Source organism: Collinsella aerofaciens (genome assembly GCF_040915545.1).
Lineage (GTDB): Bacteria > Actinomycetota > Coriobacteriia > Coriobacteriales > Coriobacteriaceae > Collinsella > Collinsella aerofaciens_BE.
Genome location: NZ_JBCPDH010000013.1, coordinates 1 through 57,272 on the forward strand (window position 1 = coordinate 1; position 57,272 = coordinate 57,272).

Consider the following 57,272-nt stretch of genomic DNA (forward strand, 5'->3'; position numbering starts at 1 on the left):
TCAAATCCGACAAGAGGGCGACCATTGTGCAATCGCAAGAAGATGACGGGGCGGAATGTCAATCCTGGTCTAACAGAACCTTAAATAATCATTGGCTGCCCGCTGGCTAAGTGAGTAGACTTTTTTGGAAATGCCGAGCACCCAACATATTTGCCTCAATAAAACCGCAGGTCACGGACTTGTGCTTTGTCGGTGTGGTGCGGGATTCGGTAAAAGTCTACTCACTTAGTTTTGCGTGTCCGCAACGAGACCCCAGCCGGGGTGATTCCACCGCAAATTAGCTGCTCCCATCGCCGCAATTAGGCTCCGTACGGATTCCGGTCCCTCTCTATGCGTTGGCGGATGCGGCGGTACTCGATAATCAGCAGCACTAGGAGTAGGGCCATGATGACTAGGTAGCTCACGACGGCGCCCATCAGGCCGAGCAAATTGATCAGAATCACCGGGAGCACCACGCTCACGGCAAAGCAGATCAGGTAGATCTTGGTGACGTCTCCAGCGTGGCGCAGCACCGTGATGATGGCGTAGATAAAGTCGATGGCCGCGGTGACGCCGCCGGCGACGACCATCAGCAGCGCCAGCGTACGGTAGCGTTCAAAGCTGAGACCGTACATAAAGCTCATGAGGGGAATACCGGGACCTGCCATAAATGCGGCGCACACGCCGGTGATGACCACGATCAGCGCCATAACGGCAACAATAATCAGGTCAAAGCGATGACGCTTACGAGGATTAGCCCAAATGCTCGACAAGCGCAGGAGCTGCGGTTTATAGACAAATTCAATGCTCAACAGAATAGCCTGAGCTGGAAAAAACAGGGCATTAAAGTACAGCTGGTATTTGTAGGCTAGTGTTCCTTCCATCACAAACTTGGGCATGCTTTCGATAAGGTTGAACAGGAATAGCGCGCCAAAGAGTGGGGCGCACTGGACAAACAGGTGGCCGACCTCGCGCAGGTTTACGCGGCGCGATTTTTCGGTCTCGAGCAGGGCGAGCGGCGCGGTGACCAGCACGAGCGAGGCGATTGCGGCGATGCCCATGGCCATGGCCGCGATGGGCATGCTGCGCGTGAAGAGCAGCGCCACGCTGAAGACCGCGATGACGCCGACGGAGCGTAGCGTTTGACTCATTCCAGCCAAGTAGAGCTTGTCGGCCTGCTGCAGGCGGCCTTCGTACACGTTGGCGACGCCGTCGATGACCTTATACAGGTAGACGCCCAGGCCGATCGTCGCCATCTGCGCGTCATAGCCGCGGGCGCTGCTATACATGAGGCCGCAGCCTAGGGCGAGCGCTCCGCAGATCCAACGATTGAGCTGGTAGGAGGCGAAGGACGTCTTTTCGTCGATGTCCGAGACCTGGAAATTGCGCACGCCGTAGTTGCATGCGATCATGATGAGCGTGCCGGTGACAAAGGCGATGGAGAACTTGCCGGCTTCTTCGGCGCCCACGAGCTGTGTGGACACGATGGTGAGCAGCGGAAACGCCAAGCCCCACACGGCGGTGCCGAGAGCGTTCCAAAGGTAATCGCGGCGGGTGGCGTGCTCCTCGTATTCCGCTTCCTGCATGGAGAAGCCGCCGCCGTAGACGGCACCGAGCAGACGGTTCCACCAAGCGTTGACCATGCGGCGGACGGGGCCGGGCTTGCGATCGCGTTCGCGCCGGCGACGTGTGGCTTGGCTGCTATCGGGCCCGCCGGCGTTGCGCTGACTCAGCTCTTGGATGCGTGCGAGTTCCTCGGCAGTGTGCGAGGCAGGGAAGAGGCCGTTCTCGATGCGGCCGCCCTGGGCCTTCGCGGCGCCGTCTCTCGATGCAGCGGGGTTGGAGACGCCGTTGCGGCGGGCGATGGCGCGGCGAATGCTATCGAGGGGCGTGATGCTCAAAGCGGAGTCCTTTCTATTGCTGCGCTTTAGTATAGACGCGACGGTGTTCGTTCGTGTTTTTGAACGGATTGTTCAATAATTTCGGCGGGCGGCTGTAATTAGTCGGTAAACGTGCGGTATCCTGTTGAAGTTTTGTGACACCCCCGATGCCGCCCACGCGGTACCAAGGAGCTTCTACCTATGGACGTCGCCGCATTCTTACTGGCTCTTGTGCCGATTATTTGGCTGGTCGTGATGCTGCTGTGCTTTAAATGGCCAGCTTGGAAGGCCGCTATCGGATCGTTTGTCCTTTCGTGCTTGCTTGCCTTCGCATGGTGGCACCTGCCGGCAGCGCAGATCGCGACCGCCTCGCTCGAAGGTTTTTTGATGGCTCTGTGGCCCATCGTCCTGGTGATCATCGCCGCGGTGTTCACGTATAACCTGTGCGTTCGTACGGGCGCCATGGACGTGATCGGCAGCATGATCACCTCCATCAGCAGCGACCGCCGTCTGCTGGCGCTGCTCGTGGCTTGGTGCTTCGGTGGCTTTATGGAGGGCATGGCCGGCTTCGGTACCGCTGTCGCCATTCCCGCCGGCATGCTCGCGGGCCTGGGCTTTGAGGCCGTGCCTGCCGTGCTCATCTGCCTGCTGGCCAACGGCGTGCCCACGCCCTACGGCTCCATCGGCATCCCCACGGTGTCCGTTGCCGACCTGGTGGGTTTGGATTCCCTTCACCTAGCGACCGTTCAGCTGGTGCAGCTCGCACCGTTCTTTGTGGTGATGCCGCTATTTATTGTGCTGGTTGCGGGCCGTGTTGCCGATGACCAGGGCAATGCCGCGAGTGTGGGCGAGCGTCTGCACGGTGTTGCCGGCGTGGCGTTGCTCTCCGGCGTGTCGTTTGTCGGCGCGGCTCTGGTCGTTGCCATGTTTGTGGGCCCCGAGCTGGCCGTGGTCGTAGGATCCATCGTTTCGCTCGCGCTGACAGCTGCACTTGCCATGCGTGCCGAGAAGTCGGGGCATCTGGACGCACGCTTTCACATGAATATCGAGGCGGGGGAGAAGCTCACCGTTAAGTCGGCGCTTTCGGCCTGGTCGTGCTTCATCCTGATCTTTGTGTTGCTGCTGGGCACGTCTAATCTGGTGCCCGCTGTACATGCTGCGCTCGCGCCGTTTGCGAGCCATGTGCAGGTGTATTGCGGTGAGAATCCCGGTATGCTTACGTTTTCGTGGATCAACACGCCAGGCGTCTGGATTTTCCTGGCGGCGTTTGTCGGCGGTGCCATTCAGGGCGCTTCGCCGCGCATGATGGGCGAGGTGCTGGCCGCGACTGTGAAGCAGATGATGCCGACGGTTATCACCATGCTTTCGGTGCTGGGCTGCGCCAAGGTGATGGGCTATGCCGGCATGATTTCGTCGATCAGCGCATTTTGCATTGCGGTCGCTGGCGGTCTGTACCCGATTCTGGCTCCGTGGATTGGTGCGGTCGGTGCTTTCGTGACCGGTTCGGGCACGTCCTCGGGCATGCTGTTTGGCCCCATCCAGAGCCAGGCTGCCACCGCGCTGGGCGTGAGTGACTACTGGATGGTTGCGCTGAACGCGCTTGGCGTTGCCGCCGGCAAGATGATCTCGCCGCAGACCCTCGCCATTGGTCTTGCCGCCGTGCACGTGCGCGGTAAGGATGCCGAACTCCTGGGCGCGGTGCTACCCTACGCTGCCGGCATGCTGGTCCTCATGAGCGTCATAGCCATGCTCGGCCAAAACCTGCCGCTGTAGTCGGCACTTAGGGACGTTCCTTATGTGCCGGCACTTTGGGAACGTCCCTAAGTGCCGGCATCCGGGGACGCTCCTTGAATGTTGCCTGTTCAAGAGTGTCCCCAATGACTAGTCGTTTAAGAACGTCCCCAATGACTGGGCCGCTTGCCTGCGATTTTTGACCGTTGGGCGGGCTTGCCGCCCTTGCCGCAAAAACGTTTTTGCATATCGGGTACAACGGGCTTTACGTGAGTAAAGTGCGCGCCGCGTCCACGTGCCGCGTTTTTAAAGGAGGCCCCATGCCTGGTGTTACCCCTGCAGAAGTTCTGTCCAATTTTGGCATTACGCTGGTCGAAGACCCCGCTGAGAACCAGCCCCGCCTGCTGGTTGACCTGCCGGCAGCCGAGCTCGTCGAGCATGCCATCCGCCGCAACGAAGGCCGCATGGCATCCAACGGCGCGCTGGTGATCGAGACGGGGGAGCGTACCGGACGTTCGCCCAACGACCGCTTTATCGTTGACACCCCCGATGTCCACGACAAGATTGCCTGGGGCGCCGTCAACCGCCCGCTGTCCGTCGAAAGCTACGAGGTCATCAAAGCCGGCATCGTCGACTATCTCAACGAGCGCGATGTGTTCGTCACGCGCGGCATGGCGGGCGCCGACCGCAACCACACGCGTCGCCTGCTTGTTGCCTGCGAGCGTGCCAGCCAGGCACTCTTCATTAAGCAAATGCTTGCCCGTCCGCTCGCCCGTGAAATCGCGCGCACCGGCGAGCCCGACTTCTGCGTGCTCGCGGCACCCGGCTACCAGTGCGACCCTGCCATCAAGGGCCTCAACTCCAGCGCCGCCGTGGTCATCAATTTCCAGGAACGCGTGATTCTGGTCGCCGGCACCGGCTACTCCGGCGAGATTAAAAAGTCGATCTTTAGCGTCATGAACTATCTGCTGCCCGTCGAGGACGACGTGCTGCCCATGCACTGCTCGGCCAGCATGGATCCCGTCACGCACGAGACCGCCGTGTTCTTTGGCCTGTCCGGCACCGGCAAGACCACGCTTTCGGCCAATCCCGCGCGCCTGCTGATCGGCGACGACGAGCACGGTTGGTCCGACATGGGCATCTTCAACATCGAGGGTGGCTGCTACGCCAAATGCGAGGGCCTAGACGCCTTCCACGAGCCCGAGATCTTCAACGCTGTCCGCTTTGGCGCAATCTGCGAAAACGTGGTGCTCGACGAGAACCGCAAGCCCAACTACGATGACATCTCGATCACGCACAACACGCGCGTGGCCTATCCCGTGGAGCACATTCCTAACGCGTGGACTAAGGGCATGGGCACCACTCCGAGTGTCGTGCTGTTCCTGACTTGCGACGCCTTTGGCGTGTTGCCGCCCATCTCGCGCCTGACGGCCGACGCCGCCATGTATCACTTTGTGACGGGCTTTACGGCCAAGATCCCCGGCACCGAGGTCGGCGTCACCGAGCCCACGCCCACGTTCTCCTCGTTGTTCGGAGAGCCGTTTATGCCGCTCGACCCCATGGTCTATGCCAAGATGCTCGGCGAGCGCATCGCCGACGGCCGCACGCGCGTCTACCTGGTTAACACCGGCTGGATTGGTGGCGGCTATGGCGTGGGCCATCGCATCGAGCTTGCCTACACGCGCTCGCTGGTCGCTCGCGCCCTCGACGGTACCATCGAGGACAGCGAGTTTGTGCACGACGACATCTTTAATGTCGACATTCCCACCACGTGCCACGGTGTGCCCGACGGCATCCTAGTGCCGCGCCAGTACTGGCAGAGCACCGCGCGCTACGACGAGGCCGCGCACAACCTGGCGGTGATGTTTGAGGAGAACTTCGAGAAGAAGTACTCCCACCTGCCCGAGTCCGTCAAGGCCGCCGGCCCGCACGCCCAGGTGTCCGCCGAGGCCCGTCATCGCGGCCGCGGCTTGCTGGGACTCCGCCACTAGCGTCGCCTCAGGCCCAAAACCACCACAAAGGGGACAGGCACCTTTGTGGTGGTTTTGCTTGGGCGGATGACTCAGGTTACAATACGCCTGACATATCGCCCCCTTCTCCGGATGGGGGCAGCGTAAGCGCTCTTGTGGCGGCACCGTAGGACTTTGAAGGTGGCCGCCGTGGGGGCGCTTTTTGTTTAGACGCCCTCGCTCGGGCGTGCACGATGAAGGGAGAGCGTATGAAGGGCTTTGTTGCCGAGGAGTCATTTTGGGAGCTGTTTCCGCAGGCGGCGGTCGGCGTCGTGGTCGTAAAGGGCATGAAGCCCGCGGCTCAGATTCCCCAGGAGGGCGTGGATGCGATCGCCGCGCTGCTCGACCGCGCCAACATCGATGCGGAGCGCCACCTGACAAGCGATACTATCAGCGAGAACGCACCGGTCAAAGCATGGCGCGAGGCCTATCGTCTGTTCAAGACCAAAAAGGGCGCGCGTTGCTCAATCGAGAACCTGCTCAAACGCGTGCTCAAAGGCAAACCGGTGGGCCACATTACGCCCGCGGTGGATATTTACAACACGGTGTCGCTGACCTACGCGCTGCCCGTGGGAGGCGAGGATTTGCATGCGATCGAGGGAGACCTTCGCTTGAAGGTGACCGACGGTGGCGATGCGTTCTTGCCGCTTGGCGAGGAAGCAGATGACCCGACGCTGCCTGGCGAGCTGGCCTACATCGACGATGCGGGCGCCGTGTGCCGCTGCTGGAACTGGCGCGACGGCGTTCGAACGGCCCTGTCCGACGATTCGGCGGACGCATTTCTGGCGATTGAGTGCGTGGAGCCCGAGCGGATGGGGGACTGTCAGGCCGCCGTCGATCGCTTGGCCGAGCTGCTCGAGCGCTATCTGGGCGCTACGGTTGTCGTTAAGACGCTTGTGACCCGCGACAATCCCTGTGTGGAGCTGTAGCGGCGCCTAGAACCTATTGATGCCCCAAACCACCACAAAGGTGCCTGTCCCCTTTGTGGTGGTTTTTATGTTGATGGGTTAACAAATGGGGTATTTGGGTACGGGGGTTCGGACATGCGGCTAAGATGTTTACCCGTTAGCATCATGCAAGCGAAAGGCGGTCGTCTCCCATGCAGCAGAACGACGAGACACGTTTTGAGGATTTTGTTGGACTGATTAGCGGGCTCTACAAGGAGATTCAGCGTATCAAGACGTCCGAGGGCGCAAGGCTGGGCCTCAAGGGCTCCGACGTCATGTGCCTGTACTACCTGGAGCGCAGCAAGGATGGTATGACCGGCGCCGACCTGGCTCGCGTGGCCGGCGTGACGCGCGCTGCCGTTTCGCGCACGCTGGTGCACCTGGAGGAGGGCGGCTTTGTTGAGGTTGATGACTCGGGCGATGCCGCCGTTAAGTATCGTGCTCCGGTTCGCCTGACCGCTCTGGGCGGCGAGAGCATGAGCGAGGCGGACCGCATCATTCGCGAGGTGCTCGATACCACCGGTAAGGCTATGGGTGTGGAGCAGCGCGAGCAGATGTATGCATCGCTGCGTACGATTCTCGACACCCTGCGCGAGATCTAAGGCCGCCAAGGCATTTGCTTCCCATTAACAACTGCATAGTCCCGTTTGAGCGCGTATACCGTGCCGGGGCATTGCTGTCAAAATTCCCCGCGCGAGCTCCGCGCAAGAAAGGATTTGTTATGTCCATTCGTATTATTACCGATTCCGCAAGCGATATGTCGCCGGCTGAGCACCCCGCTTTGCGTGTTCTGCCGCTGTCCGTTACCTTTGGTACCGATGTGTACATGGATGGCGTCGATATCGATCACCAGCGCTTTTACGAGATGCTCGTGGAGCGCGATGAGCTGCCCAAGACCGGTCAGGTCAACCCGTACGCGTTTTCACAGGCGATTGCCGAGACGCGTGAGGCCGGCGACGAGGCAGTGATTATTACCGTGGGCGCCAAGCTTTCGGGCACCAATCAGAGTGCCCGTACCGCACTTGCCGAGGCGCCGGGCGGCGACGTGTTCGTGGTAGACAGCAATAACGTCACCCTGGGCGAACGTGTCCTGGTCGAGTATGCGCTGCGCTTGGTGGACGAGGGCCGTAGTGCGGCCCAAATCGCGGCGGCCGTAGAGGCCGTCCGTGACCGCGTGGTCGTCATCGGCCTGCTCGAGACGCTGGAGTACTTGGTGCGCGGCGGTCGCCTGTCTGCCGCTGCGGGCGCTGTGGGCACGCTGCTCAACGTGAAGCCCGTAGTGGCCGCCGAGGACGGCCTTATCGTGCAGCTGGGCAAGGCTCGTGGCTCCAAGAACGGCCGTAACCTGCTCAACCAGAAGGTCGAAAAGGCGGGCGGCGTCGACTTTTCCATGCCGCTGGCACTGGGCTATACGGGCCTTTCGGACGCTGTGCTCAAGAAGTACATCGAGGACAGCGCCGCGCTGTGGGCTGGACACACCGAGAACGAGCTGCCCATCCACACCATTGGCGCCACCATCGGCACCCACGTGGGCCCCGGCGCCGTAGCCGTAGCCTTCTTCCGCCCCGCCAACTAGCTTTCCGGTCAAAACCACCACAAAGGGGACAGGTACCTTTGTGGTGGTTTATGCTTTTCAGGGTGGAAGGGAGCGATCGATGGCGTCTGAGGGCTTTTTTGAGCGGGTGTACGAGGTGGTCGAGCAGATTCCCGAGGGGATGGTCGCTACGTACGGTCAGGTGGCGCTGCTCGCCGGTCGTCCACGAAGTGCGCGGTACGTGGGGTATGCCCTGCATAGTAATCCGCGCCCCGGCGAGATTCCCTGTCACCGCGTGGTGTTTGCCGACGGGCACATATGCGAGGGCTTCGCTTTTGGCGGTCCCGATGCTCAACGTGAGCTTTTGCTAGGGGAAGGTGTGGCGTTTAAGGACGACATGCACGTCGACTTGGCCGCCTGTCGCTGGCCTGCCGGGCTCTAGCGGTTCTGCCGTGGCGAAAACCACCACAAAGGCGCCTGTCCCCTTTGTGGTGGTTTTACGCTGTAGGTTTACCAGAGCTAACTTATGGAGAAGGTGTGGTGGCGTACTTTGCCATCAGAAAGTAAACCACGGTGAACTATATTGGTTTCAGCAACGGAGCAGGCAATAGGCGATGAAAAAGCCTGCCCTGTTGAGTTTGATTCGCATTCCTCCCCTCTGTGCGATTCAACGGTGTACTTCGGGAACAGGCCCGCTGGCAACTAGCTGCCGGCGGGCCTGTTCCTGTTTGTCGAGGGGGTGCGATGGACGGAGCCGAAGCGGTCCGGCTCCAAAAAAGGCGGACGCCGTAGCGCCCGCCCTAAAGCAATCGAAAGCTCAAGCCAGCAGATCGGTCTAGTACACCATGCCCATGGCGTCCTGAACCTCGGCCAGGGTCTGCTCGGCGATCTCGTTGGCGCGACGGTTGCCCTCGTGCAGCACGTCCTTCACGTAATCCAGATCGTTCTCGTAGCGCTGGCGACGCTCGCGGATAGGTGCGAAGTACTCGTTGACGGCCTCGGTCGCGTACTTCTTGAGCTGGCCGGAGCCGCCCATGCCAATCTCCTCGGCAATTTCGACCTCGGAGCGACCGGTGCAGATGGCGGCCGTCGAAAGCAAACCGGACACGCCGGGGCGGTTCTCGGGATCGAACGTGATCATGCGCTCGGAGTCGGTCTGGCTCTTTTTGATGCGCTTGGCCGTTTCCTCGGCGGTCATCGAGATGTTGATGGCGTTGCCGTAGCTCTTGCTCATCTTGCGGCCGTCCAGGCCGGGCAGCAGCGGGGTCTCGGACAGCAGCGCGTCGACCTCGGGGAACACCTTGCCGTAGCGGTTGTTAAAGCGGCGGGCGATGGTGCGGGTGAGCTCGATGTGCGGCAGCTGGTCACGACCGACGGGCACCACGTTGCCCTTGCAGAACAGGATGTCGCAGGCCTGATGCACCGGGTAGGTGAGCAGAAGGCCGGTAAGCTCATGGCCCGAGGCCTCCATCTCGGCCTTGACGGTGGGGTTGCGCGCCAGCTCGGCCTCGGACACCAGCGACAGGAACGGCAGCATGAGCTGGTTGGCGGCGGGCACGGCGGAGTGCGCGTAGATCATGGTCTTGTCGGGATCGATACCGCAGGCAAGGTAGTCCATGACCATGTTGTACACGTTGTCCTGGATGTGCTCGGTCGTGTCGCGGTCAGTGATGACCTGGTAGTCGGCGATGAGCACGTTGGTCTTGGCGCCCATGTTCTGCAGCTCAACACGGCCCTTGAGGGTGCCGAAGTAGTGGCCCAGGTGCAGACGGCCGGTGGGGCGGTCGCCGGTGAGCATGGTGAACTTCTCGGGCGTCTTGGTCAGGCCCTCGCGAATGGCGTTGCTCTTTTGCAGCGCGACTTCGTAGCTGTTCTCGTTTGGCATGATTGCTCCTAACGTTCGTTCGCAGGTTTTGATGATAACGCGTTTATTGGAGGGGCGGTGCGTAAGTAGGCGAGGGGCGGGAGAGGGACGCGCGTGCTGCGGCATGTGCGATGGGTGCGGCGCGGCCGCGCTTGGCTAACGGTGCCTTGGCACATCCTCGGCAGCTTGCCCTAGAGCTTGTGGTGGCGCTCTTCTTTGCGCTCCTCGGCTGCCTGCTCCTCCTGCTTAAAAGCGGGGTCGTCGGGGGTGACCAGTTCGTCCTCGTGCGTGCGCTTGTTGTAATGGTGGCGTAGTACGGGTTCAAACAGGTGCAGGTGCTTGGCGAAGGCCGCCGAGCCAATGGCGAGCACGGTAAAGATGAGCACACGCATGGGCACTTCGACCTGGTTAATCGCGGCGGCGCCGGCCGAAAGCATGATGCACCAGGCATAGATGAGCAGCACGGCCTGTTTTTGGTTGTAGCCTTCTTGGATCAGGCGGTGGTGGATGTGGCCCTTGTCGGCCTGCCCGATACTAATGTGGGCGCGCTTGCGGCGCACAATGGCGCTAAACGTGTCGATGATGGGCACGCCGGCAACGATGAGCGGGATGATAAGCGAGGTGAGCGCGGCGGTGCGGCTCACGTTGAGCAGCGAGATGGAGCCCAGCGCAAAGCCCAGAAGCAGCGACCCCGAGTCGCCCAAGAAGATGCTTGCGGGGTTGAAGTTGTAGCGCAAAAAGGCCAGACAGGCGCCAAAGAGCGCAATGGAGAGCGCGGCGGCGTCGATGCGGCCCGAGAGAACGGCCATCGAAAACATGGTGAACGAGGCGATGCCGCAGATGCCCGTGGCCAAGCCGTCGAGGCCGTCGATGAGGTTAATGATGTTGGTGAATGCCACCAGATAGATCACGGTGATGGGATAGGCGAGCCATCCGAGCGTGATTTCGCCGGGGGCAAACGGGTTGACGATGACGCCGATCCGCAGGCCGCCGATACAGGCGATAAGCGCGGCGAGGACCTGTCCGGCCAGCTTTTGCTTGGGCTTGAGCTGGAAGACGTCGTCGATAGCGCCGGTCGCAAAGATGACGGTAAAGGAGAGCGCCAGCATGGGATAGCTAATGTGAAGGCGCGGGTGCGGCACCAGGACGGGTGGCCAGCCTAGGTGCCAGGTGCCTAGGATTTGCACAATGCAGGCAACGACCAGGCCCAAAAACACCGCCGTTCCGCCCAAACGCGGGATGGGCTTGGTGTTGATGCGGCGCTTAGAAGGATAGTCGACGGCATCGAGCTTAATTGCCAAGCGCTTGACCAGGGGCACCGCGAGGAAGGTCGTGATAAAGGCCGCCGCTGCCACGCATAGGTACGGTATGTAGCTCGGGGATGAAGCCATGAATCTAAAAACCGCCAAGCGTCGAAGGAAAAGGTCAGAAGAACGCCATGCGCAAAGGGCATAGCCGAACCATAATACTCGACCAAGGGGGGTGCATGTAATTGCACGCAGCGATAATCACGCGCTTACCAGATATTGGGATGTTGTCGATGGCTTGCCGGGATGCCGACGGGGATCCATATGGACTGTAATGGTGTTTTTCGGCAAAAGAAAACCACCCCCCACGTTACGAAAATGAACCCACCTAAAACAGGTGGGTGCCCTCATCGACTGTTCCAGCGTCCTTAACAACGAAGGATACCTGTACTAGGCACGACTGTGTGGGCTCCCTAAATAAACGCGACGGTTCACCCAGTTGCTCCGCGGGGGGCGGAATACCTACATCATAAAGCGGCACTTTGTGGATTCCAGTCTTGACATTACAAAAATCGTGTCGGACGATTACGGCGCCTTAGGGACGGAGCCGTCTACGCGGCCTGGCCCTTTACGTTTGAGCTGCTGAATCGTTGTTTTGGAGCATGTTTTTATGCCGACGTCGTTGACCGAACTTTTTTCGCCCGCCTGCCATTTGTGTCCGCGCCGTTGCGGTGCGGCGCGCGATGAGGGCGCGCGCGGCGTATGCGGTGCTAACGACACGCTCAGGGTGGCCCGCGCGGCGCTTCATATGTGGGAGGAGCCGCCTATCTCGGGCGAGGCCGGTTCGGGCACGATCTTCTTTAGCGGTTGCTCGCTTAAATGTATCTACTGCCAGAACCACGAGATCTCGACCGGCAATTTTGGCCTTGAGATTTCGCCTGAGCGCCTAGTCGAGATTATGCTGGAACTGCAGGACCAGGGTGCCAACAACATCAATTTGGTGACGGCGACGCACTATGCGCACCTGTTGCCTGCCGCGATTGCCGCGGCACGGATGCGCGGGCTAGTCATCCCGATCGTCTACAACACGAGTGGTTACGAGCGTGCGAGTGCCGTGGCGGCGCTGGGCGACCTGGTCGATGTGTGGCTCACCGACTTTAAATATGCCGATGCCGGGCTTGCGCAGTCGCTTTCTCATATTAAGGACTACCCGCGCGTGGCCGTGTCGGGTCTGGCCCAGATGGCGCGCGAGATCGATCGCCGCGGGGGAGAGTTGGTGGATGAGGGCGGGCTCATGAAGCGCGGCATCATCGTGCGCCACCTGGTGCTTCCGGGGCATGCGGACGATTCGTGTCGCGTACTGGACCTGGTGTGGCAGACGGTGGGCGACGTGCCGATCTCGGTCATGAACCAATACACGCCCAATGCCCTCATGCGCGAACAAGGCGGCGATCTGGCGCGCGCCGTGACGCGCGAGGAGTACGAGCGGGTGCTCGACCATGCCGACGACCTGGGCTTTACGACGATGTTCTGGCAAGAGGGCGGCGCGGTAGACGAGAGCTTCACCCCGGCCTTCGACACCACCGGTGTTCTTACCAGCGCAAAGTAGTGCGTTCGTCGATGATTTTTCTGGGACGGGGATTAAAAATCATCGAGAGGATCGTCTGTTCGAAAAGTTGTCAAAATAGCCGCGCTCCAAAAAGACTGGTTATTGGGCGTTGACAGTTGGCGAGCCGTAGGTAAAATATCGACTTGTCCTGGGGACGTAGCTCAGTTGGGAGAGCGCTGCCGTCGCATGGCAGAGGCCGAGGGTTCGACTCCCTTCGTCTCCACCCTTGGATTTGATAAGCCGCTGACATTGTGTCGGCGGCTTTTTTTAAAAGAAAGGGCTATACCATGGCCGAGCTTGAGTCCCAACCATTGTCCGACGAGGAGCGCGCTGAGTTGGAAGAGCTCCGCGCCGAGAAGGCCCGCCGCGAGGCTCGTGAAGAGGCCCGTCGCGAGCGTGAGGAGCTGGCTGTCCTGCGTGCCGAGCGTGCGAAGGCCGAGGAGATCGCCGCGAACGCCGCATCCGCATCGGCGCCCGCGCCCGCACCCAAGCCCGCTGCTGCGAAGCCTGCACCTGCCGCGCCCAAATCTCAGCCTAAAAAGGCCGCTCGTCCCAAGTCCGTCGAGCCTAAGCCGAGTCGTGACGAGATGACCTTTGCCCAGCGCATGGTTACCTCCAAGGAGCCTACGGGCGAGAACGAGATCCCTGGCATGGCGCCGGCTCAAAAAATCATCATTGTCCTTGCCCTCATCGCGTTTGTCATCTTTATGGGCTACACGATCCTGACCAGCATGGGCCTGCTCTAACCGATTTGCATCGGGCGTCATGTCCGCATGCTCTGCTCTCGTCCAACCCTCAAATTCTGCACCACACATCCGAAAGGTCGCCCCATGGCTTTGACCGACATCTCTCATCCCACCGACATCGCAATGCTCACCGATCTGTACGAGCTCACTATGGCCCAGGGCCTGTGGGAGAGCGGCAAGGCCAATGAGCAGGGTTGTTTTACCGCGTTTTACCGCGACCATCCCTTTGGCAGCGCCTATGCCGTCATGTGCGGCACCGCCGAACTGCCCGAGCTGGTCGAGAATCTACGCTTTACGCCCGAGGACATCGACTACCTCGCCTCGCTCCAGGCCCCTGCCGGCGGCGCGATGTTTAAGCCTGGATTCCTCGACTACCTGCGTGATTTTCGTGCGCATGTAAACATCGACGCCGTTCCCGAAGGCGAGCTCGTCTTTCCGCGCGAGCCCATGGTGCGCGTCACCGGCCCCGCGCTGGAGTGCCAGCTGCTCGAGACGGCGCTGCTCAACATCGTCGGGTTCCAGACGCTTGTCGCCACCAAGACGGCGCGCGTGGTGCTCGCCGCCGACGGTCGCCCTGTGGCGGAGTTTGGCCTGCGCCGAGCCCAGGGTCCCGATGGCGGCCTGGCCGTCGCGCGCGCGAGCTACGTTGCCGGCTGCTCCTCTACGTCCAATGTACTCGCCGGCCGCCGTTACGGTATTCCCGTCTTTGGCACGCATGCGCACAGCTGGGTGATGAGCTTCGATTCCGAGCTCGAGGCCTTCCGCGCCTTTGCCAAGTCGAGCCCCAAGAATTGTACGCTGCTCATCGACACCTATGACGTGCGCGAGGGCTGTGAACATGCCATTACGGTTGCCAAGGAGATGGAAGCGATGGGCGAGCGCCTGTCGGCCATTCGCATCGACTCCGGCGACCTCGCCAAGCTCTCCAAGTATGTGCGCGGCCGTTTTGATGCCGAGGGCCTGCCCTATGTGGGGATCTCGGTTTCTAACGATCTGGATGAGTACACGATTCAGTCGCTGCTCGACCAGGGCGCGCCCATCGACAGTTTTGGCGTGGGTACCAAGCTCGCGACCTGCTATGACCAGCCGGCGCTGGGTGGCGTGTACAAGCTTTCCGCCCGCCGTGCGAGCGAGACAGATCCATGGACGCCGGTGGTCAAGCTCTCCGAGCAGCCCTACAAGCGCACGATCCCGGGTGTGCAACGCGTGCGCCGTTATTTCGACGGCTTTGGCGGCCCGGTCTGCGACATGATCTACGACGAGGACCATCTGGCGGGGGAGGGCACCGCGCGCGGCAATACCCTCGTGGCCGTGAATGATGCCGCCCTGGTGACCGACGTGTCCGAACTTGAGTATCGCGAGCTGCTGGTGCCGATCGTGCGCGATGGCAGTGCGGTGGCTCCGCGTGAGAGCATCCAGGACGCGCGCGAGCGCTGTGCTTGGGCGCTCGATCATCTGGACGCAGCTTTCAAGCGCTTCCTGTACCCGCAGACCTATGTGGTGGGCATGGAGCAGGGCCTGGCTCAGGTGCGCGACGAGCTCGTGCGCAAGAACATGGCCGCGGCTTCTGCCTTTCCTTGGACTCACTAATTCCTTGGGCGGTAGGGGCGAGTCACGCTCCCTTGGCCGCCAACTCGGCCGTTCGCTGAACAGTTGATTGGTTTGACGTATGACGACTTCTTATAAAACGATGGTGGTAAAGATCGGTTCGTCCACGGTGGTGGGTGCCGATGGCAAGGTCAACCGCGCCTTTATCGGCGGACTTGCCGATCAGGCCGCAGCGCTGCGCAAGCTCGGCTGGCGTCTGGTCGTGGTGAGCTCGGGCGCTATCGCCTGTGGCTATCCCGTGTTGGGCTTCGACCGCAAGCCGGTCGGCGACCTTCCGAGCCTGCAGGCTTGCGCCTCGGCTGGTCAGTGCATCATCTCGTCGGCCTACGACGAGGAGTTCCATGCGCGCGACCTGCTCACCTCGCTCGTGCTGCTCACGCGCCACGATACGGCCCGCCGCACGTCCTACCTGCACGCGCGCGACGCCCTGCTGCGCCTCGTGGAGCTTGGCGTGGTGCCGGTCGTCAACGAGAACGATACCGTTACCGTCGATGAGATCAAGTTCGGCGACAACGACACACTGGCGGCGCTTGTGAGCTGCCTGGTTTCTGCCGATCTGTGCGTGACGCTCTCGGACATCGATGGCCTCTATACTGCCAATCCGCATGAGGACCCCACGGCCGAGTTTGTTCCTGTCGTGCATAAGATCGATGCCAAGATTATTGCCTCGGCGGGCGATTCTTCCACATCGGTGGGCACGGGCGGCATGATTACCAAGATTCGCGCGAGCCGCATCCTGATGACGGCGGGCATTCAGAGCGTGATTTGCTCGGGCGAGGAGCCCGATGCGCTCGTGCGCCTAGCCCGCGGCGAGAGCGTGGGCACGCTGTTCGATCCGCCGGCGGAGCGTCTGGACATCGCACCCCGCAAGTTGTGGATCGCGCTGGGTGACAAGGCACATGGCTCGGTAACGGTTGACGACGGTGCCGCGAAGGCGCTGGTCAGCCGTGGTTCTTCCTTGCTTGCGGTGGGTATTCGCGAGGTCGATGGCCAGTTTGCCGAGGGCGATGTGCTCGATGTGTGCGATCCGAGAGGTATGGTCGTCGCCCGCGGTATCGCCGAGGCCGATTCGGACGTGCTGGAACTTGCCGCCGGCCGCCGCCAGGACCAGATCGCCAGCAACCGCCTGCTGGCAGACCTGGCCGAGAAGCCGGCGATACACAGGGATAACTTGATCGTATTTGCATAAAGAAAGACAGCGCTGCGGATCGTTTCCCGCAGCGCTGTCTTTCTCGTGCCGGCACTTGGGGACGTTCCTTATGTGCCGGCACTTTGGGACACTCCTTTGCTAGAAGATCTGGCGCAGGTCTCCGCGGTTGAGGGCTTCGTCGAAGAGGTGCTTGAATACCACGCTGCCGTGCAGGCCGTCGTGCTCGAACTCGTTGGTCACCCAGGCATGCGAGTTGCCCACGCGGCTGAGCGTATCAAGCTGCAGGCCCGAATCCACGTACATGTCGTCGAAATACACCGCGGCCTGCAGGGGCACCTCGTTGCACGCCAGTCGCTGCGGGTCGTAGATCTTGTCCCAGCTGGTGTCTTCCATCAGCAGGTCCATGGCGGGCTTGAAGGGCTTGAGCTCGGGCATCTGCTCGAACATCCACGGGAACATGGCCTCGCCGGTAAACATGAGCGGGCGCGCGAGTGTGTCGAACTCGGCACGACGGGCCTTCTCCTCTGCTGCGGCCCAGCGAATGGGCATGGTGTCGCCGTCGGCGTAGATAAACTCCTGCAGTGTCCAGTACAGCGGGTTCGTGCGTGTGTTGGTGCGCTCGAAGGCGCGCATCAAAAAGCTGTCGGATACCGAGGAGCCGCAGCTCAGCGTACCGTCGCCAGTAACAAAAGCGTGATCGATAGTCCAATGCATGCGCTCAAAGCTCGGCTTCATGCCAAAGTCGCTGCCCATGAGCTGTAGGCGCTCGACCGTCATCGGCGAGCCGTCGGGCAGCACGGGCTTCTGAGCCTCGAGCGCATCGGCCAGGGCTGCCACGCGCTCGACGTCAGCGGGATAGCGGTCATAATACTGCTGCGTCTTGGCGGCCATGCGCGGGAAGGTGTGCGCGTAGACCTCGCTTGCGCTCGCCGGTACGTGGGGGATGCCGCCGCAGGTAAAGCTCGCCGCCACGCCCTCGGGGAAGAGCGACAGGTAGCTCAGCGTCAAAAAACCGCCGTAGCTTTGGCCGAGCGTGACCCACGGCTTGCCGCCAAAGCCCACTAGGCGCAGGTACTCAAAATCGCGCACGATGGAGCTGGCGAGGTGGCGCTTGAGGAAGTCCGCCTGCGAGCGTGCTGTATCGGCGCCGGCGGCCGTTGCGCGATCACCCAGTGCCTTGATCGTGCGTCCGTCCACGCAGCTACTGCGTCCGGTGCCGCGCTGGTCGGGAAGGACCACGCGGAAGTGCTTGACGGCCTCCTCGATCCAGCCGTCGCTTGTGGGCGACAGCGGACGTGGGCTCTCGCCGCCGGGGCCGCCCTGCAAAAACAGGAGCAGCGGCAGATCGTCGTTGATGCGGTCGGGCGCGCTAACCACGCGGTAGAAGAGCTTGATGCTCTCGGGCGCGCCGGCGATGGGTGCCGGCATGGCGCCGCGGCGCATGGTACTGCCGACGGCCAGGAGCATCGGCTCCAGGCCGCGCCAGTCAAGGGGGACGTCGATGCTGTGGTCCTCGACGTAAAGGCCGGGGACGTGGTACGAAGTGATGAGGGCCATGTGAGTCTTCCGTTCGTTGCGGTGTTTCGGGTTGACCAATTCTACCGCCGCGGGCGAGGCCATGCGCAAATCGGCTACCATGGTTGCAAACTTCTAGGAGAAAGGGCCGCCCATGTCGGTCGATATAGCCACGTATGTCCACGATCTTGCCGTTGCCGCCAAGGCAGCGTCGGCCTCGCTTGCCACGGCGAGCGATGAACAGCGCCAGGAGGCCGTGCGCGCCATGGCCGCAGCACTGCGCAACGGTGTCGACTCCATCGTCGCCGCTAACGAGCTCGATATGTCCGCCGCGCGCGATGCGGGTACCTCGGCCGGACTGCTCGATCGCCTGCTGCTGACGCCCGAGCGCGTCGAGGGCATGGCCGCCGGCCTGGAAAAGCTTGCCGAGCTGCCCGATCCCGTGGGCCGCGTGCTCGACCACCGCGTGCTTGCAAGCGGCGTGGACCTGACCCGTGTGAGTGTGCCGCTGGGCCTGGTCGCTATGGTCTACGAGGCGCGCCCCAACGTGACGGCCGACGCCGCAGGCATCTGCATCCGTACCGGCAACGCCTGCATTCTGCGCGGCGGCTCGCTGGCCTATCACTCGTGTGCCATGATCGCCGAGCTGCTGGCCGATGCGCTCGAGGCCAAGGGCTTCCCGCGCGAGGCCGTCTCGATGATTGAGTCCACCGATCGCGAAGCCACCGGCGAGCTCATGAAGCTCCGCGGTATCGTCGACGTGCTCATTCCGCGCGGCGGTGCAGGCCTGATTCAGCGCTGCGTGCGCGAGTCGCTCGTTCCGGTGATCGAGACGGGCACGGGCAACTGCCACATCTACGTGCATGAATCCGCCGACTTTGATAAGGCGCTCAACATTATCGTCAATGCCAAGACCCAGCGCGTAGGCGTGTGCAATGCCGCCGAGTCGCTGCTGGTCGACCGTGCCGTGGCAGATTCGTTTTTGCCGGCGGTCGTTGCCGTGCTGCACGACCACGGCGTGCTCATTCACGGCGACGAGGCCACGTGCGCCGCATGTGCCGACGCTGGGCTTGCCGAGGGCGACAACTACGTCGCCGCGACTGAGGAGGACTGGGGTCGCGAGTACCTGGCTCTCGAGATGAGCGTGAAGGTCGTGGCAAACGAGGACGAGGCCATCGCACACATCAACCGCTACGGCACGATGCACTCCGAGGCCATCGTTGCCGAGGACACGGATGCTTGCGAGTGCTTCCTGGATGCGGTCGATGCCTCGGCCGTGTACGCCAACGCCAGCACGCGCTTCACCGACGGCGGCGAGTTTGGCCTGGGCGCCGAGATCGGCATCTCGACCCAAAAACTCCACGCCCGTGGCCCCTTTGCCGCCGAGGCCCTCACCACCTACAAATACAAGCTCCGCGGCACCGGCCAGGTCCGCCCCTAACGCCCGCGCAAACAAAAACCACCACAAAGGTGCCTGTCCCCTTTGTGGTGGATTTAGGTGGCGTTGACGGTTAGGCCTGGAAGGTATCTCGGTCGGGGGCGAAGGACTGCATGGCCGCGATCGTGCGGTCAAAGAGCTCGGGGAGCTCCCAGCCCAACATCTCGGCGCCCTGCGAAATCACGTCGCGCGAGCAGCCGGCGGCAAAGCGTTTGTCCTTGAACTTCTTCTTGAGCGACTTGGTCGTAAAGTCCATAACGCTCTTGCTCGGGCGCATGATGACTGCAGCGCCGATCAGGCCGGTGAGCTCATCGCAGGCAAACAGGATCTTTTCCATCTGCAGCTCGGGCTTGGGCAGCGAGGTGTTGAAGTCGGACGTGTGCGTCTGGATGGCGCGAATGAGCTCGGGAGACGCACCTTCGCCCTCGAGAATCTCGGCAGCATAGATGGTGTGGTTCATGGGGTCGTCCTCATGCTCCTCCCAATCCAAGTCGTGCAGCAGGCCGACGATGCCCCAAAACTCCTCGTTCTCGGGGTCGAACTCGCGCGCAAAGTAGCGCATGGTGCCCTCGACCGTCTCGCCATGGGTGATGTGGAACGGGTCTTTGTTGTGCTCGTTAAGCAGTTCAAACGCGCGGTCGCGGGTGATTCCGGCGGTAAGCGGCTCTGCCATAAGAGACTCCTTGTGCTCGTGGGTATCGCTAAGATTGAATACTACTAGAACAAGAAAACCGCCACAAAGGTGCCTGTCCCCTTTGTGGCGGTTCTTGGTGCGGATGGGTTAGTTGAGGGCGGCTTGGGCTAGGCGGGCTTCGGCGTCCTCCTCGGTGACACCCAGGGCCACGGCGAACTCCTCGATGGAGCGGCGTTTGGCCTCCTTGAGTACGCGCATGTAGTAGGAGCTGGGTTTTTTATCAGCTTCCTCGGCCTGGCGAATGCGGTGCATCATGGTCTTTGCCACGCGGACCGTCTCAGGCGCGCCCAGCTTGAGCTGCTGCTTAAAGTGTGTCTCCTCAAGTGAGCTGTTGCGCTCGGTAAAGGTGTCGCACTCCAGCTCGTCATAGTGGCTCAGCAGGTGCTCGGCATCTTGCTGCGAGATGGCGGCGTGCAAACGGTCGGCCTGCGCCACGGGGTACATGAGGATCGTCTGCGCATGTCCCTGCTTGGTCTCGAGCAGTAGCATGGGCTGCGGCGTGTCGTCCCTAAAACCGACGACGGTGCAGACTCCCTGACCCGGATGAATGACGTGTTGACCGATTGAGAACATGCTACCTCCAACTTATACGAATTTACGTATGTCTAGAATAACACGCTGACGTGCGCAAACCCTTACTTTATGCAGGAAAAGCACACAACTCTGATAGGTAAGAGTATTCGATAACAGACGCAGCTCATTCACACCTTTATGCATTTTCAACGCCTGCATAATCTGCAGGCAGACTGGCATCTTTGAGTGACTCCATGCAAGCTGTAGTCAATTTTGTGCATATGCAATATCGATTGGCTTTACCCTGCGACAGTGCCCGTCGCTTGTGATAGAGTGCTACAAACTCTGGCTTTTGCCCTACGAGTGACCAAGAGCTCGGGGGCTTTAACACAAGGAGGATCTATGCCCGAGAAGATTGAAGAGCTGGTACGCGCTGCGCTTGCTGCGGCCCAGGAGGCCGGCGACCTTTCTGCATTTGAACTTGACGATTGCGCTATCGAGCGACCGGCTGACACTTCTCATGGCGAGTGGACCTCTACCATGGCCCTGAAGTCCGCCAAGCTGGCCCATTGCGCCCCGCGCAAGATCGCCGAGGCCATCGTTGCCCATATGCCCGAGGACCCCGCGATCGAGAAGGTCGAGATCGCAGGCCCCGGCTTCATCAACTTCTACCTCTCCGTTGCCGTCAAGAATGCCATCTTTGGCGAGGCTCGCGAGAAGGGTATGGACTTCGCTAAGTCCAACGTCGGTGGCGGCCTGAAGACCCAGGTCGAGTTCGTCTCCGCCAACCCCGTCGGCCCCATGCACATCGGCCATGGCCGCTGGGCCGCTCTGGGCGATTCGCTCTGCCGCGTTATGGACCATGCCGGTTACGACATCCAGCGTGAGTTCTACATCAACGACCACGGCTCTCAGATGAACACCTTCGGCAACTCCATCAGCACGCGCTATATGCAGCTTGCCGACATCATCGCCAAGCAGGGCGTGGATATCGACGAGGCTCACAAGCTGCTGATCGCAGACCGCGACGCCTTCGTTGCCGACGAGAACGACGAGCATCCCGAGACCCATCCGTACCAGGACAATTTTGCCGAGACCCTGGGCAAGGACTCCTATGGCGGCGACTACATTATCGACGAGGCCGCCGAGTTCTGGCGCACCGACGGCGATAAGTGGGTCGAGGCCGATCCTCAGGAGCGCATGGAGAGCTTCCGCGAGCGCGGCTATGTGAAGATGGTCGACAACATGCGCGACCTCTGCCACGCCGTCAATTGCGACTTCGATCGTTGGTACTCCGAGCGTTCGCTGTACGTGAAGGACACCGAGGGCGAGACCGCCGGCACCTCTGCCGTCGACCGCGCTTTTGAGAAGCTCGACAAGATGGGCTACCTCTACACCAAGGACGGCGCCCTGTGGTTCCGCTCCACCGACCTGGGCGATGACAAGGACCGCGTCCTGATCAAGTCCGACGGCGAGTACACCTACTTCGCCTCCGACGTTGCCTATCACTGGGATAAGTTCCAGCGCGTCGACCACGTCATCGACATCTGGGGTGCCGACCACCACGGCTACATCGAGCGCGTCCGCTGCGTCTGCGACGCTCTTGGCTATCCCGGCAAGTTTGAGGTTCTGCTGGGCCAGCTCGTCAACCTGCTGCGCAACGGCAAGCCCGTCCGTATGTCCAAGCGTAAGGGCACCATGGTGACCCTGCAGGAGCTCGTCGACGAGGTCGGTTCCGACGCCGCTCGCTACACGCTCATCTCCAAAAGCTCCAACCAGATGGTCGACTTCGATATCGAGGCCGTCAAGAAGCGCGACAACTCCAACCCGGTCTATTACGTGCAGTACGCTCACGCCCGCGTGTGCTCCATCCTGCGCCGTGCCGCCGACGTTACGCCCGAGCAGGCTGACGAGATGGGCATGAAGGCCGTTGCCGCCAAGGCCATCGGTGAGAACGTCGATTACTCGCTGCTGACCGACCCGACCGAGCTCGCCCTTTCGCGTAAGCTCAACGAGCTCACCGACCTGATTGCCAGCTGCGCTCGCGACCGCGCCCCGTTCCGTCTGACGCACTTTGCTGAGGAACTCGCCGGCGACTTCCACAGCTTCTACGCTGCCTGCCAGGTTCTGCCGAGCGAGGGCCGTCCCGTCGACCCCGAGCTTTCGCGCGCCCGTCTGGCCGCTTGCGACGCCGTTCGCGTGACGCTCGCCCTGGTGCTCACCCTCGTTGGCGTTTCCGCGCCCGAGCAGATGTAATCTGCGGGTCATTTGACCGTACAGACTTGGTTTAACTAAGCCTTGAAAGCCCGATCTCCCACGGAGGTCGGGCTTTTTTGCAAACGCCGACGTATTGACGAATTTGGAACTGCTGGAAATACGAAACTATGCCGGTTTACTACGATGAATTGAGATATTCCAACCACGCCGGCTTTTAGCTAAAAAGTGCAAGGCATCTACCTGCGGTTTTAGTTCAACAAGTTTCGGAGTGGTCGCGGTTGAGCGATTCATCGTAGTAAACCGCCATAGTTTTGGCGGAGGCAGTCAGATTTGTGGGCGGTAAACCAAAGAGTGTCCCTTTTGAATAGTCGTTTAAGAACGTCCCCAATGACTAAGTTGCAGGTGGCGGCGGTTGTGTTACACTAACGCTGCGTATATGACGCAAATATCTCGATACAGATCAATGATGTCCGTCGGTATTTGACGGAGCTAGACTGTTTAGCCGCCCTGAAGGTTTATGCAGGGAGCATGTGATCACAGGGCTTGAAAAGAAAGTTGAGCAAACACTGTGTCTGATCAACAGCAAGAAAACGAAATAACGACGACGCAAGCCGCTCCCGCTGCACCGGTTGCGTCGGACCAGGTCGCGGCGCCCGCGCAAACCTCGGCTCCTGAGACGCCTAAGGCTGCAACGGCTGAGAAGGCCGTGCCTGCAACTGGTGAGGAGGCTGCTCCGGCAAAGCCCAAGCGCACGCGCCGCGCGGCCAAGCCTGCCGCTGACGGCGAGGAGGTCACCAAGCCCAAGCGCCGTACCGCGCGCACGACGCGCGCCAAGCGCACCGTTGCAGCTGACTCCTCGGCGCCGATTTCCGATGAGGTCGCGCAGGCACGTGCGTTGGCGCAGATTAGCGAGGCTCAGGTGGTGCGCGCCCGCCGTCGTGCTGCCGAGCGCGAGGCCGCGGCTCTGACCGAGCTTGCAGCTCCGTCTGTGCCCGAGACCCCTGCCGCCGACCAACCGACCGAGAAGCCGGCACCGCGCACACGCCGTCGCACGGCTGCTAAGGCCGAGCAGGTTGCTGAACAGGTAACCCCCGAGCTCACTGAGGCTTCGGTCCGTTCCGCGGCAGGGGAGGGCGCATCGCCAACTGAGCCCGCTGCGCCTGTCGAGGCCAGCGAAGTTCCCGTTGTCGATCCGGCTTTGCGCCCGCACCGTCGCGGTCGCAAGCCCAAGGCTTTCGTCGAGGCCGAGAAGGCCGCAGCCGCAGCCGCCGCCGCTCGGGATGCTGCGGCGACCGCCGAGCCTGCAACCGCTGCCGACGCGCCCGTCCAGGATGCTACGACTTCCGAGGCCGTTTCTGCCGATGTCGAGCCCGCCGACGTCCGTCCTGGTCGCAGCCATCGTACTGCTGCTAAGCGCACGTCCAAGGCCAAGGCTGCCAAGAAGGGTGCGTCCGAGGTTTCCGCCGAGACGACCGCCGATGCATCGACTGATGCCGCCGAGCCCCAAGACGTCGAACAGTCTGCGTCCGAGAAGCCCAAGCGCGGTCGCAAGAAGTCCGCTAAGGCCAAGGCCGTCGAGCAGCATGCCGAGGCCGAGCCGCAGGGCGATTCCAATGCCGAGGCCAGCGATGATGCTTCGGCTAACGAAGACGCCTCCGCAACCGATGGCACCGCCCCCGTCGAGACCGAAGAGAGCGCTCGCCCCAACCGCCGTCAGCACAAGCGCAACGACGAGCGTAATGACCGCAACGAGCGCAAGGACGAGCGTAACAACGATCGCCGCAACCGTCAGCGCGACCGCAAGCAGCGCAATAAGGAGCGCAATGCCGCTCCGACTGAGCCCACGCTTTCGCGCGAGGAGCTCGCGGCCATGAAGGTCGCCGAGCTGCGCGAGAAGGCCAAGGAGTTCGAGATCGAGACGACCGGCAAGAAGAAGGCCGAGCTCGTCGAGGAGATCTACACTACCGCCGCAAAGGCCGAGGGTTTCCGCGATATCAAGGGCATTCTGCAGATTCGCCCAGACAGCTCCGGCATCATCCACGCCCATGGCTACATGAAGTCCAACGACGACGCCTTCGTGCCCGCATACCTCATCCGTTCCGCGCGTCTGCGCACGGGCGATGTCATCGAGGGCTCGCTGCGTCCTTCGCGCGGCGGCGACAAGCGCGCCGGCCTCGCCAAGATCACGACCGTCAACGGCATGGATCCTGAGCAGATTCGCAATCGTCCCAAGTTCGGCGACCTCACCCCGGTCTATCCCAACGAGCCGCTGCGCATGGAGCATGGCAAGGATTCCATTACCGGTCGTGCCATCGACATCGTGTCGCCGATCGGCAAGGGTCAGCGTGGCCTGATTGTGTCCCCGCCTAAGGCCGGCAAGACGACGATCCTCAAGAAAATCTGCCAGTCTATCTCGATTAACAACCCCGAGGTGCACCTCATCTGCCTGCTCGTCGACGAGCGCCCCGAAGAGGTCACCGATATGCAGCGTTCCATCAAGGGCGAGGTTGTGGCGTCGACCTTCGATATGCCCGCCGACAACCACACTCGCGTGGCAGAGCTCGTCATCGAGCGCGCCAAGCGCATCGTGGAACTGGGCGGCGATGTTGTAGTTGTGCTCGACTCCATCACGCGTCTTGCCCGCGCCTACAACTTGGCGGCGCCCGCCTCAGGCCGCATCCTTTCGGGCGGCGTTGATTCGGCGGCACTGTATCCGCCCAAGCGTTTTCTGGGTGCAGCCCGCAATATCGAGAACGGTGGCTCGCTCACCATCCTGGCCTCCGCACTCATCGATACCGGTTCCAAGATGGACGAGGTCATTTTTGAGGAGTTCAAGGGTACCGGCAACATGGAGCTCAAGCTCGACCGCGACCTGGCCGATCGCCGCATTTTCCCGGCCATCGACCCTGTTGCCTCGGGTACGCGCAACGAGGACCTGCTGGTCGACGAGCAGATGCGCCCGTTTGTCTTTGGTCTGCGTCGCATCCTCGCCGGCATGAACAATACCGAGCGCGCGGCCGCATCGTTTATCAAGGGCCTCAAGGGCACCAACACCAACCAGGAGTTCCTGGTGCGTTCGGCCAAAAAGCATAGCGACTACGAGCAGACGTTCTAAGTCGTCAACCGCACGCGGCGTTATTGCCGGCGCGATGAAGGGTCGGGGCTTGCGCCTCGGCCCTTTTTATATCGCCACTCGGCGCCAGTTATCGACCATAAGACTGGCAAGCAGCAGGTTTCCCGTTTCAATCCGACATCGTCGCTTGCAATCGACGGGGCGGTTTCGCATAATAGCTTTTAAGCTTCGCGACGGAAAACGCAGATGAAACGAACCATATACCGTTGCTTTGGGGCATAGCCCCGCTTCATCTTCTCTCGCGCAGCCAACTGAATGATGCGATTTGGGTGCTGGAAGATGGGGAGAGCTCATGGCTTCTTCTGATGCAACACAACGAGCAGTCCTTGCCGGACTTTCGTGCGGGATCGGCCTTGCCGCTCCCGTGGTTATGTATGCCGCGACGCTGCCGTTTTCGTCTGTGAACGAGACGGTCGTGGCGGGTGCGGTTCCCTTCGCCGTGGGCGCGGTGGCGGGCGTGGGTATCTATGCCGCCTCGCTGGGTATCTCCGAGTATCGTGCGCAGCGTGAAGAGCGTCTGTTCCAGCCCGATGCCATGGGCGGTGCCGCCAATCTCAATCAGCATCAAAGCGAGTTCGAGACCGCCTCGATTCCAGCTCAGCAGCAGGATGCGACTCCTTACGCTGCGGCTTCTGCTTCTCAGGCTCAGGCGGAGCAGTCTACCTCGGCATTCCTTTCCGGCCTGACCGGTGCGTTCCAGCGCCGTCATGCCGATGATGGTGTCCCTACCATCGCTCGAGCCGCAGATGCTATGGACGAGGACGAGGCTTGGTCCATGATCGACAGTATGCTCGACGACGATTCGCCGGTGAGCTGCGACCCTGCACACTCGCGCGACGTCTATCAAGTCGCCATCGACGAGCTCACCAACGGCGGGCAGACCGGCTCCTTCAATCGCGACGACATCGCCGCCGCGGCACGCGCCGTGTCGGGCTCCCAGGCCGCCCCTGCGGGCAGCACGGCGGCTTTCGTGGCACTCGTTGCCAACGCGGCAGCCAATAACGCGTACAACGCTACCTCGGGCGACGCGAACGCTTCTGCCGATAATTCGTACGTTGATGAAGCCATGACCGCTGACGAGGAGGCCGTTGCTGCCCGCCGTGCCGCCGAAAGCTCTTTGTGGGGCGCTCCTGCCCAGCAGCAGGCGGCTGAGGCTGCGCCGTACAACGCAAACCTCGCCAGCATGCCTATCATCTCCGGTGCTGCGGACATCGATCTCGATGACCTCGATGAGCCTGCAGCCATCACCGCATCTATTGAAGCCCAAGATCGCATCGACACCGGCGACCTTCCGGACGCCTCGCTCGAGGTTGATGTCCCCATGGCCGATTACTCGGGCCACGAGGACATGTGGGCCGCCGCCACCGCGATTCTGGATGAGATTGACGAGCCCGCTCCTGTTGCAGCCCCCGCTCCCGTCGCTGCCCCTCAGCCTGCTGCCCCCGCCTATGTCGGCCGTCACAGCGCTGTGTTCCCCGAGGATACCGCCCGTATCTCACGCGAGAGCATCGAGCGAGCCGAGGCTATTGCCGCCGGCATTATGGAAAATCGTCGTCACGAGCGCGTCAATCAGATCCTCGAGGAAGAGATCGAGCGCCTGCAGTCCTCTACCGCCAAGCGTACGGGCCGTGCCTATCTGAGCGTTATCGAGGGCGGTACCGCCAGCTTCGCGCCGCTCCGCGCGGAGGCATAACTTCTGCATGGTTAAGATCAATCGAAAATGGGCGGTCGTGACCTGCCTGATGGCGCTCTTGATCTGGGGCAATTCGCTGGTTCCCGGCTCGGGGTCGGGCTCGCTGAGCCTAACGGTCATGGAAGCTATCCGCTGTTTCCTGCACGGCGTGGGACTTCCATATGAATGGGTGACCAACTTTGTTGTTCGCAAGTGCGCGCATTTTACCGAGTATATGGTGCTCGGCATTCTGGCAACGCACGCCTTTGATTTTGAGGGCCGGCGCACCTTTGACGTGCTGCTGCCCACGGCGGTGTTCCTGCTGCTGATTCCCTCGATCGACGAGACGATTCAGCTCTTTGTGCCGGGACGCGCTGGAATGATCACCGATGTGATGATCGACTGCTGTGGAGCGGCAACGGGCGTTGTGCTCCGATATCTCTTACGGTCGCTGATGTGCGCCAAAAAGGCCGCCTAGGACGTATTGTTTGGTCCTAGGCGGCCTTTTTTATTTGAGGGCTTATATGAGGCGTGGTGGCGTCGTTCCGTAGGTCGGATTTGCCGAGCGCGCCACGCCCTGTGGGTGCGTCTGCTACTGAAGCGCCTGTGCGCCCAGGGCCAGGCAGCCCATGATGCCCTGCTTGCCCTCGAGGCTGTTGTTGACAATGTAGGTGTCGATATCGTTGACCTCGGGCGTGACGATGTAGCTGTTGAGCATCTCGGCGCACTTTTTGCGGGCGAGCGGCACGATAGGGGTGTGATCGGCAACGCCACCGCCGATGATGATCTTCTGCGGGGCATAGCACAGCGTGTAGGTCATGAGTGCCTGTGCCAGATAGCCCGCGAGCAGATCCATGGCCTCCGGGTCATCGGCCATGTCTCCGGCACTCTTGCCATTCCAGCGCTTTTTTACGCCGGGGCCTGCGATGAGGCCCTCGAGGCAGTTGTCGTGGAAGGGGCAGGCGCTATGCTCGCCGATGGTGTCGCGCGGGTCGCGCGTGACCAGGATATGGCCGGCCTCGGGATGCATCATGCCGTGTACGAGCTTGCCGCCCGATAGCACGCCGGCGCCCACGCCGGTGCCGATGGTCAGGTAGATCACGTCTGTGAGGCCCTGGGCGCAACCAAAGGTGACCTCGCCCAGGCAGGCGACGTTGACGTCGGTGTCGTAGCCGCAGGGAATATTGAGCTCGTTTTGAATGGTGCCCAGCAGATCGAAGTAGCGCCATGCCGTCTTGGGGGTCTCCAAGATCTTGCCGTACTGGGGTGAGGCGGGGTTGACCGCGGTGGGGCCAAAGGCGCCGATTCCGAGCGCGGCGATGCCCTTGTTCGCAAACCACGCGTTGACGGCCTCAACGGTCTCCTGCGGGGTCGTGGTCGCGATCTGCTCACGTTCCAGGACCGTACCGTCTGCATAGCCCGTGGCGCAGACCATCTTGGTGCCGCCGGCCTCGAGCGCTCCGATAAGCTGCTGCTCTGCCATAGTATTCCTCTCTGGGACGAGTTGCTCCGTGACTAAAGTATAGTGCGCTAAACCATTTAAGAAAGCGCTATAAAAAGAAGCCCCGCAACTCGGCGGTGCGGGGCTTCTTTGGTTGCTTTAGTTGCCGGGCCGTCCTTACCCGCGCGGCTTGATTTTATCACGTAGCGATTTGAGGTTCTCCAGCGCCGCGTTGAGCGTCTCGTCACGCTTGGCAAAGTGGAAACGGATCAGATGGTTGACGGGCTCGCGGAAGAAGCTCGAGCCGGGCACGGCGCCCACGCCCACCTTTGAGGCCAGGTCCTCGCAGAACTCGAGGTCGCTGTCGTAGCCAAACTCCGAGATATCCATCATCACATAGTAGGCGCCCTGCGGCACGTTGTGCTCAAGACCGAGACTGTCGAGCCCCTGGCAGAACAGGTCGCGCTTGGCGGTATAGTGGTCAAGGACCTCATCGTAATAGCTGTCGTCGAAGTTGAGGGCGGTGACGACGGCTTCCTGCAGGGGAGCGGCGGCACCCACGGTGAGGAAGTCGTGGACCTTCTTGATGCGCTCGGTGATTTCGGCAGGGGCGATGGTGTACCCCAGGCGCCAGCCGGTGATGGAGTACGTCTTGGACAGCGAGCTGCAACTGATGGTTCGTTCGAACATGCCGGGCAGCGTGGCCATATAGACGTGCTCGTGGGGCGCGTAGACGATGTGCTCGTATACCTCGTCGGTGATGCAGTAGGCGTCGTACTTTTTGCAGAGGTCGGCGATAAAGGTGAGCTCCTCGCGCGTAAAGACCTTGCCGCAGGGGTTGGAAGGGTTGCACAGGACGATGGCCTTGGGGTCGTTGTCGCGGAAGGCCGCCTCGAGTGTCTCGCGGTCAAAGTCGAATGTGGGCGGGTTGAGCGGCACGTAGATGGGCTCGGCACCCGAAAGGATCGTGTCGGCGCCGTAGTTCTCATAGAACGGCGAGAAGATGACGACCTTGTCGCCGGGGTTCGTGACCGTCATCATGGCGGCCATCATGGCCTCGGTGGAGCCGCAGGTGACTACGATATTCTCGTTGGGGTTCACCGGCATGCCCATAAAGTGCTCCTGTTTGGCGGCGAGCGCCTCGCGCATGGCCTGGGAGCCCCAGGTGATGGAGTACTGGTGATAGAGCGGCTTGGGGTCGCTGGCGATGGCGCTGAGGCTATCGAGCAGCTGCGCCGGGGGATCGAAGTCGGGGAAGCCCTGCGAGAGATTGACAGCGCCGTACTTATTGGAGATGCGTGTCATGCGGCGGATGACCGAATCGGTAAATCTTGCCGTGCGGTTGGAGAGTTCTTTCATGACGGTCCTTTCGAGCATTTGCAGTGGGGCAAGTTTACTCCTATGAAACCGGTGGGATTTGCTCGAAATGGTCTCGAAAAACTCTTTTCAAAATTCTTGAAAATTGGGGCTTGCATCGCGTGGCGTTCCTTGCAATAATAGTCGAGCGCGAAGCGCACAGGACACGGTGGGTGTAGCTCAGTTGGCTAGAGCGACGGGTTGTGGTCCCGTAGGTCGAGGGTTCGAGTCCCTTTACCCACCCCAGTTCTTGCTTCGTGTTGATATCGGGTCGTTAGCTCAGTTGGTAGAGCAGGGGACTCTTAATCCCAAGGTCCAGGGTTCGACCCCCTGACGGCCCACCACACGATATCTCCTCTAAAGTCCGCCATAACGGACTTTAGCTTTGGGTCGTTAGCTCAGTTGGTAGAGCAGGGGACTCTTAATCCCAAGGTCCAGGGTTCGACCCCCTGACGGCCCACCAAAGCATGTTAAGACGGTCAACTTCGGTTGGCCGTCTTTTTTTGTTGACCTTTCATGGGGTCGAACCCGAAAGGGCGCGGAGCTGAGAAATCTGCACCGTGATTCCCTTAGGGAAAACACTGCTAAAGCCCCGTAGGCGTGTTCTCCTTAGAGGAATCATGCTCACAGGGCTCGATGCATGTTGAAAAGTTGTGATCAAACTCAAAGTGAGAATCGATTTAGTCTGCTCGATAGTGCGAACCTAAGCTTTCAGTCCGCTTGCGCATGGCTTTGACCATTTCTTGTGCTAGTTGAATCTGCGATTGCAGGCGGGCGAGGGCTGCGACTTCGCTGTCCTGGGCTTTCTGTGTGCTCAAGGTCGTTGCCTCTGCCTTCAAGCCCTCAAGCTCGTGTAGTGCCTCGGATAGGCCCGTCTCGGTGCGGTTGATCATGCAATAGGTGCTCATCGTGTGCTTAAGGCTGTGTGTCAGGCGTTCGGCATCTGTTGTGGCAATGCCATGCTGGGGGAGGTCGATATCCGTCTTCGGGGCCATCTCAGGTGCATTCTGCGCTGCAAGGGCTGCCGATGCGCCTGCGATGCGCCCGAACACGATGCCGTTGGCGCTTGACAAGCCACCAATGCGGTCGGCGCCGTGCATGCCGCCTGTCGCCTCGCCGCAAGCGTAGAGGCCCTCAACGCCCGTGTGCGCGGTCTTATCGATCTTGATGCCGCCATTAGCGGCGTGGGCATACATCGCAACGCGCATCTCGTCAGTCGGGGCGATGCCGTGCTCGTCTTGCAGCCAGGTGGCAAAGGTCTGCACAAACTCTGGGACATCCCCGCGGGGGAAGTCGTAGTGGAGTGCCAGGCCTTCGACACCTGCCTGATCGATGACGAGATCGATAGCGCGGGAGGCCAAGCGTGACGTGAAGGGACCATATCCAGAGCGCTGCTCGAGCAGGTCGTCCAGCTTGTCGTCGGCAATATCTACCGGCTGGTCTACATGTACGTAGCGCCAGGTTTTCTCGTTGAAGACCAGGTTGCGCTTGGGCTCGATGAAGCCGGGCATCATCTGCATGAACTCTATATTAGTAAGCGATGCGCCGTGCGCCAGTGCGATGGCCTGTGATGAGCTGAGCACGTCGGCGGAAGTGAGGCTTCGCTCGAACAGGCCACCCGTGCCACCGGTTGCGATGATCGTGGCTTTGGTAGCAAAGGGCACGATTCGATCTTCGGTGAGGTTGTAGAGCACGGTTCCGGTGATTCTGCCGTTCGTGTCCTCAACAAGGTCGATAAGCTCATGGCGGGGGAGCAGGCGAATGCCGAGCGACTCGATCCGGGCTGTCAGAGCGTCCTCAAGGGGCTTGCGGGTGAGGCCGCGCCACATGCGCGTTTTGTGGTCAAAGCAGGGGATAAACTGCTTTTGCTGAGCGCTCTCAGCGTTTTGCGGACGCTTGAGCTCAACGCCCAGGTCTTGCTCGAGCCATTCAATTGCCTGGGGAATGCCGTGGACAAACGTCTGGACAAGCTCGGGGTCGGCGACACCGCCGCCGACGGTCTGGATGGTGTCGATGAGGTCCAGTTCATCGTCTTCGTTAACGGGTCCGATGAGGCCGAGGCCCCAGGTACCCGGGAAGAAACTCGATCCACTCATAGTCTTGCCGGCGCTTGCCACAGCGACGGTTGCGCCCGCGCGTGCCGCTTCGATGGCGGCACAAAGGCCCGCAATGCCAGATCCAATTACCAGTACATCAGTCGATTCCATCGGATTCCTTTCTCGTCCGGCGCATTGTCGCATGGGTGATCGGCAATGGGGCCGCAAAGACTCGGCAAATCGGTAAAGGGCAATTATGGCAGGTGGGCGTCATGTACACTCTGACGCTCCATCTCATCACATCTCGTATTTCGCCCCAACTGACATATCGGCATTAGCTACCCTGCGCCAGCGCAAACAAAAAGAGCCGCTACCTCGAAAGGTAGCGGCTCCAAAGCTCAACTATATGAGCATCGCGCGGGCGCGATTAGGCCTTGAGGGCCTCCTCGACGGCGACAGCGCAGGCGACGGTGGCACCGACCATGGGGTTGTTGCCCATGCCGATGAGACCCATCATGTCGACGTGCGCAGGCACGGAGGAAGAACCGGCGAACTGGGCGTCGGAGTGCATGCGGCCCATGGTGTCGGTCATGCCGTAAGAGGCAGGGCCGGCGCCCATGTTGTCCGGGTGCAGGGTACGGCCAGTGCCGCCACCAGAAGCGACGGAGAAGTACTTCTTGCCAGCCTCGATGCGCTCCTTCTTGTAGGTGCCAGCGACGGGGTGCTGGAAGCGCGTGGGGTTGGTGGAGTTACCGGTGATCGAGATGTCGACGTTCTCGTGCCACATGATGGCAACGCCCTCGCGGACGTCGTCGGAGCCGTAGCAATTAACGGCAGCGCGGGGACCATCGGAGTAGGGGATGGTCTCGACGACCTTGAGCTCGCCCGTGTAGTAGTCGAACTGGGTCTTCACATAGGTGAAGCCGTTGATGCGGGCGATGATCTGGGCGGCGTCCTTGCCCAGACCGTTGAGGATGACGCGCAGCGGCTTCTTGCGAGCCTTGTTGGCGTTCAGAGCCAGACCGATAGCGCCCTCGGCAGCAGCGAAGGACTCGTGGCCAGCCAGGAAGGCGAAGCACTCGGTGTCGTCGGAGAGCAGCATAGCGCCCAGGTTGCCGTGGCCCAGACCGACCTTGCGGTCCTCGGCGACGGAGCCGGGAACGGTGAAGGCCTGGATGCCCTCGCCGATGATGGCGGCAGCCTCAGAAGCGGTCTTGGCGCCACGCTTGACAGCGAGAGCGCAACCGAGGGTGTAGGCCCACTCGGCGTTCTGGAAGGCGATGGACTGGGTGTTGTTGACGATCTCACGCGGGTTGAAGCCCTTGTCGGTGCAGATCTGCAGAGCTTCCTCGAGGGAGGCGATGCCGTTGTCGGCGAGGCACTTGTTGATCTTGTCAGCGCGGCGCTCGTAACCTTCGAACGTAACAGTCATAGTTATTTCCCTCCCTTTCTACTCGTGAACCGGGAACACGCTGGCGACGGAGTGAGTCTCCTCGTCGGTGCGCGGGTCGATGTACTTGGCAGCGTTCTCCCACTGACCATAGTGGCCCATAGCGCCAGCGATGGCCTCCTCGGGGGTCTTGCCGGCCTTGACGGCGTCGGTGAACTTGCCGAGGTTCAGGAACTCGAATGCGATGATCTCGTTCTTGTCGTTGAGAGCCATGCGGGTGACGTAGCCCTGAGCGAGCTCGAGGTAACGAGCGCCCTTGGCCTTGGTGCCGAACATGGTGCCGACCTGAGAGCGAAGGCCCTTGCCGAGGTCGTCGAGGGAGGCGCCCACGGGCAGGCCGCCCTCGGAGAACGCGGTCTGGCTGCGGCCGTAAACGATCTGCAGGAAGATCTCGCGCATAGCAACGTTGATGGCGTCGCAGACGAGGTCGGTGTTGAGGGCCTCGAGGATGGTCTTACCGGGGAGGATCTCGGAAGCCATGGCGGCAGAGTGGGTCATACCCGAGCAGCCGATGGTCTCAACGAGGGCCTCCTCGATGATGCCGTCCTTGACGTTCAGCGTGAGCTTGCAGGCGCCCTGCTGAGGTGCGCACCAACCCACACCGTGCGTAAGACCGGAGATGTCGGAAATCTCCTTAGCCTGGACCCACTTGCCCTCCTCGGGGATGGGTGCGGGGCCGTGGTATGCACCCTTGGCAACGGGGCACATGTTCTCCACTTCCTGTGAGTACTGCATGCCTCTCCTCTCTATCGTGTTGGCGTCCCGTCTGGGGGTCGTGGCTGGCGATTGCCGGGCGACCCTTCGAAAGGGACATGACATGCAGCCCCTATAATACCGCGAAATGCACGGAATATTCGGCGAACGGCTCAGTTTTCGTAGCGAGAAGTCCGGAAGTTTTAATTGAAACGGTTTAACGCTATGTTCTGTGGTCGCGAACTTCCGTAGAGGGGGTCCGTCTTTGGCAAGCTTTTGGTCAGCTCTTGTAAGCGTTGCAGGGGTTGACCTGTTGCAACGGTGCCGTTCGCCGCCTGATTACTGCCTTTGGCCGCGCGAGTGTATTGTTTTGCGTGAATGTTTTGATGGCACGCTTCAATCGTGCTGTATTGGATGGCAAGCAGATCCCGGTGAAGGGAGCGCCATGCAGCGCGTTTGGAGAACGGTTACCGGCTTTTACCATGTCTGTGCCCGCGGTACGGGCAAGCGGCTCATCTTTGAGGGCGATGACGACCGGTGGGAGTTTTTGGAACTGATGCGCGACTGCTGCCGGGAGGAGGGTGTGACGGTTATCGCCTGGTGCCTTATGGGCAATCACGTGCATTTGGTGCTTGCAGATTACGAGGACAGGATGAGCGCGGCAATGCACCGGCTGCTTTTGACGTACGCGCGGCGGTTCAATAAGCGCACGGGGCGCACAGGCCATCTGTTCCAGAACCGTTTTGACCGGCGCTCGCTCGATACCGACTGGCAGGTGATGGAGGCTATTCGCTCCGTACACGCCGATCCGCAGGAGGCTGGCATCAGCTTAATCGAGCGTTATCCCTGGAGCAGCTTTGCGGAGCATTTGTGCGCTTACGACGGTGACGCGGCTGATGTCGCGAGAGGATTTTCTGATCCTTCTTGCGTGCTTGAGCTTTTTGGTTCTGCCGAGGGCTTTATTACCCATTCGCTTTCGACGCCCGACGGCGGCGAGCCAGCGCTGGGCGATATGAAAGAGACGGAGTGGGAACGCCACGCCTTTGCCGGCAAATTGGCGAAGAGCCTCGGGGTTCCGCTCAACGGGGTTAAAACTGCACCGCTGGCGCAGCGCGATACCGTTATTGTTGGATTGAACAATGCCGGTTTTACGGTGCGCCAGATTGAGCGGTATACCGGGATTGGCAAAAGTACCGTCTCTCGTATCGTGCGCGCTTATGCTCAGGTGGACGCGCAGGTCGAGGGATCGAAATAAAGGCAGAAAAGAAAATGGCCGAACCGCTCTTAGTCAAGCGATTCGGCCAACGAAATTCTTAAGATTTGGGATAAATACTACTGATTATTTTGCCCTTCGAGCATGCCGTCGAGGGTGCGCCAGGCTAACTCGGCGCATTTTACGCGGGCGGGCATGTGCGAGATGTCCTGGAGCTGGGCGGCTTCGTCCAGGTCTTCCAGGTCCTCCTCGGAGAGCTTCTCGCCGCGGATCATGGCGAGGAAGAGCTCTACCAGGCGGCGAGCTTCCTCGACGGTCTCGCCGGTGATGAGATCGGCCATGATGTCGGCACTGGCCTGGCTGATGGCGCAGCCGTGGCCGGTAAAGGAGGCCTCCTCGATCACGTTGTTCTCGACACGCAGCTGCAGAGTGAGCTCGTCTCCGCAGCTGGGGTTGATGCCGTCGTGCTCGTGCGTGGGAGCATCCATCTCGTACTTGTAGTCGGGGTGCGAGTTGTGCTCCATAAATGTGGTGGAGGTGTACAGATTACCCATTGAACGTGCTCCAAACGTGATGCAGGCCGGCGATGAACTTGTCGATGTCGGCCTTGTCGTTGTAGAAGGCCACGCTGGCGCGGCAGCAGGCAAGGTTCTCGACGCCCAGCCAGGTGAGCAGCGGCTGTGCACAGTGGTGACCGGCGCGGATGCAGACGCCGTCCATGTCCATGATGCTCGCGACGTCGTGCGGGTGGATGCCGCGGACGTTAAAGCTCACAACGCCGTGGTGGTTGTCCCAATAGATGGAGCCGATGATCTGGACAAAGTCGAGCTGCATGAGCTCGCACATCAGGTAGTGGACGAGTGCCTGCTCGCGTGCCTGGATGTTCTCGTAACCCACCGTGTTGACCAGGTAGTCGAGTGCCGCACCCGTGGCGAAGATGCCGGCGGCGTCCTGTGTGCCGGCCTCGAATTTCTCGGGAACGGGCGCCCAGACGGCGTCCTGCTCGGTAACAGAGTCGATCATCTCGCCGCCGGTGAGCATGGGCGGCATGGCGTTGAGCAGGTCCATCTTGCCCCACAGCACGCCGATGCCCATGGGGCCCATAGCCTTGTGTGCGCTAAAGGCAAAGAAGTCGGCGCCCAGGTCGGCCACATCGACCGGCATGTGCGGCAGCGACTGCGCACCGTCGACGACCAGGTAGCCGCCATACTTGTGCACGAGCTTGCCGAGGTTCTTGACTGGGTTCTCGACTCCCAACACGTTGGAGACCTGACCCACGGCCAGAATCTTGGTCTTGGGACCAACCTTGGCAAGAACCTCCTCGGTGGTGAGCTGACCGGTCTTGGTGGGGTAGAGGTAGACGAGCTTGGCGCCGGTCTCGCGGCAGACCTGCTGCCACGGAATCAGGTTGGAGTGGTGCTCCATGATGGTGATGACGACCTCGTCGCCCGGCTCGAGGACTGTGGGTGCAAAGCTCTTGGCGACCAGGTTGAGCGACTCGCTCGTGTTGCGGGTGAAGACGACCTCGTTGGCCTGGGCAGCGCCGATGAGGTCGGCGATCTGCTGGCGCACCTTCGCGATGGCCTCGGTGGCCTCGACGGACAGCGAGTACAGGCCGCGCAGGGGGTTGGCGTTCATGCGCTGATAGAAGTCACGCTCGGCGTCGAGCACACAGGCAGGGCGCTGCGCGGTGGCGGCGCTATCGAGGAAGGCGATCTCGGGGTACTGCTGGAAAAGCGGGAACTGTGCCTTGTAGGGATTGGTCTCGATGTCGACGGTAGGCCAGCCGCGCGAGGCCTCGTCACTGGCGTCGAGCTCCATAGGTTCCGGTGCGGTACAGGTATCGCATTTAACGTGCTCGGTGTCGATCATGCGAGCTCCTCTTCTAAGTTGTCGATCAGGTTGTTGCCCAAGCGGACGACGGCGGCGCGGGTGCGCTCGTCGGTCGCGGAAAGCGCGGCGTCCTCCAGCTTGGCGCGGATGAACAGGTCCTCGGCGGCGTTTTGGTCAAGGCCGCGGCAGGCGAGGTAGAACAGCTGCTCGTCGCGGACGTGACCGATGGTGGCGCCGTGGTTGCCGGCGACGTCGTCCTCGTCGCACAGGATGACGGGGACGGTCTTGTTGTCGACGCCCTTGTTGGCCAAAAGCACCGTCTCGCGCTCGGTGCCGGTTGCACCCTTGCAGCCGTGCACGAGGTCGATGGTGCCGCGGTAGACCTTCTTGGACGTGCCGGTCAGTACGCCGTTGGCGTCGATCTCGCACTCGGTCTTGCGACCGCGGTGGCGCAGCTCGTAGTTAAAGTCGCGCACCTGCTCGCGGGCGCCCAGGTAGTCAGTATCGATGGTGACCTTGGCGGTATCGCCCAGCAGGTCGCCGGCAAGGCCGGTGGCGCTGGCGCCGGCACCCAGGACGCTGTGCTGCACGTTGACGCGCGCGCCCTCGTCCAGGAACAGGCCGGTGTCGTCGAGCGCGATCCAGCTATCGTCGAGCGTCTGCGTGCAGGTCACGTTGACGGTGGCGTACTCGTGGGCGCACACGCGTAGCACGGAACCCACGACGCCTTGGCCGGCAACGGGGGAGTCTAGGGCAATAAGCAGATCGAGCGTCGACTGGGGACGGGCGACGACGTCGATGGCGGCGATGGCCGCGGCGGCATCGACACCGCTCACGCGCACGGTAACCGTGACGTGCTTGTATGCGGGCACATCGATGACGATGCGCTTGGTGGCGTGCTCGGCCAAGTAGGCGTAGGCAGCCTCGCCCATGCCGGTCTCGAAGGCTTCAGCAGGGGAGAGCTCCTCTTCGAGCTTGATGGCGCCGGCCTGGTAGACGGAGGTGGCGGGCACGTCGAGCTCGGTCTCGGGCGTGATGCGGGCGCGGTCGGCGGCATCACCCGGGGCGGAGGCGCGGCGCTCGGGGAAGCGCTCGGCAATGGCGTCCATGGCGGCGTCGAAGGTGTCGGGCACACCACGGAACTGCTCGTCCAGGCCCTCGACCTCGACGGCCTCGGCGGGAGCGGCGGCAAGTTCGTCCGAAAGCTCGAGCTTGGTCTGGTTCATTTTCAGCCAACCCCAAGTTGCTGCGGGCATCGCGTTAACCTGCTCGAGCGTGGTGGCAGCGGTGTTGGTTTCCTGTTTCATTATCCGATCGCTCCTTCCATCTCGAGCTTGATCAGGTTGTTCATCTCGACGGCGTACTCCAACGGCAGCTCCTTGGAGACCGGGTTGGCAAAGCCGTTGACGATCATGGTACGGGCCTCTTCCTCCGAGATACCGCGGCTCATCAGGTAGAACACCTTGTCGTCGCCGATACGACCGATGGTGGCCTCGTGGCCGATGTCGACGTTCTTGGCGCGGATGTCCATGGCCGGGATAGTGTCGGAGCGGCTCTGGTCGTCGAGCATCAGCGACTGGCAGCTCACGGTTGCCTTGGAGCCCTCGGCCTTGGGCGTGGCCACGATAGAGCTGCGGAAGGTCTGGATGCCGCCGCTCTTGGAGATGCCCTTGGTCTCGACGGTCGCCGAGGTCTCGGGCGCGTTGAGTACGACCTTGCAGCCGGTATCGAGGTTCTGGCCGGCGCCGGCAAAGGTGATGCCGGTAAAGCTCGAGCGGGCGCCGCGGCCGTTGAGCACGCTCATGGGGTAGAGATAACCCACATGGCTGCCGAAGGAGCCACTGATCCACTCGATGTCGCCGTCCTCGTCCACGCGCGCACGCTTGGTGTTGAGGTTGTACATGTTCTTGGACCAGTTCTCGATGGTCGAGTAGCGCAGGTGTGCACGCTTGCCCACAAAGAGCTCGACAGCACCGGCGTGGAGGTTGGCCACGTTGTACTTGGGTGCGGAGCAGCCCTCGATAAAGTGCAGGTCGGCATCGTCCTCGACAATGATGAGCGTGTGCTCAAACTGGCCGGCGCCCTTGGCGTTGAGGCGGAAGTAGCTCTGCAGCGGGAAATCGAGCTTGGTGCCCTTGGGCACGTAGACAAACGAGCCGCCCGACCACACGGCGCCGTGCAGGGCCGCAAACTTGTGGTCGGTGGGCGGGATGAGCGTCATAAACTTCTCGTGAATGAGCGGCTCCCACTGCGGGTCGTGCAGGGCCTCCTCGATGCCGGAGTAGACGATGCCCATCTTGGACGCGGTGTCCTGCATGTTGTGGTAGACGAGCTCGGAGTCGTACTGCGCGCCGACGCCCGCCAAGTAGCTGCGCTCGGCCTCGGGGATGCCCAAGCGCTCAAAGGTGCTCTTGATGTCGTCGGGCACCGACTCCCAGTCGTGCTTTTGGTCGGTGTTGGGCTTGACGTAGGTGACGATGTTGTCCATGTCCAGGCCCTCGATGGAGGGGCCCCACGTCGGGTCGGGAAAACGATTGAAGATCTCGAGGGACTTTAAGCGCAGGTCGAGCATCCACTGCGGCTCGTCCTTCTTGGCGCTGATCTCGCGCACGATGTCGGGCGTGATGCCGGCGTCGAGGCGCTCGAATCCCTCCTCGCCATAGGTGAAGTCGTAGAGGCTGCGGTCGATGTCCGCGACCTCGGTGCGGTTCTTGGTCATTGCGTCGCCCCTTTACGCCTGCTGCTCGGCAGCGGCGGCCTCGGCCTGGGCGCGCTGCTCGGCGGCCTCGCGCTCGAAGGTCTCAAAGCCGTTCTTGTCGATCCAGGGGATCAGCGAGGCGTCGTCCTCGCGCACGATGTGGCCCTTGACCATAACGTGGACGCGGTCGACATCCAGGTGCTCCAGGATGCGCGTGTTGTGCGTGATGATGAGCATGGAGCCGTCGCAGCTCTTGCGGTAGGCGTCCATGCCATGACTGACGGTGGAAAGGGCGTCGACGTCCAGGCCGGAGTCAGTCTCGTCCAGGATGGCGAGCTTGGGCTGCAGCAGCAAAAGCTGGAGCATCTCGACCTTCTTCTTCTCGCCGCCCGAGAAGCCCACGCCCAGCTCACGGTTGAGGTAGGCGGTATCCATGTTGAGCTCGGCCGCGAGTTCCTTGACGCGACGGCGGAACTCCTTGCCCTTCATCTCCAGGCCGGGGCGGCCGGCGATGCTGGCGCGCAAAAAGCTCGACAGCGGCACGCCCGGAATCTCGACCGGGGCCTGGAAGCTCAGGAACAGGCCGGCGCGCGAGCGCTTGTCGGTGGTGAGCTCGGTGATGTCCTGGCCGTCAAAGACGATGCGGCCGTCGTTGACCGTGTAAACGGGGTCGCCCATGACCAGGTGGCCGAGGGTGGACTTGCCGGCGCCGTTGGGACCCATCAACACGTGGGTCTCGCCGGCGGCGACGTTGAGGTTGACGTTGTGGAGGATGGTCTTCTCGTCCACGGAGGCGGTCAGACCTTCGATGGAAAGCAGCGGATTTGCGCTCATGCTGTCCCTCTCTGTATATGGTGTACTCATAGGTGTACTAAACCCTAGGAATCTTCTCGGAATAAAGTTACTATGGGTTCGGCGTTAGTCAAGGGAAAACCCGACTAATCCACTCGACTTTTCAAATTCTGGGACAAAATAACCTGTTGTGTTTGTCCCACTTACTTTAAATTTGGGACAAACAAACCTGGTTATGTTGTCCCAGATGCGATGGGAGGGTAGGTATGCTCATTTCTTCCAAGGGCCGCTATGCCCTCCGGTTAATGATCTATATCGCGGCGCTGGGCGACGCCGAGGGCAAGATTGCCTTGCGCGAGGTTGCCGACCGCGAGCATATCTCGCAAAAGTATCTGGAGCAGCTGGTTCGTCCGCTTATGAAGGCGGGCCTGCTTAAGAGCGTGCGCGGCAAGGGCGGCGGCTACATGATGGCCAAGGACCCGGCCGAGGTGCGTGCCGGCGACATCCTGCGTGCCGTCGAGGGCAGCACGGCTCCGGTGGCGTGCGATGGCATCGACAACAGCTGCACCCGTAGCGATTTGTGCTCGACCGTCAAGTTCTGGCGCGGCCTGGACGACGTGATCGAAAAGTACGTCGACGGCGTGACGTTGGCCGACCTGGCCGCCGTCCCCGAGATCAACTTTGACATCAAGCTGTAGGGGTGCAAATGGCATCTCTCGACAAGGTGTACAAGCAAATCGAAGTTCTTGCTCGGGAATGTGACGCCGAGAAGGTCGTGTTGTTTGGTTCTCGTGCTCGAGGCGACAACTTGCCCAAGAGCGATATTGACATCGCCGTAGCAGGTTGCCGGGATTTCGGCCGTTTCTCATATTTGATCGAGGAACATCTTGATACTCTTTTAGATGTAGATGTCGTCAATCTCGACGAGTCCCTATCGCAGCAATTGCTCGATGAGATTGCCAGGGATGGTGTGATTCTGTATGAAAAAATATGAGAACTTTGTTAGCGCCTTGGCGAATCTTGAGGATGCGCCCAATCAGGATCTCAACAATGATTTTGTTCAGAGTGGATTGATTAATAAGTTCAATCTTCAATTTGAACTGAGCTGGAAGCTCCTTAAGCGTCTGCTCGAGTATGAGGGCGCCACGCTTGCCGCGTCGGGGTCTCCTCGTGCCATCTTGAAGGAGTCCTACCGATTCTACGACTTTATTGATGAGGCAGCCTGGCTGGATATGCTCAGAGACCGCAATACGAACGTCCATATCTACGACAACAAGCTCGCTCAAGATTTGATTCAGCGCATCTTGAACGTCTATATTCCCGCTTTCTGTCAGTTGAGAGACGGGCTGACGAAACGTTACGGCGAGCTTCTGTTGGTGCCCGACGACCAGTTTGTCTAATTCCTTAAGATTTCGCGGAGGGTTGTTGCCGTTTACCGAGGGGTTGTTGTGCAACAACGGGCGAGCTGCAATACTTATTTCTATCTTTGCAAACTGCACTTTAACTATACCAATGCAGGGAGGATCTTATGCAGCCCAAGCATTCTGCTATTGTCGCGGGCCTGACGCTGGCGCTTTCGTTTGGCGCCGTTACCGCGCCCGCGCCCGCCGCTGCCGAGGAGCCCACGCCGGGCGTTGCCTCGGATGCCACCGATATCGATAAGGGCCTTTACACCCAGCAGTCCTTCTCGGGCGTGCTGAGGTCGGTCCAGGGCGTTTCGTTTGTCAACGTGACTCCCGAGATAAAGTACTTTACCAAGTACGAGAGCCATGGCAACTACAACCAGGGCTTTTCGTACGGTGACGGCTATAACGCGCTGGGTTATTACCAGTTCGACCGTCGTTGGTCGCTCATTCCGTTTATGAAGCAGGCCTACAACTACAACCCCGAAAAATACAGCATGCTCAAGGATGCGATTGATCGCGGCGGCGAGATTTCCAACGCGAGGAATGCCATGTACGAGAACGGCCAACTTACCGAGCTGGGCCGTATTGCGCAGGAGGCCTTCCAGGGCGCTTATAACACCGATCCTGTCGAGTTCTCGGCGCTTCAGGACGCTTATGCGTACAACTCGTACTATGCGGTGACCGAGGCGTGGCTCAAGAGCGCTCTTGGCATTGACATCTCCGGCCGCGCCGATTGCGTCAAGGGCATGGTGTGGAGCATCACCAACATGTGCGGCACCGGTGGTTGCAGGGATTTCTTCCGTTGGGCAAATCTTTCCAACGATATGTCCGACCGCGAGTTTGTGACGGCGCTCTCCAATAGCGTGGTCAACAACGTGGCGACCAAGTATTCGAGCCAGCCCCAGTATCATGAAGGCTGGAAGAACCGCTACTGCAACGAGCTAAAGGACTGCTTGGTTTATATCGCTGAGGACGAGGCTGCCGCCGCGACGCCCGTGCAGCCCGAGCCCACACCGGCGCCCTCGCCGACACCTGATTCGAATGACGACTCGAGTGACGATGCCAACGATGACAGGATGGATGCGCCCCCGACCGATGCTGACGGTAATGGCTCTGCTGGTGGCACTACCAACGACGGCTCTACCTCGAACGGCTCCAATTCGAACGGCTCTGCTGCGGGCGATTCGTCTTCAAGCTCTGCCGGCAATACGGACAGCGACGCTTCTGGTTCGACCGACGCTGACACCTCTAACTCATCCACCAGCTCGAGCGATTCGTTCGTTGACACCGGCTCTAACAACGGCTCCGGCTCTGACGCAGTCCCTGATTCCGATGATTCCAAGGACGACTCGAATAAGGCGCCGGACGCTCCCGTTGCTTCGCCGGACAAGAAGCCTTCTTTCTCCGTGCAGCTTGGTTCTACGCTGGGCTCTTCGCTGATGGCTGGCGTCAATAATGGCTCGACTCAGAACAAGGACAACTCTGATCAGGTTTCCACGGAAAAGACCGAGGCCGCAAAGGGCGACTCCAAGGACAAGGCTTCCGAGAAGGCTGAATCCGATAAGGGTCCTAGCTCTGATGAGAAGGGCGACAAATCCGCTCAGAAGAAGGACGAGAACAAGGACAAGACCGAGGACGGAAAGCAGCAGGGCGAGGACGGCGGTAAGGGCAACACCGACAACCAGGTCCAGGAGCAAAATGACTCCAAAACGGTGACCACTACGACCACCACAACCAAGTCATCTGGCGGCAATATGCCCAAGACGGGCGATCTGATTGTGATGGCGAGCCTTGCCAGCGCGAGCTTGGCCACGCTGGGCGCTACGTCTATCGTAAGTGGTAAGCATAAGCTCGATCAGCAGAAGAAAGCTTCTGGAGAGGACGACTCTGAGGAGTAGCCTCTTGGTTGCTAGATAATTAAAGAGTTGGGACGGGGTCCGGTGCGAATGCATCGGGCCCCGTTTTGTTGTGCAACGATTAGTTGTGCCCCCTCACACCTCTTGTTGCTACCGTTGCCCGATATGATCGCGCGGCGGCATCGGTACGCGCGAGGAGGTCATTACAATTGGCACCGTGTTGTGATTTAGGGGGAACGTTTTGGTGTCTGAACAGGCAAATAATGGTTGTGCTGCCGGCTTTGGCGTGCGTTTGATCGGCTGTGCCGACGATGCGGCTTTACCCATTGGCATGCACGACTATGCGGAGGCTCTTGGTTGCTGCACGCTGGTCGACAAGACCATGTTTATTGCAGATGTGTTGGATTGCGACGCGTCCGTTGTGGTGTGCTGTCGACCCGAGGGTTTTGGCAAGAGCATGAACTTGTCGATGCTCAGGGCTTTTCTGGAGCGTCCGGCGGTCAGTCGCGCTGGTCAGCGTTTGTTTGCCGATGCTCAGATTTGGGATGCAGACGGCGGGCGCTATCGGGATGAGTATGCTTGCTATCCGGTGATATCGCTGGACTTTTCTGGCGCTGCGAGGCGTGGCGCCGCTATTGCCGACGTCGTGCGCGATGCTCTTTCGGGCGAGTGCGCTCGTCTGCTGGCGCTTTTGGAGGCTCCGGATTTAGCTCGAGACAAGGTGCGTCACATCGAACGCGTTGCGCGTGGCGCGGCGAGCGAGGACGAGGTTGACTCGGTGCTCGGTGTGCTCATAGAGCTGCTGGAGATTGCCTACGATGAGCAGGTTGTATTGCTCGTTGATGGGTACGACGTGGCGTGGTTGGGCCGTATGAGCGCAAGGGGCGCTTCCGGCGCCGATTCGGCGGATCTATTCGATCGCGTGCTGTTCGACGCCATTGCTGCTGCGCGCGATTCGTTGCGGCTGACGTGTTTGATGGGGGAGTGTCCCGGCCCTGCCGAAGCGGCGCTTTCTTTGCACTGCTGCTCGTATTGTCTGACGACGCCGCTTTCGACCTGGTGTGACCGTTGGTTCGGCTTTTCGGATGCCGAGGTCCAGGCTCTGTTGAATCATGCTGGGCGCGAGGAATTCCTGGATGATGCACGTGAATGGCTCGAGGGATATCGGTTTGGTAGGGCCTATTGCTCGAGTCCAGCGCGTGTGATCGGTTTTCTGGGCCGAGGCTGCACGGCGCCTGTGCGTGCCGATCTGTATGGATATGCCGATTGTCTGAGTAGGGTAGTTGCCGGGCGGAATCTCGACCGCCTTTCGGTCTTGTTTGATTTGCTCGAGGCCCATGGGTGCGCTGAGGTCCCGCTTTGTTTGGGCACTGCAGAGCCAGATGTCTCGCCTGACGATGGCATGTGGACAGCGCTGTATCTGTCCGGTTTTCTCACGACGGATATGACTGAGGAGCCGGAGCATGGCGATCGCCTCCGTGCTTTGCGATTGCCCAATAACGAGCTTCGCCAGACCTTGCGTCTAGTGATTATTGAGTGGTTTGAGTGCGCTGCAGAAGACATTCGAGACGTCGATGCGTTTCGCGACGGGCTGTGCCATGGGAACGAGGATACCGTGAGGCGGGCGCTAAGCCGCATCTTAGGAGATGCGGGAATCGGTGCGACCGACCCAGATGCGCCACTGCCATATCATCTGCTCTTGCAGGGGCTCTGCTTTGGCTTGCCGGGCTATGCCAATCCTGCCTCGAGGCGAAAGTGTGGCGTGGGTCGCTGCGACATCCAGGTTTTTCCTACGGGCGCCGTGTTCGACATAGCCGATACGATCGGTATGCTCGATGAACGTCCGCTGATAACGATCAACATGATGTATGACCCCGGTGTGGATGCGCTGGGCCTGGAATTGCTGGCCGTGCAGGCGCTGCTCGACATAGAGCGCGACGGCATCGACGAAATCCGTGTGCCGCGACCCGGCGTGGGTCGCATGCGCTGGGGGTTCGGTTTTGATGGGCAGCGTGCGTCCGTGGTGTGCCAACGTCTGTAGCGGCGGGCGAAAGCCCTTTACTGTTCCGCGTCCTTCATGGGCGGCATGGGCTTCCAGTTGGGATCCTTGATGATCTTGCGGGCGTCTTTCATGCCACGGCGCAGCGCCGGAATACCGGTCTTAAAGCACTTATCGACCGCAGCCAGGCGAATGAATTCCTTGCAGAAGGTCGCGGCATTGCCCAGGCGGAACAGCATGGGGTGGTAGTCACCGTAGATCTGCATATAGCGAGCGAGGAAGCCTCGGTTGCGCATGATGTAGTAGCGGTTGGTGTCGCTCGTAGAGTTGAGCTGGCGCTTGCCGGCGATATCCCAGTTAGAGACAGCGCGGGCACGCTTGAGCACCACGTCGGCAACAACGGCGGCGGGGAAGTGCTGGCTGGCCACGTAGCCGTAGCAGGCGTCGTCGCCGTAGATGAAGAATCGCGCATCCGGCAGGCCGATCTTGTCGACCACGCGGCGCGAGAACAGGCCGCCTTCAAAGCACAACTGGTTCATGGCGCGGTAGCCCTTGGGGCCCAGGTCCCACTTAGCGATGGGGTTGGGGATACCAAGCGAAAGGATGAGCTGGTACTGCCAAAAGAAGGCGCCGCCGTCGAAGTCCAGGCGCGAACCCTGGATGACATCGTAGCGGTCGGTCCACTTGGCCAAGCGCTCGATGCCTTCGGGGATGACGAGCACGTCGTCGTCCATCACCCAGAACCACTGGGCGCCCAGGTTGTAGGCGCATTTAGTGCCGGCGGAGAAGCCGCCCGCACCGCCGCCGTTTTCGAGCTGCGGTGCGTAGATGACGCGGTCGGTGCCGCCCTGCGCGTCGGGCTGCTCGGTGTCGATGCCCCACAGGTTGGCCAAGCGCTCGTTGAATGCGGTGCACATGGCCTCGGTCTCGCGCGAATTCTCGTTATCGACAATCACGATGCGCCAGGGCGTTGCCGTGAGCTCGGTCATGGAGTCGAACAAGTTGGCCAGGAGTTCCTGGCGCTTGTACGTAACGACGACGATGGCGAGCTTATCGATGGGAGCGGGGAGGGTTGAAGGCATGGGGCAATATATCCTTTCACGCGCGGCGGGCGAGTGCTGCGCGGAAGCTATCGAATACGTCCTTGGGACTGTCCTATTGTAAAGGCTCGGCGCACCTTGGCGGCAAGCTTTGAATAAAACGCAGGAACCTGCCACGGCTGTAGCGGCTTTAGCGTCTTACGGCAGCGTGTCTATTGCCGCTTGAGCTTGCGAGCGATAAGGCTTCTAGCTGCGTCGATGGTGAGAAGCGCCAGGGCAAAGACGATGCTAATGACGGTACCCGTGACGATACACATAACTGCCGGGCTGTTTTGGCTGACCAGTATGTTTGCGAGCAACGTATTGAAGACGGGACGCCACAGGCTACTGGTGAGCGACTGCATCACATAGAAACCGAGCGTGGCGGTCGATAAGGTGACGATGGCACCTGCAGTCCGCGAATTGCCTGAGGCACTGCGTCGGGTAGCCGCAAAGAGCAGGGAGGCGGCGGCGAGGGCAAACGAGATCAGCGAGGTCGATTTGTAGGAGAGGGTTGCCATCGCCGCGAGTTTGCCGGTGAAGGAGAGTTCGCCTTCCAGGATGGCGGTGAGCACCAAAACCGCTGCGAGCGAGCGCATGCCCAAGGCGCCCGCCCTGTCCGAATTCATGGTATTGGTAACGTCGCGGAGCAGCCCGCCGATCAAAAATGCGACTACGTACGTGGTAGCGCTCATGAGCTTCTGGAGCCAAGAAAACTCGCCGGCGCTTGTCGCACTCATGGCGGCCAAATACCCGTTAACAACGAATACGAGGATTCCAACGGCGATGACCGTCGTCGTGTAGGTTTTCTGGGAGAGTCGGCTCTTGGCCAGTCCAAACCATGGCGCCATGAAAACTGTGGCGGCATAGACCCAGATAAACTCAAGCCCAAGCGTATACCAGTAGTGCGTGTTGAGGGTAACATCGGGAATTGGGGAGACGACCGTGGACCACGCGAGCGCCGCGAGGCAATAAAACGCAGTGGGCATAATGACCTTGCCCAGGCGCTGCGCCGTCCGTTGCATTTGCGACTTCCACGTTGCCCCACCGTCCCAAGCACTCGCGGCCGAGGCGATGAGAAAATAGCCCGAGATCATAAAGAAGACCTCGTTGGCCCAGCAGCCAAGCAGGTTAATAAAACCGAGCACGCCGGAATAGGGGGACATCGCAAGTGGGGCATATTCCACGGCGCCGACGCAGACGGCTTGGAAGGTCCACTGAAAGGTGTGGAACACCGCGATGCCGGCGACCGCGACCAAACGCAGTGCTTCGATGGGTATGTTGCGTGCGGCTTTGGGCTGCATGACGTCCTTTCTTATCGGTTTGCCTCTGCGAGCTCCATAGATTATATAAACGCCCGCTGGCGCGCTGACCCTTTGATACCATGAAACGACAGGTATTTCCTAAGGAGCACATTTGTCTACTAACGCCTCTGGCAGCCCTGTTCTGTCGCTGCTTATTCCCATTTACAATGTTCAGCGCTACCTGCGCGAGTGCCTCGATTCCGCCCTGGCTCAGACGCTCAAGGATATTGAGATCATCTGCATTAACGACGGGTCGACCGACAACTCGCCGGCGATTATCCGCGAGTATATGGAGCGCGATGGGCGCGTCAAGATGATCGACAAGGCCAACAGCGGCTACGGCGACTCGATGAACCACGGCCTGGAGATGGCGCGTGGCAAGTACGTTGGCATCTTGGAGTCCGATGACTTTATGGCGCCCGACGCACTCGAAAAGCTTGTCTCGGCCGCCGATAGCAATAATGCCGACTTTGCGAAGGCGAACTTTGATTTTTACTGGTCTAAGCCCGAGGAGCGCCGCTCGCTGCACGAGATGTTTAGACCTCAGGATTGCGGCAAGCCAGTGCACCCGAGCGATACGACGCAGTTCTTTAAGCAAAAGCCGTCGATTTGGTCGGCCGTGTACCGTCGCGATTTCCTTGAGCGCAACGGCATTACGTTCCTGCCGACTCCGGGGGCATCCTTTCAGGACACGTCATTCGCCTTTAAGGTGATCGCGTGCGCCGAAAAGGCTGTTTACCTGCATGATGCCGTGTTGTCGTATCGCCAGGACAACGAGAATTCCTCGGTCAATTCTTCGGCTAAGGTCTTTTGCGTCAATACCGAGTATGCCGAGATTGAGCGTTGGATTCGAGAGGATTATGCCCGCGACCACGCAAGTGATGACGTCGCGCGCATGCTCAAGTTCAATCAGCTCATTAAGTACGATTCGTACATGTGGAACTACGTGCGCCTGGCGCCCAAGTTCTATAAGGAGTTCCTGGTTCAGATGGCCAAGGAGTTCCAAGCGGCCTTGGACGCCGGGGACTTTTCGCTTGACGACCTCAAGCCGTGGAAGCGCGCAAATCTCGCTGCCATCCTCAAAGATCCTGAGGGCTGGGTTGACGAGCATCCGAGTTTTGCGACGGATGGTGCCTTGGGGCGTGCTAAGTATTACGCCTCGGTTGGAGGTCCAGGCGTGGTCGCTGCCTTCCTCATCGAATCGCTGAGGGGGTAGGTCGGCATGGGAGAGGCCTCGTGTCCTAAAGCTACCATTGTCGTCCCCGTTTTCAACTCTGCGCGCTCCATTCAGCGATGCCTCGATTCGCTGTTGGCCCAGTCCGAGCGCTCGATTCAGGTTGTCTGCGTCAACGACGGTTCGACTGATGATTCGTTGAACGTGTTGCGCCAGATCGCGCAGGCCGACGATCGCGTACTGGTGATTGACCAGGAAAACGCGGGCGTCTCGTGTGCTCGAAATGCCGGTATCGATGTCGCCGAGGGCGAGACCGTCTTTTTTGTGGACGCCGACGATTACATCGATGCCCGGACGGTCGAGCACGTGCTGCATTCCATGGAGTCTGCAGATGCCGAGGCCGCCGTTTTTGGCGGCGTCTGTGAACCTGCCGATGCTGCCCCCAAGCGCGTCCAGCAACTCATGAGCCCCAAAGCTGGTACCTTCGGCGCCCGTGATCCCCAACTGCTGTTCCATTCGAATGCGCAGCCCTATGCCTGCCGTGCGGCTTTTTCGTGCGAGCTGCTCAATCGCGAAGGCATTCGCTTCGCCCCCGGTTTGGCTTTGGGCGAGGACGTCGTCTTCCAATTTGCGGCTTATGCGCTTGCCCGCAAGACCGTCGTCATGCCGGATAAGTTCTACCACTACGTGATGGAGAGTGAATCGGCGACGCACGAGTTCAACAGTGCCGAGGCTCGCGCCAAAAAGCTCGATGCCCATATGAGAATGCTCGAGGAGGTCTTGGAGGACTGGGCGGCCTACGGTCTTTTGGACCTGTGCCCCGGCGAGCTGATAACTTGGTTTTTGGACCTAATTGTGTTCGACCTGGCGCGCTTGGATGCCGATGACTTCCATCGCGTGGCGGCTCGCGTCAACAGGGCTTTCACGACGTTTATGGGAACGGAGTGGGCGGATATGCCTGCTAAGGGCGCCGTTCGCCGTGTTGCCCACAAGCTCGTTGCAGCGACCTCGGGCGTTTCGATGGCAGATGCCACGCTGTTCTATCTTTCGACTCGCGGTCTCAAAGCCTGCCTGGAGCGCTTTATCTAATTCCAGGCGCTGCCGCCCGCCGCAACTCGGCTGCTAAAATAACCCTGTTACACGCTATCCAACAGGAGGTTCTCTTGCAGAACTCTGATACCCCTAAAGTTTCGCTGCTTGTCCCCATTTGCAATGTCGAGCGCTACCTGCGCGAGTGCCTCGATTCCGCCGTGGCGCAGACGCTCAAGGACATCGAGATCATCTGCATCAACGACGGCTCCACCGATAGCTCGCCGGATATCATCCGCGAGTACATGGAGCGCGATCCCCGTGTAAAGATGATCGACAAGGCCAACAGCGGCTACGGCGACTCGATGAACCGCGGCCTGGAGATGGCGCGTGGCGAGTACGTGGGCATTTTAGAGTCCGATGACTTTATGTTTGAGGATTCGCTCCAAAAGCTGGTCGCCAAGGCCGATGCTGAGCATGCCGATGTGGTAAAGGGCGACTTTTACCTGTATTGGTCCACGCCCAGCGAGCGCCGTGAGCTGTTTGGGATCATCGACGAGCATATGACGGGCGCCGCGTATCGCCCCGTCGATCGTCCGGGCATCTTCTATCGCAAACCTTCCATTTGGTCGGCTATCTATCGGCGCGAGTTCCTCAACGACAATCAGATTCGGTTCCTTCCCACGCCGGGCGCCTCTTATCAGGACGCAGGCTTTAACTTTAAGGTTTGGGCTTGCGCCGAGCGCGCCGCGTTTATTGCGGACCCCATTTTGTGCTATCGCCAGGATAACGAGAAGAGCTCCGTTAATTCGCCCAACAAGGTGTTTTGCGTGTGTGACGAATATGCCGAGATGCTGCGCTTTTTGAACGAGCGCCCCGAGCTTAAGGCTCAGCTTCAGGGTATTTTAATGCGCATGAAGGTCGATACGTACCGCTGGAATGACGAGCGTCTGGTCGACGAGCTGCGCGAGCAGTTTTGGGAAAAGGCCTCGCCCGAGCTCAAGGCCGATTGGGATGCTGGTCGCTTTGATCTGTCGCTGTTCGACCCGCGTGGCGAGACCGACTTGCGCCTGATGGTCAAGTCGCCCCGTGCCTATATCGATTCGCGTTTTGACTTTAAGAAGCCGGGCAAGCTCAATACGTTTAAGCATTACTTTAAGATCGGCGGCCTGCCGCTGGTCTGGCGCCTGCTGACGTATCAGCGCACCTACGGCGATAACCCGCATCCCGATGACGTTTCGGCCGCCCAGTAGGAGTGTGTGACTATGGCTACCCCTAAGATTTCCGTTGTTGTTCCCATCTATAAGGTGGAGGAGTGCCTGGCCTGGTGCCTGGACTCCCTGCTTGCGCAGGACATGCCCGATTGGGAGGGCGTGCTGGTCAACGATGGCTCGCCGGACGGTTCGCGCGATATTGCGGCTGCCTATTGCGAAAAGGACGCGCGCTTTACGCTGGTCGATAAGCCAAACGGCGGCCTGTCGAGTGCGCGTAATGCGGGCATCGCCGCGTCCACGGCGCCTATCGTCGGGTTCTTGGATTCCGATGACCGCTTTACACCCGATGCGTGCCGCGTGATCGTCGATGCCTTTGAGCGCGAGGACTGCGACGTTTTGACCTTTGGCGCGAACCCGTATCCGCTTGAGGCGGGGTATCCGTGGCTTAACTATGTTCTGAGCCCGCGCGATGTGTCGTTTGAAGGCTATAGCTCTGACTTGCTGTTTAAGGAAGCATCTCGCCCCTTTGCATGGCGCACCGCCTGCAAGCGTGAGTTTTTGCTGGGTTACGGGATCGTGTTCGACGAAACCGTTAAGTATGGCGAGGACCAGGTCTTCGATTTTGCCGTGTACGGCCGTTCGCACAAGACCGCGCTTATCTCGAACAAGCTGTATGACTACCGCGTGGCGCGCAAGGGTTCGCTTATGGACACCATGCGCTACGACGACGAGACGCGTCTGCTGGAGCACGTGAAGATTTACTCTGCGGTGCTGGCTGACTGGCAGCGCGACGGTCTCGATGCACAGCATGCCGATGACCTGGCGTACTTCCTGTGCGATCTGGTGCTGTACGACGCGCTCAGGTTGCTGGGCTCGGACTGCGGCAAGGTGTTTGCTGCCGTTGCCACTGCGCTTGCCGGTTCTGCCGTGGGCAGCGATGTTGCGCTCGCGCAATGCGCTCCTTCTGTCGCTGCCATGGTGCGCGCAGCGCTTGCCAGCGACGCCCCTAGCGCCCGTGCGTGCAAAAAGATCATGTTCGATTACGACGTCTTGAGGTTTGGGCGCCTGGGTGCCTGCAAGCGCGTGGCAGCGAACGCCCTGGGAAAGCGAGAAGTGTAGATGAGTATCAAGCGTTTGGCACTTTGCCGCAGCCAGGGCCGTCTTTTTGTGCTGCTTCGTTTTGCCGGTCAGGATGTCGCCGCGCTTATTGAGCGGGAGGCCTCTCAGGCGTTTGCCCATGCGACTACGAGCGGTTCTTGTTTGCCGTCACTGGTGCTCCCGGTCGATCATGGCCGTGTGCTGGCGCTATGCCCTTCTGTTTCCGATTACGAGCGCGAGCTCGCCGTTTTGGTGCTTCCGTTTTTGGATGGCTCGTCGATGGATGCCGTTTTTGCATCCGGTGGCCAAAGGTTGGGCTCTATTCGTCTCGATAGCCGCGTGGCCAAATTGGAATCCAAGATTAACTACAAAGCAAAGCCTGCGCTGTGCGCGCTTATCCGCGATGCGCAGCGTGGCGAACACTGCGGCCGCTACGAGATCGATGCCATTCGCTATTTGCCGGCAGACGTCGGCGCGGTGTGGCGCTATGAGGTTACCTGGGCGGGAGACCCCCAGTGCGCGCCTGAGCTCCAGATCTTCGATACGCATATGAATGCCATCGATGTTACCGTGCATGTGTTTGAATCGCAGGTCGATGTTCCGCAGCAGAACGGATGCCGCATCAATAAATCGTATCTGAGTGTTGAGATGCCTCAGGATATACGAGATTTTGTCGCGATCGTGAGCGATCCCACAGAGCGGATCCAAAGCGGGTTTTGCGCCATGGATGGTCGCCTGTACAACGGCATGGTCGACGACAGCTGGAACCGTATGAAGGACGCGCGTGCAGACGACGCAGCTTATCGACGTTGGTTTGAGCAGCATCGCGCAAAGCCGGGCGATTTGGCGTGCCAGCGTGTCGCTTCGGCGGCCTTTGCCTATAGACCGCTCGTGAGCATTGTGGTGCCGTGCTACAAGACTGATCGGGTCTACCTGCGCGAGCTGCTGGAATCGGTGCAAGCCCAGAGCTATGACAACTGGGAATTGCTGCTTATGGACGCCTCGCCCGAATGGGACGCGGTGGCCACCCTTGCGGCAGGTGCCAACGACGAGCGCATCCGTCGCATCGAGCTTCCCGGCAACGGCGGCATTGTGGTCAACACCAACGCAGGTATCGAGCAAGCGACAGGCGACTACATCGCTTTCTTGGACCACGATGACATTCTGGAACCGGACGCGTTATTCCAGTATGTTTCCGCGCTGAACAAGGCGGCCGAGGGCGAGCGTCCCCAGGTCCTGTTCTGTGATGAGGACATGTTCCAGAAAACGGGGGAGTGGGGCCAGCCGGTCTTTAAGACCGTACTCAACGTCGACCTGCTCTATAGCCATAACTGCGTGACGCATTTCCTGATGGTGGAGAAGGCGCTCATCGATCACATTGGTATGTCCCCAGAAGACGTTGCGGGCGTCCAGGACTACGACTTGACGCTTCGCTGCCTTGCAGCCGGCGCGCGCTTTGAGCACGTTGCGCATGTGCTGTATCACTGGCGCGTGCATCCGGGATCGACCGCCGATGGCTCTGCCGATAGCAAGCCGTATGCCATTGAAGCGGGTCGTCTTGCGCTGCAGCGCCACTTTAACGCGCTGGGCGTTCACGGAACGGTCGAGGAGACCGAGACGCCGTTTGTCTACCGCATGCGCCATGCGCTGCCGGAGCCTGCGCCGCTGGTGAGCATTGTGATCCCCACCAAGGATCACATTGAGACGCTCGATGCCTGTGTGATGTCGATCGCCCAGAAGGCCACGTATACCAACTACGAGATCGTCTTGGTGGAGAACAACAGTGAAGCCCCGGAGACGTTTGCGTATTACGAAACCCTGCCAGAGCGCGTGGCTGCAGCATCCGAAGGCAAGGGCATCGCGCGCGTTGTGTACTGGCCGGGCGAGTTCAATTACTCTCAGATCATCAATTTTGGTGTGAAGCACGCCAAGGGTGACTACCTGCTGCTGCTGAACAACGATACCGAGGTCATAAGCCCGGACTTTATTGAAGAGATGATGGGCTATCTGCAGCGTCCCGATGCGGGCGTGGTGGGCGCCAAACTCTACTTTGCCGATCATCTGGTGCAGCATGCCGGCATTTTGGTTGGCGTGCGTGGCGCACTTGCCCATGCCAACCAGGACTTCTCGGCAAAGCGCGAGGGCTATCTTGCCCGTGCCGTGCGCCCGGGCAACTTTAGCGCCGTGACGGGTGCCTGCCAGATGGTGCGACGCGACGTATTTGAGCGCGTCGGCGGCTACAACGAGGAATTCGCCGTCGGTTTTAACGACGCAGACTTTTGCCTGCGCGTGTGGGAGGCGGGTTACCGCACCATCTTTACGCCCTATGCCGAGCTGTACCACTACGAGTTCACCTCGCGCGGCAGGGAAGAGGCCAACGAGGAAAAGCTGCGCCGCTGGAAGCGTGAGCAGGCGCTGTTCATGCAGCACTGGCCTGAGTTCTTCCTCGATGGCGACCCGTGGCTCGGACCAAACCTATCCTCCGACAGTGAGTACTTCTCGTTTTAGTGCGAAGTAATGCCAAGGTCCGGCAAAGTATCCTCCAGAGCTGCAAGAGCGGTGGGGTTCAGGTACTCCTCGTTCAAGCAGCTCTTGTCATATCGAAAACGTGTGTCTCGTGAGCATTCGATGAGTTCTGCAGTAAAGAACTTCTCCCAGCTAAAGAACTTTGAGCTTTCGATATGTTCAGCGGGGTTAAGCAGCATGTCCTTAATGTGTTTGCTGTTGAATAATCCCGACTTCAACACGAGCCATTCAAACGATTCCGGTAGGAATAGCTTGATGTTCTTTCGGCGCAATAGAGCAGCTGCTTCCGCAATTTCTGGTCCAAAGGCGGCACCGTCGGCAATCACGAGGATGTCGTTTTCCGGTGCGTCCATAATGCAGTTGCAAATATTTGATTTGCCTCCCGCGCTGATGCATTTAATGCTGCTCTTTTTGCATAGCAAACTGAAGAATTCGTAGCCCGAATTTGTGTCCTCGACAATGACAAGCTCGGGCCTCTCGCCTCTAAAATCAGTATCACCGTAAATACGATATGTAGAGGTGTAGACACGAGAGTAAACGGGATACTTCGTTGTGGTTCGGTTGGTGTTCTTAAGACCGTAGATTTCATCAACGCTATAGGGCAGTTGGCGCAGTGACTCTCTGGCGACAATTACGTAGTAGTTTGAGCTACGCTTTGCTTCATGGGCAAATTCTCTTGATCGAACAAAAGTATTGCCCTCATCAATAAAAACAATACTGCTGGAAATCTCTTGGAGATCTCTACGCCAATATTTTCCAGATATTGTTTTACAGGGCACTTTGCAACTTACTGTTACGCCGCTTTGTGCCCCAAGCTCTTCGTGAGCTGCCACCATATCAAGCAGAGTTGTCTTGCCTGTAGCACTGTTACCTTGGATGATGGTCAGATTTCTATTGATGGTCAGTTTAAACTGAACCCGGTTATTTTGAATAATTACCTTGTATGATCCGCGCATCAGGAGTTCTCCCTTAGGCATTTTCCAGCTATGGGGACAAGGTCAAACATTGTGTGGACTATATCGCCCGTATTTGCAATGGTTACCGTGAATTTGCCGTTTCCAAAATCCATTATGTGGTAGAGATTGATTGTTAGATCCTTTTGCGCGGCGATCCTCAGAATCCAGTAGGCGCAATTATCACCGCAATTTGAGGCGTTATATATATTCTGCGGCATAAAGTACATAAGCAGTAGCGTTTTGGTGCCGCTGGATAGTTTCTCGGGAGGAATGATGCCTAGAATCTTGGTATCGATTGCATTGGGGCCTACCACGGTGCCTTTGTCGATGGATTTTATGACCCTTTGGGCAAAGGAGTCTTGAAACCACTGGGGCGAATATACGTTATCGAAGTAAACGGACGTGTTGTAGATAACGTTTTCCATATCACCATAGTGAATTGTTAGCACGTCAGCTCCTTCGGTTTGCTGATTTGGCATCTAGTGAGATTGATTATATCGCAGCACATGAGGCGGGCGTTATCGGCCCGCGGTAGATGTGATTGATGACCAAGGTTGGTTGATTTTCAATCTCAACGCAACAGCCTGAACGGACCCCGCGTTTCCGCAGCTAGCGCAACGCGGAAATAGCTCC

General features: G+C 60.2%; 46 protein-coding genes and 4 tRNA genes. 30 read left to right on the forward strand and 20 right to left on the reverse strand.

Translation table 11 applies throughout. The annotated features are described in order from the left end of the window. Positions 1-299: 299 nt before the first annotated feature. Positions 300-1,880, reverse strand: coding sequence for a lipopolysaccharide biosynthesis protein (locus tag AB5202_RS05595; protein ID WP_368143835.1), 1,581 nt, complete (start codon positions 1,878-1,880; stop codon positions 300-302). Between the two features lie 180 nt (positions 1,881-2,060). On the opposite strand from AB5202_RS05595, the gene AB5202_RS05600 reads away from it, so the two are divergent. The 6 genes from AB5202_RS05600 (at position 2,061) to AB5202_RS05625 (ending at position 8,522) form a co-directional block, all read left to right on the forward strand. Continuing rightward, complete coding sequence (locus AB5202_RS05600) at positions 2,061-3,632, forward strand: L-lactate permease (RefSeq protein WP_368143836.1); 1,572 nt, start codon at positions 2,061-2,063, stop codon at positions 3,630-3,632. A 278-nt stretch (positions 3,633-3,910) separates the two neighbouring features. After that, positions 3,911-5,581 carry a phosphoenolpyruvate carboxykinase (ATP) gene (gene pckA, locus AB5202_RS05605; RefSeq protein WP_368143837.1) on the forward strand — a complete coding sequence of 557 codons (1,671 nt, stop codon included), beginning with the start codon at positions 3,911-3,913 and terminating at the stop codon, positions 5,579-5,581. A 227-nt stretch (positions 5,582-5,808) separates the two neighbouring features. Then, on the forward strand, positions 5,809-6,528 hold the full coding sequence (locus tag AB5202_RS05610) for a B3/B4 domain-containing protein (RefSeq protein ID WP_368143838.1): 720 nt from the start codon (positions 5,809-5,811) through the stop codon (positions 6,526-6,528). A 170-nt stretch (positions 6,529-6,698) separates the two neighbouring features. After that, the gene (locus tag AB5202_RS05615) at positions 6,699-7,148 is read left to right on the forward strand and encodes a MarR family winged helix-turn-helix transcriptional regulator (protein ID WP_368143839.1); all 450 of its coding nucleotides are present in this window, start codon (positions 6,699-6,701) and stop codon (positions 7,146-7,148) included. A 119-nt stretch (positions 7,149-7,267) separates the two neighbouring features. Then, the gene (locus tag AB5202_RS05620; RefSeq protein WP_195568755.1) at positions 7,268-8,122 is read left to right on the forward strand and encodes a DegV family protein; all 855 of its coding nucleotides are present in this window, start codon (positions 7,268-7,270) and stop codon (positions 8,120-8,122) included. A gap of 79 nt (positions 8,123-8,201) precedes the next feature. After that, complete coding sequence (locus tag AB5202_RS05625; protein WP_035137247.1) at positions 8,202-8,522, forward strand: MGMT family protein; 321 nt, start codon at positions 8,202-8,204, stop codon at positions 8,520-8,522. 393 nt (positions 8,523-8,915) lie between these two features. Here AB5202_RS05625 and trpS read toward each other — a convergent pair whose 3' ends face one another. Together trpS and AB5202_RS05635 are read right to left on the reverse strand one after the other, a co-directional pair. Continuing rightward, positions 8,916-9,965 carry a tryptophan--tRNA ligase gene (trpS, locus tag AB5202_RS05630; RefSeq protein WP_368143840.1) on the reverse strand — a complete coding sequence of 350 codons (1,050 nt, stop codon included), beginning with the start codon at positions 9,963-9,965 and terminating at the stop codon, positions 8,916-8,918. A gap of 170 nt (positions 9,966-10,135) precedes the next feature. Beyond that, entirely contained in the window at positions 10,136-11,335 is a 1,200-nt protein-coding gene (locus AB5202_RS05635) for an MraY family glycosyltransferase (protein WP_368143841.1), read from the reverse strand. 526 nt (positions 11,336-11,861) lie between these two features. Between AB5202_RS05635 and AB5202_RS05640 the strand changes: the two genes are divergently transcribed. The 5 genes from AB5202_RS05640 to proB all read left to right on the forward strand — a co-directional run bounded on the left by AB5202_RS05640 (position 11,862) and on the right by proB (position 16,343). Beyond that, positions 11,862-12,800, forward strand: a complete 939-nt coding sequence (locus tag AB5202_RS05640; protein ID WP_368143842.1) for a radical SAM protein — start codon at positions 11,862-11,864, stop codon at positions 12,798-12,800. Positions 12,801-12,950: 150 nt separating this feature from the next. Beyond that, positions 12,951-13,023, forward strand: a tRNA-Ala gene (locus AB5202_RS05645). Between the two features lie 64 nt (positions 13,024-13,087). Next, the gene (locus AB5202_RS05650; protein ID WP_368143843.1) at positions 13,088-13,546 is read left to right on the forward strand and encodes a hypothetical protein; all 459 of its coding nucleotides are present in this window, start codon (positions 13,088-13,090) and stop codon (positions 13,544-13,546) included. A gap of 84 nt (positions 13,547-13,630) precedes the next feature. Next, entirely contained in the window at positions 13,631-15,136 is a 1,506-nt protein-coding gene (locus tag AB5202_RS05655) for a nicotinate phosphoribosyltransferase (protein ID WP_368143844.1), read from the forward strand. 79 nt (positions 15,137-15,215) lie between these two features. Further along, positions 15,216-16,343 carry a glutamate 5-kinase gene (proB, locus tag AB5202_RS05660; protein ID WP_195246591.1) on the forward strand — a complete coding sequence of 376 codons (1,128 nt, stop codon included), beginning with the start codon at positions 15,216-15,218 and terminating at the stop codon, positions 16,341-16,343. A 99-nt stretch (positions 16,344-16,442) separates the two neighbouring features. Here the strand turns inward: proB and AB5202_RS05665 are convergent, their stop codons facing one another. Further along, positions 16,443-17,861, reverse strand: coding sequence for an alpha/beta fold hydrolase (locus AB5202_RS05665; RefSeq protein ID WP_368143846.1), 1,419 nt, complete (start codon positions 17,859-17,861; stop codon positions 16,443-16,445). A 112-nt stretch (positions 17,862-17,973) separates the two neighbouring features. Here AB5202_RS05665 and AB5202_RS05670 point away from each other — a divergent pair, with 112 nt between their 5' ends. Further along, positions 17,974-19,260 (forward strand): glutamate-5-semialdehyde dehydrogenase, encoded by a 1,287-nt coding sequence (locus AB5202_RS05670; protein WP_195568764.1) that lies wholly within the window; start codon positions 17,974-17,976, stop codon positions 19,258-19,260. 70 nt (positions 19,261-19,330) lie between these two features. Here the strand turns inward: AB5202_RS05670 and AB5202_RS05675 are convergent, their stop codons facing one another. Continuing rightward, the gene (locus AB5202_RS05675; protein ID WP_089572031.1) at positions 19,331-19,930 is read right to left on the reverse strand and encodes an HD domain-containing protein; all 600 of its coding nucleotides are present in this window, start codon (positions 19,928-19,930) and stop codon (positions 19,331-19,333) included. A gap of 108 nt (positions 19,931-20,038) precedes the next feature. Then, on the reverse strand, positions 20,039-20,524 hold the full coding sequence (locus AB5202_RS05680) for a CarD family transcriptional regulator (RefSeq protein ID WP_022094807.1): 486 nt from the start codon (positions 20,522-20,524) through the stop codon (positions 20,039-20,041). Positions 20,525-20,866: 342 nt separating this feature from the next. Between AB5202_RS05680 and argS the strand changes: the two genes are divergently transcribed. The 4 genes from argS to AB5202_RS05700 all read left to right on the forward strand — a co-directional run bounded on the left by argS (position 20,867) and on the right by AB5202_RS05700 (position 27,964). Continuing rightward, complete coding sequence (argS, locus tag AB5202_RS05685; RefSeq protein WP_118206450.1) at positions 20,867-22,720, forward strand: arginine--tRNA ligase; 1,854 nt, start codon at positions 20,867-20,869, stop codon at positions 22,718-22,720. Positions 22,721-23,249: 529 nt separating this feature from the next. Then, entirely contained in the window at positions 23,250-25,796 is a 2,547-nt protein-coding gene (gene rho, locus AB5202_RS05690) for a transcription termination factor Rho (RefSeq protein ID WP_368143847.1), read from the forward strand. Positions 25,797-26,106: 310 nt separating this feature from the next. Then, positions 26,107-27,507, forward strand: a complete 1,401-nt coding sequence (locus AB5202_RS05695; protein WP_368143848.1) for a hypothetical protein — start codon at positions 26,107-26,109, stop codon at positions 27,505-27,507. A gap of 7 nt (positions 27,508-27,514) precedes the next feature. Then, positions 27,515-27,964, forward strand: a complete 450-nt coding sequence (locus AB5202_RS05700) for a VanZ family protein (RefSeq protein WP_368143849.1) — start codon at positions 27,515-27,517, stop codon at positions 27,962-27,964. A gap of 114 nt (positions 27,965-28,078) precedes the next feature. Here the strand turns inward: AB5202_RS05700 and AB5202_RS05705 are convergent, their stop codons facing one another. Together AB5202_RS05705 and AB5202_RS05710 are read right to left on the reverse strand one after the other, a co-directional pair. Further along, positions 28,079-28,969, reverse strand: a complete 891-nt coding sequence (locus tag AB5202_RS05705; protein WP_196022784.1) for an ROK family protein — start codon at positions 28,967-28,969, stop codon at positions 28,079-28,081. 135 nt (positions 28,970-29,104) lie between these two features. Continuing rightward, positions 29,105-30,286, reverse strand: coding sequence for a pyridoxal phosphate-dependent aminotransferase (locus AB5202_RS05710; protein WP_368143850.1), 1,182 nt, complete (start codon positions 30,284-30,286; stop codon positions 29,105-29,107). A 166-nt stretch (positions 30,287-30,452) separates the two neighbouring features. On the opposite strand from AB5202_RS05710, the gene AB5202_RS05715 reads away from it, so the two are divergent. From AB5202_RS05715 to AB5202_RS05725, 3 genes are all read left to right on the forward strand, one after another. Then, positions 30,453-30,529: transfer RNA gene (locus AB5202_RS05715), tRNA-His, on the forward strand. Between the two features lie 22 nt (positions 30,530-30,551). Next, positions 30,552-30,627: transfer RNA gene (locus AB5202_RS05720), tRNA-Lys, on the forward strand. Positions 30,628-30,670: 43 nt separating this feature from the next. Then, positions 30,671-30,746: transfer RNA gene (locus AB5202_RS05725), tRNA-Lys, on the forward strand. A 217-nt stretch (positions 30,747-30,963) separates the two neighbouring features. Here AB5202_RS05725 and AB5202_RS05730 read toward each other — a convergent pair. From AB5202_RS05730 to AB5202_RS05740, 3 genes are all read right to left on the reverse strand, one after another. Then, complete coding sequence (locus AB5202_RS05730; protein ID WP_368143851.1) at positions 30,964-32,490, reverse strand: FAD-dependent oxidoreductase; 1,527 nt, start codon at positions 32,488-32,490, stop codon at positions 30,964-30,966. A gap of 256 nt (positions 32,491-32,746) precedes the next feature. Beyond that, on the reverse strand, positions 32,747-33,751 hold the full coding sequence (locus AB5202_RS05735; RefSeq protein ID WP_117790827.1) for a GGGtGRT protein: 1,005 nt from the start codon (positions 33,749-33,751) through the stop codon (positions 32,747-32,749). A gap of 18 nt (positions 33,752-33,769) precedes the next feature. Further along, positions 33,770-34,504, reverse strand: coding sequence for an iron-sulfur cluster assembly scaffold protein (locus AB5202_RS05740; protein ID WP_006235554.1), 735 nt, complete (start codon positions 34,502-34,504; stop codon positions 33,770-33,772). 223 nt (positions 34,505-34,727) lie between these two features. On the opposite strand from AB5202_RS05740, the gene AB5202_RS05745 reads away from it, so the two are divergent. Beyond that, the gene (locus AB5202_RS05745; protein ID WP_368143853.1) at positions 34,728-35,717 is read left to right on the forward strand and encodes a transposase; all 990 of its coding nucleotides are present in this window, start codon (positions 34,728-34,730) and stop codon (positions 35,715-35,717) included. A 77-nt stretch (positions 35,718-35,794) separates the two neighbouring features. On the opposite strand, the gene sufU is transcribed toward AB5202_RS05745, so the two are convergent. Genes sufU through sufC form a run of 5 tightly spaced genes read right to left on the reverse strand, consistent with a single transcriptional unit; the run spans position 35,795 to position 41,040 of the window. After that, positions 35,795-36,229, reverse strand: a complete 435-nt coding sequence (sufU, locus tag AB5202_RS05750; RefSeq protein ID WP_368143854.1) for a Fe-S cluster assembly sulfur transfer protein SufU — start codon at positions 36,227-36,229, stop codon at positions 35,795-35,797. Beyond that, positions 36,222-37,547 (reverse strand): aminotransferase class V-fold PLP-dependent enzyme, encoded by a 1,326-nt coding sequence (locus AB5202_RS05755; protein ID WP_368143855.1) that lies wholly within the window; start codon positions 37,545-37,547, stop codon positions 36,222-36,224. Before AB5202_RS05755 ends, sufU begins: the two co-directional genes overlap by 8 nt. Then, positions 37,544-38,815 (reverse strand): SufB/SufD family protein, encoded by a 1,272-nt coding sequence (locus tag AB5202_RS05760; protein WP_368143856.1) that lies wholly within the window; start codon positions 38,813-38,815, stop codon positions 37,544-37,546. The genes AB5202_RS05755 and AB5202_RS05760 overlap by 4 nt, the downstream gene beginning before the upstream one ends. Beyond that, a complete protein-coding gene (gene sufB / locus AB5202_RS05765; RefSeq protein ID WP_161115980.1) occupies positions 38,815-40,227 on the reverse strand; it encodes a Fe-S cluster assembly protein SufB in 1,413 nt (470 codons plus the stop codon). Before sufB ends, AB5202_RS05760 begins: the two co-directional genes overlap by 1 nt. Before the next feature lie 12 nt (positions 40,228-40,239). Then, positions 40,240-41,040 carry a Fe-S cluster assembly ATPase SufC gene (sufC, locus tag AB5202_RS05770; RefSeq protein ID WP_006235561.1) on the reverse strand — a complete coding sequence of 267 codons (801 nt, stop codon included), beginning with the start codon at positions 41,038-41,040 and terminating at the stop codon, positions 40,240-40,242. Positions 41,041-41,264: 224 nt separating this feature from the next. On the opposite strand from sufC, the gene AB5202_RS05775 reads away from it, so the two are divergent. The 5 genes from AB5202_RS05775 (at position 41,265) to AB5202_RS05795 (ending at position 46,301) form a co-directional block, all read left to right on the forward strand. Further along, entirely contained in the window at positions 41,265-41,696 is a 432-nt protein-coding gene (locus tag AB5202_RS05775; protein WP_055310594.1) for an RrF2 family transcriptional regulator, read from the forward strand. 8 nt (positions 41,697-41,704) lie between these two features. Continuing rightward, positions 41,705-41,992: a nucleotidyltransferase family protein gene (locus AB5202_RS05780; protein WP_368143857.1), complete on the forward strand. Its 288-nt coding sequence runs from the start codon at positions 41,705-41,707 to the stop codon at positions 41,990-41,992. Then, on the forward strand, positions 41,979-42,398 hold the full coding sequence (locus tag AB5202_RS05785; protein WP_368143858.1) for an HI0074 family nucleotidyltransferase substrate-binding subunit: 420 nt from the start codon (positions 41,979-41,981) through the stop codon (positions 42,396-42,398). The genes AB5202_RS05780 and AB5202_RS05785 overlap by 14 nt, the downstream gene beginning before the upstream one ends. Before the next feature lie 128 nt (positions 42,399-42,526). Then, positions 42,527-44,302 (forward strand): VgrG-related protein, encoded by a 1,776-nt coding sequence (locus AB5202_RS05790; protein ID WP_368143859.1) that lies wholly within the window; start codon positions 42,527-42,529, stop codon positions 44,300-44,302. A gap of 202 nt (positions 44,303-44,504) precedes the next feature. Further along, positions 44,505-46,301, forward strand: a complete 1,797-nt coding sequence (locus AB5202_RS05795; protein ID WP_368143860.1) for an AAA family ATPase — start codon at positions 44,505-44,507, stop codon at positions 46,299-46,301. Between the two features lie 17 nt (positions 46,302-46,318). On the opposite strand, the gene AB5202_RS05800 is transcribed toward AB5202_RS05795, so the two are convergent. Next, a complete protein-coding gene (locus tag AB5202_RS05800; protein WP_368143861.1) occupies positions 46,319-47,341 on the reverse strand; it encodes a glycosyltransferase in 1,023 nt (340 codons plus the stop codon). A 170-nt stretch (positions 47,342-47,511) separates the two neighbouring features. Further along, positions 47,512-48,642: an acyltransferase family protein gene (locus tag AB5202_RS05805; protein ID WP_368143862.1), complete on the reverse strand. Its 1,131-nt coding sequence runs from the start codon at positions 48,640-48,642 to the stop codon at positions 47,512-47,514. A 112-nt stretch (positions 48,643-48,754) separates the two neighbouring features. Here AB5202_RS05805 and AB5202_RS05810 point away from each other — a divergent pair, with 112 nt between their 5' ends. From AB5202_RS05810 to AB5202_RS05830, 5 genes are all read left to right on the forward strand, one after another. Then, a complete protein-coding gene (locus AB5202_RS05810) occupies positions 48,755-49,858 on the forward strand; it encodes a glycosyltransferase (protein ID WP_368143863.1) in 1,104 nt (367 codons plus the stop codon). 6 nt (positions 49,859-49,864) lie between these two features. Then, positions 49,865-50,905, forward strand: a complete 1,041-nt coding sequence (locus tag AB5202_RS05815; protein WP_215673617.1) for a glycosyltransferase family 2 protein — start codon at positions 49,865-49,867, stop codon at positions 50,903-50,905. Between the two features lie 74 nt (positions 50,906-50,979). After that, positions 50,980-52,098 carry a glycosyltransferase family 2 protein gene (locus AB5202_RS05820; RefSeq protein ID WP_215673618.1) on the forward strand — a complete coding sequence of 373 codons (1,119 nt, stop codon included), beginning with the start codon at positions 50,980-50,982 and terminating at the stop codon, positions 52,096-52,098. A gap of 12 nt (positions 52,099-52,110) precedes the next feature. Then, positions 52,111-53,178: a glycosyltransferase gene (locus AB5202_RS05825; protein ID WP_215673619.1), complete on the forward strand. Its 1,068-nt coding sequence runs from the start codon at positions 52,111-52,113 to the stop codon at positions 53,176-53,178. Then, positions 53,179-55,665: a glycosyltransferase family 2 protein gene (locus AB5202_RS05830; RefSeq protein WP_368143864.1), complete on the forward strand. Its 2,487-nt coding sequence runs from the start codon at positions 53,179-53,181 to the stop codon at positions 55,663-55,665. Here the strand turns inward: AB5202_RS05830 and AB5202_RS05835 are convergent. Both AB5202_RS05835 and AB5202_RS05840 read right to left on the reverse strand, forming a co-directional pair. Next, positions 55,662-56,639: a translation initiation factor 2 gene (locus AB5202_RS05835; RefSeq protein WP_117746656.1), complete on the reverse strand. Its 978-nt coding sequence runs from the start codon at positions 56,637-56,639 to the stop codon at positions 55,662-55,664. The two genes, AB5202_RS05830 and AB5202_RS05835, sit on opposite strands and share 4 nt — an antisense overlap. Continuing rightward, the gene (locus AB5202_RS05840; protein WP_138112761.1) at positions 56,639-57,088 is read right to left on the reverse strand and encodes a DUF4869 domain-containing protein; all 450 of its coding nucleotides are present in this window, start codon (positions 57,086-57,088) and stop codon (positions 56,639-56,641) included. The genes AB5202_RS05835 and AB5202_RS05840 overlap by 1 nt, the downstream gene beginning before the upstream one ends. Between the last annotated feature and the right edge of the window lie 184 nt (positions 57,089-57,272).

Excerpts from the sequence above, each read along its gene's own strand:
- AB5202_RS05675 (WP_089572031.1), bottom strand. The coding sequence starts at position 19,930 with ATGGCAGAGCCGCTTACCGCCGGAATCACCCGCGACCGCGCGTTTGAA.
- AB5202_RS05780 (WP_368143857.1), top strand. The coding sequence starts at position 41,705 with ATGGCATCTCTCGACAAGGTGTACAAGCAAATCGAAGTTCTTGCTCGG.
- AB5202_RS05625 (WP_035137247.1), top strand. The coding sequence starts at position 8,202 with ATGGCGTCTGAGGGCTTTTTTGAGCGGGTGTACGAGGTGGTCGAGCAG.
- pckA (WP_368143837.1), top strand. The coding sequence starts at position 3,911 with ATGCCTGGTGTTACCCCTGCAGAAGTTCTGTCCAATTTTGGCATTACG.
- sufB (WP_161115980.1), bottom strand. The coding sequence starts at position 40,227 with ATGACCAAGAACCGCACCGAGGTCGCGGACATCGACCGCAGCCTCTAC.
- AB5202_RS05790 (WP_368143859.1), top strand. The coding sequence starts at position 42,527 with ATGCAGCCCAAGCATTCTGCTATTGTCGCGGGCCTGACGCTGGCGCTT.
- AB5202_RS05825 (WP_215673619.1), top strand. The coding sequence starts at position 52,111 with ATGGCTACCCCTAAGATTTCCGTTGTTGTTCCCATCTATAAGGTGGAG.
- AB5202_RS05655 (WP_368143844.1), top strand. The coding sequence starts at position 13,631 with ATGGCTTTGACCGACATCTCTCATCCCACCGACATCGCAATGCTCACC.
- AB5202_RS05830 (WP_368143864.1), top strand. The coding sequence starts at position 53,179 with ATGAGTATCAAGCGTTTGGCACTTTGCCGCAGCCAGGGCCGTCTTTTT.
- AB5202_RS05650 (WP_368143843.1), top strand. The coding sequence starts at position 13,088 with ATGGCCGAGCTTGAGTCCCAACCATTGTCCGACGAGGAGCGCGCTGAG.
- AB5202_RS05760 (WP_368143856.1), bottom strand. The coding sequence starts at position 38,815 with ATGAAACAGGAAACCAACACCGCTGCCACCACGCTCGAGCAGGTTAAC.
- AB5202_RS05800 (WP_368143861.1), bottom strand. The coding sequence starts at position 47,341 with ATGCCTTCAACCCTCCCCGCTCCCATCGATAAGCTCGCCATCGTCGTC.
- AB5202_RS05695 (WP_368143848.1), top strand. The coding sequence starts at position 26,107 with ATGGCTTCTTCTGATGCAACACAACGAGCAGTCCTTGCCGGACTTTCG.
- AB5202_RS05600 (WP_368143836.1), top strand. The coding sequence starts at position 2,061 with ATGGACGTCGCCGCATTCTTACTGGCTCTTGTGCCGATTATTTGGCTG.
- AB5202_RS05640 (WP_368143842.1), top strand. The coding sequence starts at position 11,862 with ATGCCGACGTCGTTGACCGAACTTTTTTCGCCCGCCTGCCATTTGTGT.
- AB5202_RS05755 (WP_368143855.1), bottom strand. The coding sequence starts at position 37,547 with ATGATCGACACCGAGCACGTTAAATGCGATACCTGTACCGCACCGGAA.
- AB5202_RS05615 (WP_368143839.1), top strand. The coding sequence starts at position 6,699 with ATGCAGCAGAACGACGAGACACGTTTTGAGGATTTTGTTGGACTGATT.
- AB5202_RS05735 (WP_117790827.1), bottom strand. The coding sequence starts at position 33,751 with ATGACTGTTACGTTCGAAGGTTACGAGCGCCGCGCTGACAAGATCAAC.
- AB5202_RS05665 (WP_368143846.1), bottom strand. The coding sequence starts at position 17,861 with ATGGCCCTCATCACTTCGTACCACGTCCCCGGCCTTTACGTCGAGGAC.
- proB (WP_195246591.1), top strand. The coding sequence starts at position 15,216 with ATGACGACTTCTTATAAAACGATGGTGGTAAAGATCGGTTCGTCCACG.
- AB5202_RS05635 (WP_368143841.1), bottom strand. The coding sequence starts at position 11,335 with ATGGCTTCATCCCCGAGCTACATACCGTACCTATGCGTGGCAGCGGCG.
- AB5202_RS05785 (WP_368143858.1), top strand. The coding sequence starts at position 41,979 with ATGAAAAAATATGAGAACTTTGTTAGCGCCTTGGCGAATCTTGAGGAT.
- AB5202_RS05680 (WP_022094807.1), bottom strand. The coding sequence starts at position 20,524 with ATGTTCTCAATCGGTCAACACGTCATTCATCCGGGTCAGGGAGTCTGC.
- AB5202_RS05740 (WP_006235554.1), bottom strand. The coding sequence starts at position 34,504 with ATGCAGTACTCACAGGAAGTGGAGAACATGTGCCCCGTTGCCAAGGGT.
- trpS (WP_368143840.1), bottom strand. The coding sequence starts at position 9,965 with ATGCCAAACGAGAACAGCTACGAAGTCGCGCTGCAAAAGAGCAACGCC.
- AB5202_RS05610 (WP_368143838.1), top strand. The coding sequence starts at position 5,809 with ATGAAGGGCTTTGTTGCCGAGGAGTCATTTTGGGAGCTGTTTCCGCAG.
- AB5202_RS05705 (WP_196022784.1), bottom strand. The coding sequence starts at position 28,969 with ATGGCAGAGCAGCAGCTTATCGGAGCGCTCGAGGCCGGCGGCACCAAG.
- sufU (WP_368143854.1), bottom strand. The coding sequence starts at position 36,229 with ATGGGTAATCTGTACACCTCCACCACATTTATGGAGCACAACTCGCAC.
- AB5202_RS05805 (WP_368143862.1), bottom strand. The coding sequence starts at position 48,642 with ATGCAGCCCAAAGCCGCACGCAACATACCCATCGAAGCACTGCGTTTG.
- sufC (WP_006235561.1), bottom strand. The coding sequence starts at position 41,040 with ATGAGCGCAAATCCGCTGCTTTCCATCGAAGGTCTGACCGCCTCCGTG.
- AB5202_RS05710 (WP_368143850.1), bottom strand. The coding sequence starts at position 30,286 with ATGAAAGAACTCTCCAACCGCACGGCAAGATTTACCGATTCGGTCATC.
- AB5202_RS05730 (WP_368143851.1), bottom strand. The coding sequence starts at position 32,490 with ATGGAATCGACTGATGTACTGGTAATTGGATCTGGCATTGCGGGCCTT.
- AB5202_RS05815 (WP_215673617.1), top strand. The coding sequence starts at position 49,865 with ATGGGAGAGGCCTCGTGTCCTAAAGCTACCATTGTCGTCCCCGTTTTC.
- AB5202_RS05670 (WP_195568764.1), top strand. The coding sequence starts at position 17,974 with ATGTCGGTCGATATAGCCACGTATGTCCACGATCTTGCCGTTGCCGCC.
- AB5202_RS05775 (WP_055310594.1), top strand. The coding sequence starts at position 41,265 with ATGCTCATTTCTTCCAAGGGCCGCTATGCCCTCCGGTTAATGATCTAT.
- AB5202_RS05620 (WP_195568755.1), top strand. The coding sequence starts at position 7,268 with ATGTCCATTCGTATTATTACCGATTCCGCAAGCGATATGTCGCCGGCT.
- argS (WP_118206450.1), top strand. The coding sequence starts at position 20,867 with ATGCCCGAGAAGATTGAAGAGCTGGTACGCGCTGCGCTTGCTGCGGCC.
- AB5202_RS05835 (WP_117746656.1), bottom strand. The coding sequence starts at position 56,639 with ATGCGCGGATCATACAAGGTAATTATTCAAAATAACCGGGTTCAGTTT.
- AB5202_RS05700 (WP_368143849.1), top strand. The coding sequence starts at position 27,515 with ATGGTTAAGATCAATCGAAAATGGGCGGTCGTGACCTGCCTGATGGCG.